Raw genomic sequence first — 55,668 nt, 5'->3', positions numbered from 1 at the left:
TACCTCCAGGTGCTGCTCGGCGATCTCGCCGTCGGCTACATCGCCGCCACCCGGCCGCGCCGCACCTCGCTCGCGGCGGCGGCCCTGGCGTTGGGCACGCAACTCGGCACGCATCTGACCTCCCTCGGCCCGACCCCGGTCCGGGCCGTACAGCTCGTCCTGTTCCTCGTGCTGGCGACGCTCGCCGCCTGGCTGGGGGGCGACTCCGTGCGGGAGCGCCGCGCGCACGCCGAGGCGCTCGCCGTGCGCGCCGCAGAGCAGGCGGTCACCGCCGAACGACTGCGCATAGCAAGGGAGTTGCACGACATGATCGCGCACAGCCTCGGCGTCATCGCCATCCAGGCGGGCGTCGGCAGCCGCGTCATCGACACCCAGCCCGCCGAGGCGCGCAACGCGCTCACCACCATCGAGGCCACCAGCCGGGAGACCCTCGCGGGGCTGCGGCGCACCCTGGTCGCACTGCGCCGGCCGGGCCCCGAGGCGGCAGAGGGCGCCGCGCCCCTGGCGCCCACCCCCGGCCTCGCCGGTCTCGACGGCCTCGTCACCTCGACGCGCGACGCCGGGGTCCGCGCCGCCGTGCGCCTGCGGGGCGAACAGCGGCCGCTGCCCGCCGACATCGACCTGGCCGCGTTCCGCATCCTCCAGGAGGCGCTCACCAACGTCGTACGGCACGCGGGCGCCGACATGTGCCGGGTGAGCGTCACGTACGGCGCCGACGAGGTGACCGTCGAGGTCGAGGACGACGGCCGCGGCGGGCTGCCCGCGGGCACCGGATACGGCATCGTCGGCATGCGGGAGCGCGTCGCCCTGCTGGACGGCCGTTTCACCGCCGGGCCGCGCCCCGAGGGCGGCTTCCGCGTGACGGCCCGGCTGCCCATGCCCCCGAGGCAGACCCGGTGACGGCGGTCCGCGTCGTCCTCGCCGACGACCAGCCGCTGGTCCGCGCGGGGCTGCGCGTCCTGATGGCCGACGCCCCCGACATCGACGTCGTGGGGGAGGCGGGCACGGGTGCCGAAGCGGTGCGGCTGGCCAGGGACGTACGCCCGGACGTCGTCGTCATGGACATCCGCATGCCCGGCATGGACGGCATCGAGGCCACCCGCCTGATCAAGGAGGGCGGGGGATCGGTCCGTGTCCTTGTCCTGACCACCTTCGACGACGACGAGTACGTCTACGGCGCGCTCCGGGCCGGCGCGAGCGGCTTCCTCGTCAAGGACATGGCCCTGGAGGACATCCTCGCGGCGATCCGCGTGGTCGCCGCCGGGGACGGGCTGATCGCGCCGAGCGTCACCCGGCGCCTGATCGCGGAGTTCGCCGCCCGCCCCGAGCAGCCGGGCCCGCCGCCGGAGCCGTGCGCGGTGAAGGGGGCGGTGGAGGACGCCGTGGAGGGCGTCACCGACCGGGAGCGCGAGGTCCTGACCCTCGTGGGACGCGGCCTGTCCAACGCCGAGGTGGCCGCCCAGCTCCACATCACCGTGGCCACGGTGAAGGCCCATGTGGCACGGCTGTTCACCAAGCTCGGCGCACGCGACCGGGTCCAGCTGGTCATCATCGCGTACGAGGCGGGCCTGGTAGCTCCGCCGCGGTGAGCCCACCCGTACCGGTCCCGGAACCGCGCCAGTGAACACTGGAAGTTTTGCCGACGTGCGACTTCACTCTTCACGTACTCGCGCGTAGCTTGTCGTGCACGCAACAACCGTGCGCCAGCCGTACGCGTTCCCGCACCGACCTGGTGATCCGGATCCCGGGGCACGCCGCCATCGCAACTCCCGCAACTCCCTTGAGCCGCAAGGAGATCACACGATGCTGCCCTGGAGACGCGCGCTGCGCGCGTTCGCCGCCGCCCTGCTCGTCACGGGCGCGGCCACCACCCTCGCCCCGGCGGCCGCGGCCGATACCGCCGCATCGGCCGCCACCGCCTCCGTGTCGAGGGGCTGGAACGACTACGACTGCAAGCCGTCCGCCGCGCACCCCCGCCCGGTCGTCCTCGTGCACGGCACCTTCGGGAACTCCGTCGACAACTGGCTCGTCCTCGCGCCCTACCTCGTCGCGCGCGGCTACTGCGTCTACTCCCTGGACTACGGCCAGTTGAAGGACGTGCCGTTCTTCCACGGGCTCGGGCCCATCGAGAAGTCGGCCGAGCAGCTCGACGGCTTCGTCGACAAGGTGCTCGCCTCGACGGGCGCCAAGGAGGCGGACCTCGTCGGCCACTCGCAGGGCGGCATGATGCCCCGCCACTACCTCAAGTTCCTCGGCGGCGCCGCCGAGGTGAACGCCCTCATCGGCCTCGCGCCCGACAACCACGGCACGACTCTGCTCGGCCTCACCAAGCTGCTGCCGCACTTCCCGGGCGTCGAGGACCTGCTGACCACGAAGACGCCCGCCCTCGCCGACCAGGTGGCCGGATCGCCCTTCCTGACCAAGCTCAACGCGGGCGGCGACACCGTGCCGGGCGTGCGCTACACCGTCATCGCCACCAAGTACGACGAGGTGGTCACCCCCTACCGCAGCCAGTTCCTGGACGGCCCCGGCGTGCGCAACGTGACCGTCCAGGAACTGTGCCCCTCGACGTCTCCGAGCACGTGGCCGTCGGCATCCTGGACCGCGTCGCCCACCACGAGGTGGCGAACGCGCTGGATCCGGCGCACGCCACCCCGAGCACGTGCCTGTCGTGACAGCGGAGGAGGGCTGAAGAGACGGCTCAGCGGCCGTGGCGTCCCGCCGCGCGGCGGCGCGTCGTGGCGAACATCGCCGCGGCACCGACGGCGAGAGCGGCGGCACCGCCGATCGCGATGTACGAGGTGGTGCTGTCGCCGCCGGTCTCGGCGAGGTTGTCGCCGGCGGCCGTGGCGGGCTTCTCGGCACCGCCGTTCACCTCGGGCTCGTTGCCGGAGGCCTCGGAAGCCTCCGCGGCACCGGCACCGGCACCGGCACCGGCACCGGCACCGGCACCGGCACCGGCACCGGCACCGGCACCGGCGTCCGGGGCGGCCTCCGTGGCCTTGGCGCCCGTCTTCTCGTCGGAGTCGCCGTGGCCCTGGTGCTCGACCGTGGACTTCTCGGCGCCCGCCGCGATCTCCTCGTCCGAGGGAGCCGACGCGACCGGGCCCGGGGCGGGCGCCGAGCCGGAGCCGGATCCGGAGCCGCCGGTGTCCTTGCCGAAGACGACGTCGGAGCAGGTGTAGAACGCCTCGGGGGAGTCCGAGCGCTGCCAGATCGAGTAGATGAGGTGGCGGCCCGACCGGGCGGGGATCTTGCCGTCGAAGACGTAGTCGCCGTTCACCATCTTCGGGTCGGTGACCTTGACGAAGGGCCTTTTCTCCAGGTCCGACCACTTCAGGGGCTTCGTCGGGTCGTACGAGCTCTTCGTGACGTACAGCTCGAACGAACCCCTGTGCGGGGCGGTGCCCTTGTAGTGGAAGGTGTGCTTCCCGGACGTCAGCCTGCTGGACGGCCAGTCGGCGCGCGGCAGGTCGAGGCCCTTGTACTTGTCGTTGCCGGCGCTGCACAGCTTGCCGTCGGGGATGATCTGCTTCGACTTCCCGGCGGCGTTGGCGATGTTGACGCCGTTCCAGTCGTAGAAGGCCTGCGCGCCGCTCGCGGCGACGGCGGCCTTGCACGCGGCCGACCTGGGCGACTCCGGGCCCTCCTGGAAGCAGGCGGAGACCCGGCTGACCGGGTCCGTCATCGAGCCGTGCGCGGCGGCGGGGTGTGCCGACAGGGCGGTCAGGGCGAGCGGGGCGACTCCGGTGGCGGCGATCGCGGCGACCTTGCGGCGTGCGGGCATGCGGGTTCTCCTCAAACGGCGGTTCTGGGGGCGCGGGGCGGTGGCGAACGGGCGGCACCGCCCCCCGAACACCAGCGGCACCGACGGTTCGGCACCGCCCCGGCGATCAGAAAGCTAGCCCCTGTGATCCGCGGAATCCCTGCTGAGGACGGGGAACAGAGATCCTTATGGTGCGTTTAAGGGAGCGCTAACCAAGGGCTCAGGTAGAGCCTCGGTCACGGGTGCATCCGCGCTCCCTTCAGCACCTTGTCGACCGCGCTGCGTGGTCCGTGGACGGCCAGCCCGACGACGTCCAACTCGTCCCCGGCGACGGCGCGGACGGCCGCCCGGTTGTCGGTGTCGTTGCCGGTGGCGAAGAGGTCGGAGGTGAACACGGAGCACGGCAGGCCCCGCCCCAGCGCCCGGCCGCGCGCCGCGGCCAGCACCTCCTCGCCGCCCTCAAGGACGAGCACCGGCTGCCGGAACATCGGCAGGTAGGCGGTGCCGTCGGCGTCCTCGTACGGCTCCCCGACCAGCTCGGGCAGCCGCGTGCCGAGTCCGCTCACGAGGAACGCGGTCACGTTCAGCCGCTGCCAGCTCTCCAGGTCGTCCCGGAGCAGTACGGCGATCTTGGTGTCGAAGCGGACGGGTCGCCGGTCGACGGCGGTGGCGGTGAACGGGGTGGGCGTGGTGGCGGTGTCTGTGCTCATGCGTCGAGACTGCCGATCACCGCGCATCCCGGTCTTGTACGTTCTTTGCATGGCGGCCGGCGAGGAGATCACCGCGTGGCGTCCCGCGGTGCGCGGGGTCACGGAGGTCTTCCACGCGCACTTCACGCGCCACGCCTATCCGATGCACGTGCACGACACCTGGACCCTGCTGATCGTCGACGAGGGAGCGGTCCGCTACGACCTGGAGCGCAACCCCCACGGCACCCCGCTCGGCACGGTCTCGCTGCTGCCGCCGCAGATCCCGCACAACGGCTCAGCGGCCACCCCGGACGGCTTCCGCAAGCGCGTCCTGTATCTGGAGGCGGCGGAGGACGGGCCGCTCGACGCGTCGTTCATCGGGGCCGCCGCGGACGCCCCCGACCTCGTCGACCCCCTGCTGCGGCACCGCATCGGACAGTTGCACACGGCCCTCGCGCACCCGGGCGACGAACTGGAGGCGGCCGCCCGGCTCGCGCTCGTCGGGGAACGGCTGCGCGAGCGGCTGCGCCCCCGCCTGGCCGGGGCGGCCAGGCCCGCCCCCGACCGCCGGGTCGCCGACGCCCTGCGCGAACTCCTCGACGCACGCGTGGTCGAGGGCATCGCCCTGGAGGAGGCCGCCGCCCTCCTGCACGCGCACCCGGCGCACCTGGTGCGCTCCTTCACCGCGGCGTACGGCATCGCCCCGCACCAGTACCTGATGGCCCGCCGCGTGGACCGGGCCCGCCGCCTCCTGCTGGACGGGCGGCCGCCCGGCGAGACGGCGGCGGCCTGCGGCTTCTACGACCAGTCACACCTGACCCGGCACTTCAAGCGCGTGGTGGGCGTTCCCCGGGCCGCTATGCCCGCGGCCACTGACGACGCCCCACCGGCGTACCCCCAAGCCCCGAGCCCAGAAGCCCCCAAGCCCCCAGCCCTCACCCCCGCCACCGGTACCGCCGCTCCGGCCGCCCCGTCCCCCCATAGCGCAGTGTCACCTCGGCGCGGCCGGTGTCCACGAAGAACTCCAGGTAGCGGCGGGCGCTCACGCGGGAGAGCGAGCCCGCCGCCGCGCACTCCGAGGCCGACAGGCCCCCGGGATGCTCCCGCAGGGTCTGCTCCACCAGCTCCGCGGTGTGGGCCGCGAGTCCCTTCGGCAGCTCCCGGGAGCCGGGCGGCCGCGTGCCGAAGATCTGGTCCACGTCCTCCTGGCGCGCCTGACCGAGCCCGTCGAGCCGTGCCCGCACCGACGCCACGTGCCGCAACTGCTCTTGCAGGGCGGCTTGGTTGAACGGCTTGATCAGGTAGTGCAGGGCCCCCGCGCGCAGCGCCGCCCGTACGATCCGGGCGTCCCGTGCCGCCGTGATGAACAGGGCGTCCACCGGCCGGCGCCCCGGATCACGTTCCTCGGCGGCCCGCAGCTCCCGGAGCACCGCGATCCCGTCCATGTCGGGCAGATAGACGTCGAGGAGCACGAGGTCGGGACGGAGCCGCTCCGCCGCGCCGAGCGCCTCGGCGCCGGTGTGGGCGGCGCCGACCACGGTGAACCCGGCCACCGCGGTGACGTACCGGCTGTGCAGCCTGGCGACCATGAAGTCGTCATCCACGACCAGGACCCTTGTCATCGCCGCAGGCTATGGGCGTGACCACAACGACCACAACGTCCGTTGCTTCCGGAAGAGAGACAGGTTGTCAACGCCCGGGCAACATGTGGGCCACCTCACACCCGCATGTCCCCCCGCCCTCCGCAAGGTCCCTTCGACGTACCGACTGGTGGTGGCACCCGTGCGCCTGCGCACACCCCTCGCCCTGCTCGGCGCCGCGCTCCTCGTGCTCGTGGCGCCGCCCCTGCTCACCGCGGGCAGCGGCGCCGAGACCGGCACCCAGATCCCCGGCCTGCGCCTCATGGTCCCCAACACCCCCGGCGGCGGCTACGACATCACCGCCCGCACCGCCGCGAAGAACGCCGAGGACGCCGGACTCACCCACAACATCGAGGTGTTCAACCTGCCCGGCGCCGGCGGCACCGTCGGCCTGACCCGGCTCGTCGGCGAGCACGGCAACGGCAAGCTCGCCATGTCCATGGGGCTCGGCGTCGTCGGCGCCGCCCGCTCCAACCACTCCCCGAAGACCCTCTCCGACACCACCCCGATCGCCCGGCTCACCGAGGAGCAGGACGTCGTCGTGGTCGCCAGGAACTCCCCGTACAAGACCATCGACCAGCTCATCGGGGCCTGGAAGAAGAACCCCGGCAAACTGCCCGTGGGCGGCGGCTCCGCCCCCGGCGGCCCCGACCACCTCGCCCCCATGCTGATGGCGCGCGCCGCCGGCATCGAACCGAAGAAGGTCAACTACGTGCCCTTCGACGGCGGCGGCGAACTCCTCGCCTCCATCCTCGGCAGCAAGGTCGCCTTCGGCGTCTCCGGAGTCGGCGAGTACCTGGACCAGATCAAGTCCGGGGAGCTGCGCCTGCTCGCCGTCACCGGGCCCAAGCGGGTGCGCGGCCTGGACGGGCCCACCCTCAAGGAGTCCGGCTACGACGTGGAGTTCACCAACTGGCGCGGCATCGTCGCCCCGCCCGGCCTCAGCGACGCCGAGCGCGAGAAGCTCACCGTGCTGATCAAGAAGCTGCACGCCTCGCCCGAGTGGCACAAGTCCCTCAAGACCAACGGCTGGGACGACGCGTTCCTGACCGGGGAGAGGTTCGGTGATTTCCTGGACGCCCAGGACAAGCGCGTCGTCTCGGTCCTGAAGGAGCTGGGCCTGTGACCACCACCGACGTCACCCCCGAGCGGCCGGACCGCCGCTCCTGGCTGCGCGAGCACTCCGAACTCGGCGTCTGCGTCATGCTGCTGGCCCTCGGCGTCCTCGTCCTCACCGACGCGCTCACCATGGACGTGGAGATCGCCCAGCGCGGCCCCATCGGCCCCAAGACCGTGCCGGTCGCCGTCGGCATCGGCCTGCTCGTCGTCGCCCTCCTGCTCGCCGTCGACGTACTGCGCGGCGGCCGCGGCGAGGCCGAGAGCGGCGAGGACATCGACCTGTCCGAACCCGCCGACTGGCGCACCGTGCTGCTCCTAGCGGGCGTCTTCCTCGCCGCCGCCGTCCTCATCGAACCGCTCGGCTTTCCCGTCACCGGCGCCCTGCTCTTCTGGGGCTCCGCGTACGCGCTCGGCAGCCGCCACCTCGACCGGGACCCGCTGATCGCCGCCGTGCTCTCCGTCGTCACGTACGAGATCTTCAACAACCTGCTCGGCGTTCCGCTGCCGGGCGGCCCCCTGATGGGAGTGCTGTGACATGAACGCCTTCACCTCCCTCGTCGACGGCTTCGGCACGGCCCTCACCCCGATCAACCTCCTGTGGGCCGCCGTCGGCGTCCTCCTCGGCACCGCGATCGGCGTGCTGCCCGGCATCGGGCCCGCGATGGCCGTCGCCCTGCTGCTCCCGGTGACGTACGGACTCGAACCGACCGGCGCCTTCATCATGTTCGCCGGCATCTACTACGGGGCCATGTTCGGCGGCTCGACCACCTCGATCCTGCTCAACACCCCCGGCGAGAGCGCCGCCGTCGTCGCCGCCATGGAAGGCCATCCGATGGCCAAGGCGGGACGCGGCTCCCAGGCCCTCGCGGCCGCCGCCATCGGCCACTTCGCGGGCGGCATGATCGGCACGCTCCTCCTGGTGGCGCTCGCCCCGACCGTCGCCGACCTCGCCGTGGACATCGGCGCGCCCGACTACTTCGCGATCATGGTGCTCGCGTTCATCGCGGTCACTTCGGTGCTCGGCTCCTCCCGCATCCGCGGCCTCGCCTCGCTCCTGATCGGCCTCACGATCGGCCTGGTCGGCCTCGACCAGATGACGGGCCAGCAGCGGCTCACCTTCGGCTCGCTCCAACTCGCCGACGGCATCGACGTGGTGATCGTCGCGGTCGGGCTCTTCGCGATCGGCGAGGCCCTGTGGGTCGCCGCGCACCTGCGCCGCACCAGCGCCGAGGCGATCCCCGTCGGCCGCCCCTGGCTCGGCAAGGCCGACGTACGACGCACCTGGAAGTCCTGGCTGCGCGGCCCTCTCATCGGCTTCCCGTTCGGCGCGATCCCGGCCGGCGGCGCGGAGATCCCCACCTTCCTCTCCTACGTCACCGAAAAACGCCTCTCCAAGCACAAGGAGGAGTGGGGCAAGGGCGCCATCGAAGGCGTCGCGGGCCCCGAGTCGGCGTCGTCCGCGTCCGCCGCGGGCACCCTCGTCTCCATGCTGACGCTCGGCCTGCCCACCACCGCCGTCGCCGCGGTGATGCTCGCCGCCTTCCAGCAGTACGGCATCCAGCCCGGCCCGCTGCTCTTCGAACGCGAACCCGACCTGGTCTGGGGCCTGATCGCCTCCCTGTTCGTCGGGATGGTGCTCCTGCTGGCCCTGAACCTGCCCCTCGCCCCCCTCTGGGCGAAGCTGCTGCGCATCCCGCGGCCCTACCTCTACGCGGGCATCCTGTTCTTCGCCGCGGTCGGCGCCTACGCGGTCGGCGGCGAACCGCTCGACCTCGTCATCCTGCTCGTCATCGGCCTGATCGGCTTCGGCATGCGGCGCTACGGCCTGCCCGTCCTGCCCGCCGTCATCGGCGTCATCCTCGGCCCCAACGCCGAACAACAGCTGCGCCGCGCCCTGCAGATCAGCGACGGCAGCGTCCGCGGGCTCATCGACACCCCCTTCTCCGTGACGGTCTATGGCCTCATCGTCCTGATCGTGACGTGGCCGTTGTGGAAGAAGGCGCTGTCGCGGGTACGTCGCCGTGACATAGACGTGGAGGCATGACGACGACACCCAGCATCTTCACGGACATCCGCCCCGCCACCGCCGCCGACGTGCCCGCCGTGCAAGCGGTGACCGACGCGGCGTACCACCACTACATCGAACGCATCGGACGCGTCCCCGCACCGATGGAATCGGATCACGCGGCCGATGTGGCGGCGGGGCGGGTGTACGTCGTCGGGGACCCGGTCGTCGGACTGCTGGTCCTCGACCCCCTCCCCGAACCGCGCGAGGACGCGCACCTCTTCCTGTACTCCATCGCGGTCCACCCCGATGCGGCGGGGCAAGGGGTGGGCCGGCACCTGCTCACCTTCGTGGACGCCCACGCGCGGGCCCTCGGGCTCCCCGAAGTCCGGCTCTACACCAACGCGTTGATGTGGGAGAACCAGAAGATCTATCCCCGCTACGGCTACGAACTCCTGGAGCGCCGCGTCGAAGGCCCCTACGACCGGCTGCACTACCGCAAGCGGCTGACCACATGAGGGGGTCTCATCCGTCCGGCCACCACGTCCGCTGGACGTCCTTGCGGACCTCCGGCCTCTCCCTCGGCTGAACCTCGGCTTCCTGGCGTTCCCGCACCCGGCGGCTGACGGACTTGCCGGCGGGTTTGTGTGTGGTCACTCGGCGCATGGCTGCCTCCCTGCCTTACCGATGTCCACCGAAGCCGCGCGCTAGACCTCCCCGCCCCACCTTTCTGATCGAGCACCTGCCCGAACCCGGCGGCCTGGCCGCCCCCGGACGCCGCTCCGGGCCCCGTTGTCAGTGGCGGATGCCACGATCGACGCATGACGACGAATGAGGCCGCCGAGGCCTGGGCACACATCGACTGGGACGCGGCCGCCGCCACTTTCGACGACGCGCCGGACCACGGCCTGCGCGACGAGACGGTGCGTCAGGCCTGGGCCGAGCGGCTCGGACAGTGGCTGCCGGACACCCCCGGCGACGTGCTCGACCTGGGCTGCGGTACCGGCAGCCTCACCCTCATCGCCGCCGAGCGCGGTCACCGGGTCACCGGGGTCGACCTCTCGCCGCGGATGACGGACCGGGCCCGCCGGAAGCTGGCGAACCACGACGCCGAGATCCTCACCGGCGACGCGGCCCAACCACCCGTGGGCGAGCGGAAGTTCGACACGATCCTGGCCCGCCACGTCCTGTGGCTCCTCCCGGACCCCGAGGCGGCCCTCCACCACTGGCGCACCCTCCTGCGCCCCGGCGGCCGGCTGATCCTCGTCGAGGGGGTCTGGGGCAACACCGCCCCCTGCGGCCTCCCGCAGTCCCGCCTGACCGAGGCCCTGACGCCCCTGACCGCCCGCCTGCACTCCGAACGCCTCTCGGGCGACCCGCGCCTGTGGGGCGGGCCGGTCGACGACGAGCGGTATGTGGTCGTGGGGGTGGTGCCCGAGGGCCGGCACCGGCACGCGGAAGTCGTCGACGTCCACCTGATCCTGCGCCGGGGCGAGGACGTGCTGCTGGCCCGCCGGGCCAACACCGGTTACGGCGACGGCTTGTGGAACCTCCCCTCCGGGCACCTGGAGGACGGCGAGGACGTCCGCGCGGCGATGATCCGCGAGGCGCGCGAGGAGATCGGCCTCGACCTCGCCCCTGCGGACCTGCGGGCCGAAGTGGTCGTCCAGCACCGCGGGCCCGGCGAGGAGCCCCGCATGGGCTGGTTCTTCTCGGCGGAGCACGGAGCGGGCGGCGACCCGGTCAACGCCGAACCGGACAAGTGCGACGAGATCGCCTGGCACCCCCTGTCCGCACTGCCGGACGACATGGTGGCGTACTGCCGTGCGGCCCTGACCGCCTGGCGCGAAGGCGAGCGGTTCGCCGTGCACTGGCAGTCGGACGACGAGCCGGTCGGGTACGACGGTGAGCGCTGCGCCGCGCCGGTTCCGTTGGCGCCCGCGAGAACCGGAGCGGTCCACCACGTGGAGCTGTGGGTGCCCGATCTCGCGGCGGCGGAGGCCTCCTGGGGCTGGCTCCTGGGCGAGTTGGGCCATGTGCCGTACCAGCGCTGGGCGGCCGGCCGCAGCTGGTGGCGCGGGGAGACGTACGTCGTCCTTGAGCAGTCGCCGGACCTGCGTCCCGGCAGCCATGACCGGCGGCTGCCGGGACTGAACCACCTGGCCTTCCACCTGCCGGACCGGGCCGAGCTCGACCGCGTCGCCGCCGCCGCGCCCGGCCACGGCTGGACCCTGCTCCACCCGGACCGCCACCCCCGCGCGGGCGGCGCGGGACAGTACGCCGCCTACCTGGAGGACCGGCAGGGGTACGAAGTGGAGCTGGTCGCCGAGTGATCCGGCGGGAGCGGCCGCACGGCGACCGCGTGGTCAGAGCGTCCGCAGAAACCCCCCGCGCGCCAGCGACTCCAGTTCCGCGAGGGCGCGCAGGGCCGCCGACGCGGCGGCGGGGTCCGTGGTGGTGAGGGCGCTCGCCTCGAACTCGTCCTCGTCCAGGCGCAGGACCGTCGCGCCGTCCGCCGAGCACCACAGGTCGAGGTCCAGGTCCTCCACCCTGAGGACGTCGCCTTCACGGGCCGCGGGGCGCGTCACGTCGCAGTACCAGCCCTTGAGGGTGCCGTCGGCGGCGTACACCTCCTTGACCGCGTACCAACGGTCGCGCCAGTAGTGCTCGGTGAAGACGTCGCCCGGCTCGAAGCGGACGAAGCCGAAGTCGCGGACGCCGGGGGCCGCCCAGGGGGCGCGGACGGTGATCCGTGTGCCGTCGTCGTGGAGGAGGTCCGCCGGGTAGCGGATCTTGGTGCGGCCGGCCTTGACGAGGGCGACCTCCAGGGTGGCCAGGGCCTCAGCCGAGGTCTCGGACATGGCGCACCTCCGTAGCGCAGATCTCATAGCCGAACCAGTCGTTGATCGCCAGCATCGGCTCGTTCTCCGCGTCGTTGCCCGTGAACGCCTCCGTGCAGCCGGCCGCGCGGGCGCGGTGCAGGGAGTCGTTCTTCGCGAGCTTGGCGAGGCCCCGGCCGCGGTGGGCGCGCGCGGTGCCCGTCATGCCGGAGGCGTAGCGGCCCGCGCCGTCGGTGCGGGCCAGGCTGAACGCCGCGGGGCGGCCGTCCACCAGGGCCACCGTGGTCAGCTCCTGGCTGACCAGCGGGTGGTGCCAGGTCTCGGCGAGCCAGTGTTCGTAGTCCGTGAACTCCGCGGCCACATCGTTCGGTTCGTCCGCCACCGTCTCCGCGTCGAGCGCGAAGAACGGCCGCGCGTCGTCCGCGTACACCGAACCGCTGACCAGCTCCACCCCGGCGGGCGGCTCCTGGCGGGGCGGCAGCGCGCCGTGCGCGAGGTCCAGGCGCAGGAAGTGCGCGCGACGGCTCGCGCGATAGCCGTGGCGGGCGGCGAAGGCGAGGTTCGCCGGCTCGTCGAGCACCCACGAGTAGACGGTGGTGGCGCCCGCCCCCGCCAGATGGTCCTCGGCCGTGCGCAGCAGGAGCGTTCCGGCGCCGGCGCCGAGCCGCTCGGGGTGCACGTAGACGTTGGCGAAGCCCTGGCCCGGCTCGGGGCTGTCGTGGGCGATGCCCACCTGCGCCGTCCCGATGACCTCGCCGTCGGCCTCGGCGACCAACTGCCGGTAGTGCGCGTCAGGATGAGCGTGCGCGCGGTCGAAGGCGATCGACTCGGCGGTGGCGAGCATGGCGGGCACACAGGCCCGGCGTACGGCGGCGAAACCCGCATCGTCCGCCGTGGCGGTGGCGGTGGCGGCGTCGGTGCGGAGGGTTCTGACGATCACAGTCATGGGCCCGCACGGTACGCGGCGAGTGCCTCGGCGTGCCTCCTCTTTTTCCACGGGCCCGCGTCCGTTTTTTTCCACGGGCCCGCGTCCGTTTTTTTCCACGGGCCCGCGTCCGTTCGCGCCCCCGGAACGGGGGGCCGTGGGGGACAATCACCCCGTGACTTTGAAGATCGACATCGACGAGGGCGCGGGCGACGCGCCGTACGAGCAGGTGCGGGCCCAGATCGCCGGGCAGGCACGCTCGGGTGCGCTGCCCGTCGGCTACAAACTGCCCACGGTGCGCGGGCTCGCCCAGTCGCTGGGCCTCGCGGCGAACACCGTGGCCAAGGCCTACCGCGCACTTGAGGCCGACGGGGTCATCGAGACCCGCGGCCGCAACGGCACGTTCATCGCCGCCGCGGGAGACGCGGCGGCGAAGAGCGCGTCCGCCGCCGCGCAGTCGTACGCCGAACGCGTCCGGCGGCTCGGCCTGTCCGAGGAGGACGCGCTGGCCGCGGTGCGGGACGCGGTGCGCGCGGCGTACGGGGAGTCCGGCTAGCGGGCGGCGGCGCCGTGCTGGGGAGCTGCGGCAAGCCCCCCGGCACACTGCCCTTACCGCACGGGCGCGCCTTACCGCACGAGCACGACGGAGTTGATCGGCGTGAAGTCGTACGGTGCGTACTCGCCCACGTGGCGTGCCACGGCGGAGCAGTTGGTTCCGTTGTACCCCTTGCAGACCTGGAAGCCGGCGCCTCCCGTCTGGTTGTTGACGAGCACACGGACGCCGGTCACGTTGTTCAGGTTGTGGGCGCCGTAACGGTAGAAGATGTTCTTGTTGAGGATGGTGCCGTTCGTCTCACGGATGCAGACCGCCCCGGACGGACAGGGCGTTGCCGCGGTGGCGCTGGGAGCGACGGTGAGTCCGAGGGCGCTGAGGGCGAGGGCCATGCCTGCGGCCGACGCAGCGAGCTTGCGCATTGTTCCCCCTTGGTCGAGATGCCCCGGTCCGGGCATCGTGGACCCGAACGTAGGCCTGGTCGGCCGGGGGGCACCAGAGCGTCTGTACAGGTCGTGACCCGTGGTGCCGGCGGGCATCCGGAGGCGGACGCGTCATCGAAAACGCCATGGGTGTGCGGTTCGGCCGGAGTGACGCGGGCGTCACAGATACAGCCCCGCGTCCGCCCCCTCGCGCCTCTCCCGCTGGTCCGGCACCGACGTCGGCGTCGTGCCCCGGCGCAGCGCGAAGAGCTCGGCGAGGGTGGCGCCCTCACGGGAGACGCCCTCCTCCGTGCCGAGCCACTCCACGGCCTCGGGACGGGTCAGCGGACCGACCTCGATCCGGGCCAGGCAGCGGCCGGGGCGCACGACCGCCGGGTGCAGGCGCTCCAGGTCCTCGTTGGTCGTGACGCCGACCAGGACGTTGCGGCCCTGGCCGAGGAGACCGTCCGTGAGGTTGAGGAGACGGGACAGCGCCTGCCCCGCCGTGTGCTTCGCCTCGCCGCGGATCAGTTCGTCGCAGTCCTCCAGGAGCAGCAGCCGCCAGCGCCCCTTCGCCGTGCCGTCGTCCTCGCCGATGGCGATGTCCATCAGATAGCCGACGTCACTGAAGAGCCGCTCCGGGTCCAGGACGCAGTCCACCTGGCACCAGTCGCGCCAGGAACGCGCCAGCGTCCGCAGCGCCGACGTCTTGCCCGTGCCCGGCGGGCCGTGCAGCAGGAGCAGCCGCCCCGAGATGTCCTCGGGCGTCGTCTTCATCAGCTTGTCCATGGCGTCGGCGACCGGCGCCGTGTAGTTGGGCCGCACCTCATCCCACGTACCCGCCGAGATCTGCCGGGTGGTGCGGTGCGGGCCGCGCCGCGGGGACACGTACCAGAACCCCATGGTCACGTTCTCCGGCTGGGGTTCCGGCTCGTCCTGCGCGCCGTCCGTGGCCCGCTTCAGGACCGTCTCGGCGAGCTCGGCGCCGGTCGCCGTGACCGTGACGTCCGCGCCGCGGTTCCAGCGGGAGATCAGCAGCGTCCACCCCTCGCCCTCGGCGAGCGTCGCGCTGCGGTCGTCGTCGCGGGCCGCGCGCAGCACCGTCGCGCCGGGCGGGAGCAGCGTGGCACCGGACTTCACGCGCTCGATGTTCGCGCTGTGCGAGAAGGGCTGCTCGCCCGTCGCGAAGCGGCCGAGGAACAGCGCGTCGACGACATCCGACGGGGAGTCGCTGTCGTCGACGTGGAGCCGGATCGGCAGGGCGTCGTGAGGGTTCGCAGACATGCCGCCATGATCCGGCACGCACCGTCCTCGTGCATCCGGTTTGCCACCGTCCTCGTGCATCCGGTTTGCAGGGGTACGAAAGCTGTCGCAGTGGTGCGAAACCTGTCCCACCGCCGAGACCCCCCGATACGCTGGTCGCCGATGGGACGTCATGGGTGGTTCTCGGGGGCACGGCGGTGGCGGCTCGCCGCACTGCTCGGCGTGGGTCTGGCCGCACTGGCCCTCGTGGTCACCCTGGTCAATACGCTGCCCGGCGACGGCTCCGGCACCGCGGGCACCACTCCCGACGGCGACAAGGTGCACGGCACCCCCGCCGTCCCGCCCGACGAGGCGACGCCGGAGGTGGGCTGGGGCTTCACCCACACCCAGTACAGCGCGGACGAGGGTGAGGAAGCGGCCGTCGAGCGCGTCCGCGCCCACCTCGCCGGCCGGCAGCCGCCCGTCCCGCAGCTCCAGCACATCATGGGCTGGGGCGCGGGCAACCCCGAGCCCGTCGAGGGGCGTTACGACTTCTCCGACATGGACCGGCGCATCGACTTCGTCCGGAAGAGCGAGGGCACGCCCGTGGTCACGCTCTGCTGCGCCCCGGACTGGATGAAGGGCGGCGAGCCGGGCGCGGACCACACCGACTGGAGCCGGCAGGCCCTGGAGACCGCCCCGGAACCGGAGCACTACGACGACTTCGCGAAGCTCGCCGCGACCGTCGCCAAGCGCTACCCCGACGTGCGCCACTTCGTCGTCTGGAACGAATTCAAGGGCTTCTGGAACAACGACAAGGCCCGCTGGGACCACGAGGGCTACACCGAGCTCTACAACCTCGTCCACAAGGAGCTCAAGAAGGTCGACGAGGACATCATGGTCGGCGGCCCCTACCTGGTCATGGACAGCGTCCACCCGCGCCAGAGCGCCAACGCCTCGCGGGTGCGGGGCCCTTGGGGCCGCCTGGACCAGCGGGTCCTCGACGCCTTCACGTACTGGAACAAGCACAAGGCGGGCGCGGACTTCGTCGTCGTCGACGGCGCCAGCTACACGACCGACGACGAGATGTTCCCCGACGAGTTCAAGGCCACCGACAAGCTGACGGCCGTCGGCGAGTGGGTGCGCGAGCGGACCGGCGATCTGCCTCTGTGGTGGGCCGAGTACTACGTGGAGCCCGGTGACCGCCAGGACAACCGCGACGACTGGTCCGAGGCGCACCGCGTCGCCGTCCACGCGTCGGGCCTGATGGCGATGGCCCGCGGCGGCGCCACCAGCGGCTTCTACTGGAACCCGCAGAAGCGGGGCGCCAAGTGCGCGGGCTGCCTGTGGACGCCGACCCAACGAGCCGACGGCGGACAGGAGTTGCCCATGCTGAGGCTCATCGAGCGGTTCGGCGCGGAGTTCGGCCCCGGCACGCGGTTCGAGCAGATCTCGATCGCCGCCGACGACCGGCCGAACGTCCGCGTCCTCGCCGACGACGAGGCGGTCCTCGTGGTCAACACTCTCGACCGGCGCATCAGCGCGAAGGTCGACGGCAAGCGGTTCGACATGGAGGGGTACGAGGTGAAGTGGCTCAAGCGCTGAGCCGCTCACCCCCTGTTCCCGTCACCCCCGGATCCGCTCACGCCATCGTCACGAACCGCTGGATCAGCGACGCCACCAGCACCGCCAGCAGCGGCAGCGAGAACCAGAAGCTGCTCTGGAGCCACCGCTGCCGACGCACACTCGGCGCCGCCGCGACCCGCACCACCTCACGCGCGGTGAGCAGCAGCACGAGCGCGACGGCGGCGAGCGCGCCCACCACCGACCACGGCGTCCACGTCACCTTCGGCCCGACCGGCCCCGGATCGGCCTCGCGCGCCGCGCCGTCCGGCTCCTCCCGCAGGCTGTAGAGGGCCGCGTCGTCGTTGGCGAAAACCTTCTTGAGCTCCCGGCGGTCGTCGAGGTGGCGCAACAGCCGCTGCTCCCACGTCCGCGCATAGCCCGCGTTCAGCTGGAGATACGTCGACTGACTGCGGTTGACGACGAGATACGAGCGAGGTCCCGCGTCCCTGAGCGCCTTCACCAGACCGGAGACGAGAACCGGGTCGGCGGGTGCGAGCGTCGGCACGTACTCCACCTTCTCCATGGCACGGGCGCCCCACGGCAGCGCCGGAGTCACGTTCTCGACCGTGTCGTCGCTCATCCACAGCAGCCGCACCGTCGGGTCGTCGTGCGCGTACACGTACTCCATCGCCGCGACCTCGCCGGGCCGGACCCGCTCGAAGGGTTCGTTGCCCCAGCGCGCCACCAGGAAGCCGCCCAGCAGCACGAGCCCGGCCATCAGCGCGGCCAGTGGCGCGAGGCTCACCCGGTCGCGGTCCCGCTCCTGCGCCGTGACGCCCGCGCGCGGGAAGAGCGCGAGCCCGGCGAGCAGCGCCGCGCCCGGCAGCGCGAACATGAAGACACGCAGGGCCATCTCACCGCCGTACGACTGCATGGCGAAACCGAGGAACGGCACGAAGGTGAGGACGAGGAGCGAGCGCTCGCTGTACTTGTGGAAGCGCCGCCGCCACCAGCCCCAGCAGGCGAACGCCAGAACCGCGCCGGCCATCGCCACGCGCGCGTACAGCACCAGCTGGTGCGTCGAACTGCCGCCCTCGATGCGCCCGGAGACCGACGACGACACATTGCCGCCGACGCCGCCGACGCCGCCGAACAGTTCGTCGAAATGACCCGACCAGTACGGCTCGGCGAGGAAGCCCAGCCAGACGAGGACCATCACCGTGAAGAGCGTCGGCAGGCCGCGCAGCTCCGAGCGCCCGACCAGGACCAGCACGGTCAGGACGCCGAGCATCACGAACGGCGTCAGCTGGTGGGCGGGCACGGTCGCCGCGAAGAGGCCGACGAGGACCAGGAGCAGCACCGCGCGCTCCCGGCGGCCCGTCGGCTCGACCTCGCTCTCCCCGGGGCGCCGCTTGGCCCACAGCACGCGCGGGGCGCGGAACCACACCAGGAGTACGGCGACGAAGGCGAGGTAGAGCAGGTACGTGAAGCCCTGCGGGGAGAAGTAGTCCTGGCCGACCCAGCCGCTCAGCACGAAGATCCACAGGCCCGCCCACTTGGCGCGCCAGGCCGCCCGCAGGGAGCGCGCGAGCAGGAACATCGGCGCCAGATACAGCAGTTGCATGGCCGTCGGCCACCAGCGGATCACCTCGGTCATGTCCGAGACGCCGCACGCCCGCGCGACGAACGTGGCCGCGGCGAAGAAGCCGGGCCAGCTCCAGCGCGCGTCCAGATCGGGCACCGCGGTGCCCGTCCGGTCGATGTACTCCATGAAGCCCACATGCTGCCAGGCCGTGGCGAACCGCGGCTCGGCCTCGATGACGGCGGGCAGCGCGTGCAGCGACACGACGGTGGCGAGCAGCGTCACCAGGAGCAGGCCCTTGAGGGGGCGGTCCATCCACAGCAGTACGGCGAACACGACGATCAGCAGCGCGGCGCCGATCAGCGTGGGCACCGGCAGGACGGAGACCAGGCCGAGCCCGCCCATGCCGTCCAGATCCTCCTCGCCGAGGCCGAGGACGGGCAGCCAGTACAGGGCGAGCGCGGCGGCGAGCAGCAGCGCCACGAGCAGGGCGCGGAGCCGGTGGGCGCGCGGGGAAGCGGGCTCGTCGGGCGTGAACTCCTCGACGTCGCCGGGCCCGGCGGACTCCTCCCGCGACGCCTCCGATAGCTCAGAAGGCTCTAAAGGCTCCGGAGGAGGCGAGGACGGCCCGGCGGCCGGGGTTCTCAGCGCCCACGTGGGCCGGTGGTCCATGTCGTCCCCCTCGCTCCGCGCCGCCACAGACGGGCCCGGCCGCACGTCCGGCCTGCGCTCCTGGTGTTCGAAGTCGAGCTGTACGGCGAGCTGAAGCGTGTCCGAGTCCAGCGACTCCCGCAACGCCCAGGCGGGCCCGTGCCGCTCCTTGCGCTCCGCCGGGACACCACCGGCCCGCACCTGCGCGCAGGGCGTGCCGAGGTCGGCCAGGTCGCCGTCCGGGGCCGCCGCGCCACCGGCCGGCCCACCCGACGGGACCGCTCGTGTCACGCGGTACAGCCGGGGCGCCGCGATCGTCACGATCACGGCCAGCCCGGCGATCTCCGCGATGCCCGCGCCGGTCAGCCCCATCCGCGGCAGCAGGATCAGCGTGAGGCCGAGGACCAGCACGCACAACAGGCCCTGCAACCAAGCGATCCCGGAGGTCTGGCTCTGGGCGCGCCGCACCGCGAAGTACGTCTCCATGACCACCCGCAGCAGCGCCCCCACCGCGAACCAGCGCAGCAGGGGAGTGGCGGCGTCCGCGTACCCCTGGCCGAACAGCCGGAGGATCAGCGGCGCGGCCAGGAAGAGGACGCCGCACACCGGCAGCATGATCACCGCCATCCGCCGCAGCGCGGAGCGGGTGTTGGCGGCGAGCAGCGCCGGATCGTGCGCGCCCTCGACGGTCAGCGAGGCGCCCATGTTGACGGCGAGGAGGTTGACGGTGCCGCCGATGGTGGTGGTGATGTAGAAGTACGCGTTGTCGACCGAGCTGACCTGCGAGGCGACGATCACCGGCACGAGATAGACCACGGCGAGCGAGAAGAGCGAGCCGGTGTAGTCGCCCGCGAGGAAGCGGCCGATCTCGCGCGGCGTCGGCGGCCTCGCCCGGCCGGCGGTGGCCTTCACATGGCGCGGCACCAGGCGCCGGAAGACCAGCCAGCCCAGCGGGATCACCGATACGAGGATCGAGGCGACCCAGGAGACGAAGACGCCCGCGGTGGGGATCGCCGCGGCCATCGCGATGAGCAGCGCCAGTTTGGCCATGGAGAAGACGGTGTTGCCGACGGGCACCCACAGCGCGTTGCGCAGCCCGGTCAGCACGCCGTCCTGGAGGGTCAGCACCGACCAGGCCACCACGGCGAGGACGAACCCGGCGCCGTGGACGGGCCCGTGCAGGAAGCGGTACGAGGGCCCCCATGAGTCGAGGGTGAGCAGGAAGACTCCGGCGGCGAACGCCACCGCCATCGAACTGCCCGCGTACGTACGGAAGATGAGGCGCCCCGTGGCGCGGCCCGCGATCGGGATGAACCGCGCCAGCGCGCCGGTCAGCGTCAGGGCGGTGAGCCCCGCAAGGAGCTTCATCGCCGCGATCGCCGCCGAGCCCTGGCCGACCGCCGGCTCCGAGTAGTAGCGGGCGGCGGCCAGCCAGAAGCCGACGCCGAGCACACCGGAGATGCCCGTGTTGAGCATCAGCGCGTAGGCGTTGCGGAACAGCGGGCTGCCGCCGCCCGGCCCCGGCAGGCGTATGCCGCGCGGCCTGCCGGACGTGCCAGGCCTGGGCGGTGGTCGTGTCAGACACGGGAACGGATGGCCTTCCGGCGGACCTGGCGGGCTCGGCGGACCACGGCGTACCCCTTGGTCAGGGCGTGGTCCCTGGCGAAGGTACGGGTGAGCGCGCGGCCCTCCACGAGGCGGGCGAACTCCTCCTCCCCGGTGGAGCGGCGCACGGTGACCCGCCGCAGAGCGTAGGGTCCCTGGGAGCGGCGGGCCAGGGAGTTGCCGACGGCGAGCGACTGGGTGAACCCCGCCTCCCGCACATATCCGCGCACCCTGCGGCTGGAGTAGCCGTACGGGTATGCGAAGGAGGCGGGCCGGGTGCCCAGCTCGGCGGCCACGATGTCCCGGCAGCGGCCCAGCTCGGCACGGAGCTCCTCGTCGTCGAGCTGGTCGAGCTCGGGGTGGGTGTGGCTGTGCCCGCCGATCTCGGTGCCCGCGGCGGCCAGTGCGCGCACCTGGTCCCAGTCGAGCATGAGGTCGAGGCCGCCCCCGGTGTCGTGCTCCCCGCGCAGCCAGCCCGTGGAGACGAACAGGGTGGAGGCGAAGCCGTGCCCGGCGAGCACGGGCAGCGCGTGGCGGTGCACGCCCTCGTAGCCGTCGTCGAAGGTGATCAGGACGGGGCGGTCGGGCAGCGGGCCGCCCGGCGAGCGCCAGGCCGCGGCCAGTTGAGCGGTGGTGAGCGGGGTGAACCCCCGCTGACCGAGCATCTCCATCTGGCGTGCGAACGCGTCGGGGGATACCGACAGATCGCGTGCCGCCTCGTTCGGCCGGCGCGCGACGGAGTGGTACATCAGTATCGGCACGGGTCTGCCGTCGCTCATGGGGCGGTCCCCTCGACGGCGGAGAACAGGGCGGCTCCCCTGCGCGCACGGACGCTCCCGACCACGAACCCCCCGGCCGCGGCGGCCACGCCCGCCACGATGGCACCCGCGCGGCCCGCGCCGCCGGGCCGTCCCAGCACGGCGTCCCGCAGACCGCGCCCGACGCCGGCGGGCAGCACCCGCGTGGTGTAGCGCCGCTCGGACTCAAGGCCCTTGCCCGCGCCGGCGCTCCGGGCCACCAGCGCCTTCGAGAGGCCCTCGGCGTACGCCCTCGTACGGAAGTAGCCGAAGCGCTCCCGCGCCGCGGGCACCCGGTGGTGGATCACCGCGCGGTCGTCGACCAGCAGGACCGCGTCCGGCCGGGCCCGGGTGAGGCGGATGCAGAACTCCGTCTCCTCGCAGCCCAGCGGCCGCCGGTCGCCGTCCCTGCCGATGCCGGACGCGAAGCCGCCCGCCACGTCGAAGGCCGAGCGGCGGAACGAGGCGTTGCCTCCGAGGACGTTGCGCACCCGGGCCCGGCCCCCGGGGTGCCCCCGGTACGTGCAGCCGACGACCCAGTCGAACTCCTCGGGGAACCACGCGGGCCGCCGACCCGACTCCCACAGGGGCAGGGTGCGCCCGCCGACGGCGAGGACCCGCGGGTCCTCGTACGCCACGGCGAAGTGGCGCAGCCAGTCCCGCTCGGCGACGGCGTCGTCGTCCAGGAAGGCGATGACGGAGCCGCGCGCGGCGGCGACGCCGGTGTTGCGCCCCGCCGAGAGGCCGCGGGGGCCCGCGTTGGCGAGCACCCGCACCTCCCCGGTCGCCGCGCACTCCTTGTACTCCCCGGCCAGACGGTCCAGGAGCGCGGCGTTGTGGTCGACCACGAGCAGCGTCTCCAGGGCCGCCAGGGACTGGGCGCGCACCGAGGAGACCGCCGCGAGGATGTCCTCCCAGCGGTCCTCGGTGTACACGCAGACGACGACGGATATGTCCGTGCTCAAGACACCTCTCCCTGGCCCTTGCCGAAGGGGAGGACCCGCGCGCCCTTGCGCCGCGCACTCCGTCTGCGGCCGGAGCGCTCGGTGAGGATCACCTTCAGTACGCGGATGCCGTCCCGGACGGCCCTGAGGTTGCTGGCGCCGTGGATCCGCAGGTACTCGTGGCTCGGGATCTCCTGCACCTTGAGCCCCGCCTTGACGACCCGGATGTTCATCAGGGTCTCGACCTCGAACCCGGTGCAGTCCAGCTCGATCTTGTCGAGGCAGTGCCGCCAGAACGCGTTGTACCCGTAGCACAGGTCGGTGTAGCGCGCGCCGAACTTGGCGTTGACCACGGAGCACAGGACGTGGTTGCCGAGTCTGCGGATCGGCGTCATGTCGTCCGTGCCGCCGCCGTTGGCGAACCGCGAGCCCTTGGCGAAGTCCGCGCCCGAGACGAGGGCGGAGACGTAGGAGACGATCTCCTGCCCGTCGGCGGAGCCGTCCGCGTCGACCATCACGATGATGTCGCCCGTGCACGCGGCGAAGCCGGTGATCAGGGCGTCGCCCTTGCCCCTGCCGAGCTGGCGGACGACCTTCACGTCCGGCCGCAGCTCGCGGGCGACGGTCACCGTGTCATCGGTGGAGTTGCCGTCGACGAGAACGACCTCGTGGATCCAGTCGGGCAGTGTCTTGAATACGTAGGGAAGATTCTCCGCTTCGTTCATCGCGGGTATCACCACACTCACCGGCGGTGTGATCGCCAAGTGCGTGGAGATCGGGCGATAGTCCCTGGAGATCTCTTCCAACGGGTCCTGGCCGGCGTCCGCCGGGCGCACGAAAGAACTCATGAGTTCGGTGGTCCCTCTCGTCCGGTGGACCGCCCACCCCCGGGCGGTCCGGTAATTGATCCGGTTCGAAAGGGGGGTTCTCACTTGAGCATGACGAAATGGATCTCATTGCATGCCGAGTGAGCTGGCATCGCGCGGGACGTGACCCGGCCGAAGAGCGTTCACCGGGCACGGCACCCCCCTACCGCGCCCCGCACCGGTACCATCGCGATCTCGAGCCCTCCCCTTGATCGCATTGCGTGATGGACCGTTGCGGGTGGATGTACGACGGTATTGATGATGGAGACTGTATGGCAAGACCTGAAACGTGGCCTCACGTTCTGCATGATTTGAGCAATCTATGCGGTCACATTCGGACCGCCCTATTCCTTGGTCGACTCCTTTGTCAGCGATCGGATTTTGCCCATCCGCTTGAGCAATTTGTCGGCCGGTTCGAAGAATTCCGGCCTGGAAAGCACGGTGTTCCGCAGCGCCCGGACCGGAGCGCGTCGCGCCCGGTGTCCGAGAGCCACCGGGTGGCGCAGCGCCACCCACCCTTCGGACACGGCCAGTTCGCGTGTCTTGAAGGAGTCCTTGTAGTCCTTCTGGCCGCGGCCGAGATCGAGGTACGCGATCCCGTCGGCGGCGGCCGCCTCGGCCATGCGCAGGTGCAGGACCAGGCCCGGCGAGTACTTGGCGAACACCGGGTCGTACGCGGGGAACCAGCAGGCGAGGATCCGCTCGCCGCGCAGCCCGAAGTGGGCCGCGACCGGCACGTCGGCCGCGTACAGCACCGACAGGATCCCGGCGAACGGCCCGGTCCTGGTGTGGAAGAGCCGGCGCACCAGCTCGGTGATCCAAGGGTGTGCGAAGCGGTCGCTGCGGCCCGTCCTGCGGTACTGCGCCGACTTCCAGCCCATCAGGGTGGCCAGGATTTCGGGGTCGCGCTCGTCGTGGACGTAGCGCACCGCTCCGTGGTCACGGCCGAGCCTGCGCTCCTTGGCGAGGGTCGTGCGGGTGAACTTCGGCGCGCGCTCGTGCAGGTGGCCGAGGTAGGTGTCGTAGCCCTGCTCGACGTCGATGACGGGCGAGGGGAAGGCACAGGCGCCGCCGGCGCCCGTCTCGAACGGCTCCTGCCCGCCGACCAGGTGATCGAACTCCCACAGCACCAGCCCGCAGGCCCGCAGCAGCTCCCGGGCGTCCCAGCGGAAACCGGGGCGGTGCACCAGGCCCTGGCAGTCCGAGACGCCGAGACCGACGGCCCGGCCCACGCCCGTGACGGACCGCTGGAAGGGGAAGAACGCCGCCGGTTCGCCGTCCTCGCGTACGACGGCGATGCGCACCCCGCGCCGCCCGTGCGCCGTGGCGAGGGTGAACTCCGGGGCGAGAAAGGGATTGGCGAGCTCGGGCGAGCCGTCGAGATGCGCCTTGGACTGCAACGCGGTCCACGCCGCCCGGTCGGCGGCGGTGAGTTCGCCGGGGCGGTGCACGGTGATGTCCACGTCAGGCGGTCCACCTTCTCGCGGCACGGCGGCGCAGGCGCCATGCCACGGTCAGCAGGAGAGCGAGCGCGCTCAGGACGGTGACGGCGACGACTCCGCCGCGCACCGACCACACACGCAGTGCCAGCATCCCCTGCGCCACCAGGACGTTGACCGCGATGGCGCCGGCCACGCAGACCACGGCGCGGCCCCATGGCGCGAGCGCCCGCAGCGCCGCGGCGAGCGCCGCCGCGGGTGCCGCGAGAAGGAAGAAGAAGGTGAAGGGGCCGCGCAGCGGCGAACTGAGGTCGACGAGCGCGAGCATCGCGCCGACGCCCCCCACGGCGACGGCCGCCCCCGCGAGCAGCGGCAGCAGGTCCCTCTCGCGGCCCTGTCCGGTGCGCCGCCCGGTGTCTGATGACGGCACCTTGATCCCGATGGTCTGCATTGGCGACTTCGCCCCCCGACGCGCCGGATGCCGGGCTTCAATGTCGCGCAGCCCCTGGCGGCCCGTCAAGACGCGGAGGAAGCGTGCAGATGTTCGCCCGTCAGGCCATGTGGCGGGTGAACTCCTGACGCAGGCAAGCGGATTGGCGGCGAATTTGTTGACATGGACACTATCGACGGGCCGGAGCGCGTGCTACCACGGTCGAAGCGGAAACCCTGCTAAGGGAGGTTCCATGAGATTGTCCCGCATCACGGCATACACGTCCTCACTCCTCCTCGCCGCCGCCTTCGCCCTCACCGGGGCCACAGCGGCACAAGCGGACCAGAACGCGGCGGCCACCGGCTATGTGGCGCTCGGTGACTCCTATTCCTCGGGCGTCGGCGCCGGCAACTACGACAGCGCGAGCGGCGACTGCAAGCGCACCAAGCGCGCGTACCCGGCTCTCTGGGCGGCCGCGAACTCACCCTCCAGCTTCAACTTCACGGCTTGCGCGGGCGCCCGTACGGGTGATGTTGTGGCGAATCAGCTCGGCCCGCTCGGCTCCGGCACGGGCCTCGTCTCGATCACCGTCGGCGGCAACGACGCCGGCTTCGCCGACGTCATGACGACGTGTGTGCTCCAGTCCGAGAGCAGCTGCCTGGCCCGCATCGCCCAGGCACGCGCGTACGTCGACTCCACGCTCCCCGGCAACCTCGACAAGGTCTACTCAGCGATCAGTGCGAAGGCCCCCTCCGCCCGTGTGGTGGTGCTCGGCTACCCCCGCTTCTACAAGCTGAACGGCTCCTGCACGACCGGCCTCTCCGAGCGTGAGCGGGCCGCCATCAACGACGCGGCCGACTACCTCAACACCGCCATCGCCAAGCGCGCCGCCGACCACGGCTTCACCTTCGGCGACGTCACCCGCACCTTCACCGGCCACGAGATCTGCTCGGGCAGCGCGTGGCTGCACAGCGTGAACTGGCTCAACATCGGCGAGTCCTACCACCCCACGGCCGCCGGACAGTCCGGTGGCTACCTCCCCGTGTTCACCTCGGCGGCCTGACCCCCACCGGCTGAACCGACGCGTACGGCGAGTAGGAGCCCCCGCCCGTCGGAGTCTCCTGCTCGCACGTCACCGAGTACGCCACGGCGTCGGAGGTGACGTCCACGGGACCACGCACCTGCACGCCGATCGAGTTCGTGTACGCCCCGCCCTCCTGGCCGTACGCCGTCTCCGCGTGACTCACCTGCTTCGACCTGCCGCTCCCGGCGGGGAAGTCCAGCGTCTTCCACCCCGGCTCGCTCGGCTCCCCGGTCTTCGTGACCCAGCGGTACTCGACCTCGACCGGCACCCGCCCCACGGTGAACGCCGCCGTGAAGGACGGTGCCTGACCGGCCGCCGGCGGACAGGGGCCCTCGTACCGGGTATGGGCTCCGGAGACGTGCACCTTGACGGTCTGGGCGGGCGGAGGGGTCGTACCGCCGCTCCCGCCGCTCCCGCTCCCGCCGCCTCCGTCGGAGCCGCCGGTCGAGGAGCCGCCGCCGTCGGAGCCGCCTTCGGACCCGCCTTCCGACCCGCCGTCCGACCCTCCTGGCGCGCTGCCGTCGTCGTCGCGGGCGACCAGCGCGTACGTGAGTCCGCCGAGGGCCAGCGCCAGGGCGACGAGCCCGGCGATCAGGACGGCCACCGTGCGGCCGCGGCGCGTCGGGTCGGTCGTCGCGGTGTCCGGGGCCGTGGCGGCGGGGACGGGCGCGGGCGGCGTGGAGCCGGATGGTGCGCGTGCGGCTGTGACGGTCGGCGGGTGGGGGAGCGGGGTCTCGGTGAGCGGCCTGCCGCCGGAGACGATGAGCCGCAGATCGCGCTCGGCGTCGGCGGCCGGCATCCGCTCGTCCGGGTCCTTGCGCAGCAGTCCCTCGATGACCGGCGCGAGCGGTCCCGCGGCGCGGGCGGGCGGCAGCTCCTCGTCCACGACCGCGCGCAGCGTGCTCAGCGGGGTGTCCTGGCGGAACGGCGAACCGCCCTCGACGGCCGCGTAGAGCAGCACACCGAGGGACCACAGATCGGACGCGGTGCCGGGGCGCTGCCCCAACGCCCGCTCCGGGGCCAGAAATTCGGGCGAGCCGACGGCCTCTCCGGTCATCGTCAGCGCGGAACGTCCCTCGACCGTCGCGATGCCGAAGTCGGTGAGGACCACGCGGCCGTCATTGGCGATCAGTACGTTGCCGGGTTTGACGTCGCGGTGCAGGACCCCGGCGTCATGGGCGGCGCGCAGGGCCGCGAGCACCTCGGCGCCGATGCGGGCGGCGCGCCGCGGCGGCAGGGCGCCCTCCGCGTCCAGCACGTCGGAGAGCGAGAGGCCCCGCACGAGCTCCATGACGATCCACGGGCGGCCCTCCTCCGTCGCCACGTCATAGACGGTGACCACGTTCCGGTGGGGGATGCGGGCGGCGGCCCAGGCCTCCCGCTCCAGGCGGGCGTAGAGCCGGTCGGCCTCGCTCGCCGGGAGCCCGGCCGGGGCGCGCACCTCCTTGACGGCGACCTCACGCCCGAGAACGTCGTCCCGGGCCCGCCACACGGTGCCCATGCCGCCCTCGCCCAGCGGCGCCAGGAGGCGGTACCGCCCGGCGATCACGTGCTCTGGCCGACTCATGGGGCGCCCCCATCCGCAGCGGTGCGTTTCTCCACAAAAGTACCAACCGGCCGAGGTCATGGCGACAGGTGAGATAGCCCACGCGGCAGGCCATGGACCGGAGTAGCACCGCGCTGTATGTCCAACTCGCCCTGCAATCAGCCATATTCGGAGAGTAATCGTCAACCCCCTTGTGGGGGAGGTGAATCCTGTGACCGGGATACGCGTGTGTCAGGGCGGGGCGATAGGGTTAACCTGCCCTGGGCCGGGTGCCCTCGTATGGGTGGGGAGTGACATGGAACAGATAACGGTGCGCAGCAGGGCGCGTGTCCCTGCGATCACTTGTGGGAGCAGCGCGAGCAGCTCGCGCCTCGACCGTCACCTCTCGGTGCTGGGCGGCCCTGCCGTCCCGCAGCGTGAGGCGCACGAGGCGACGCTGCTGATGCGTGAGCTCACCTCACGTGATGCCGTGCACGCCCGTAGCGGCAGGGGTTCTAGAGTGAGGCATGTCTCGCTCTTCGCGCCGCTGCGCAGGCTGCGGCGGTCGCTTTTCGGCGGACGCTGACACGGGTGGTCCCCGGGACTGAGCCGCCGCTCCGCGGCGGATCTTTCCCACCCACCCGCTCACCCCGCTTCCCTTGTCACCCCAGTCACGGCTTCCCCGTCGCGCGGCGCGGGCCGGCTCTCGCGCGGCTCAGATCAGCGCGAACTGCCCCTCCGGCCCTTCTTCACGGTGATCGAGGACGGACGCGGGCCGCCGCGCCCCGCCGGGCACGGGCAGCACTCCCGCCCCGCCCAGCTCGTCCACCGTGATCCGGCGCTCCATCCCCGACGCCAACTCCCGGCGCTGCGGCTTCAGTTCGGCGATCAGCGCGAGAACCGTGATCAGCTCCAACAGCTCCGACGTCCAGGCCTGCGGCCACACCGCGGGCCGGATCGCCTCCAGTGTCCCCGGCTGAGCGTCCCCGCCCGCCACTCCCGCCGCGCGCGCCGTGAACCACCGCTCGATCACCCGCACTCCGCTCACCTCGAACTCCCAGGCCTCGCTCGGCACCGGCGAGATCACCCCCTCCTCGCCGACCCGCAGCACCCGCTCCTCGGCGTCGTACGACAGTGAGCCGGGGCGCGCGGGCAGGGGCGCGCGGACGTAGGGCCTGTGCCCTCCGGGCAGCTTCGGGCGTTCACCGTCGCCGCGCAGGTGCAGCCGCAGCAGCCGCTCCCCGAGCCCCACGCCCCGCGCCCACAGCCCGGCGTCCGCCGTGAGCGGCACTCGGCAGCCCGCCGCCGAGCCGGACGCCGTGGCGAGCACCCACGCGAGCAGCGCACGGGCCGTGACGTCCTGGCGGAGCACCGCCGACAGATGCCCGAGCAGCCCGGGCGCCACATTGGGCTCAAGGCCCCCGGGGCGGCGGAAGAGCGGCCGGATCCGCCCCGGCCGCCCGGCCGGCGAGTGCCCGTCCGGCAGCACGGCCGAGGCGAGGACCACGGGCCCCGCGGCCCCGGGGACGTACCCCTGCTCGACCGCGAAGAGCTGGCCCGCGCCCGCGACCCGCCACAGCTCGGGCCGGGCGACGTCGATGAGGCGGTGGTCGGGGATCAGCCACTGCTCGTCGAAGGGGCCGTGGAGGATCCGGACGGGCTCGGGGCAGGGCCCGCCCTCCCTGGCAAGGCGGGCCGTGCCGCCCTGGTGGCCCGGGAGTTGGGCGACCGCGGTGTGCAGCGTGCGGGAGCGGGACGGGCGGAAGAGGGCCTCGCGCTCCGACTCCCGCGCACGCACGAGGGCGGCCCAGCGGGACTTCAGCGAGGCGGCGTCCGGCCCCATCGGCCACCCGCGGCCCGGCCGGAGCGGTGCGACGGACCACGGCATGAGGTCCGCGAGCAGCGGCGCTTCGTCGTGCGTCACGCCCGGCATCGTACGACGTGTCCGCCCGGGTCCGTCAGGTCGCTTCGAGCGTGACCGAGAAGGAGAAACGGTCGCCGCGGTAGTGGATGCGGGCCACGTCCAGGGTCCGGCCGTCCTCGTCGTACGTGATGCCCGTGTAGTGCAGGATCGGGCTGAGCAGCGGCACTTGGAGGAGGCGGGCGGTCTCCGGGTCGGCGAGCGTGGCCTCGACGGTGTCGGTGATGCGGCTGATGCGCACGCCCACCACGTCGCGCAGGACCTTCGTCATCGGCCAGCGCGCCAGGTCGTCCGGGTCGATGCGGGCGGCCAGTTCGGGGCGGATGTAGTTGCGGGCGTGGTTGGTCGGCTCGCCCGTCTTCTCGTCGCTGCGCAGCCGGTGGTAGGTCGCCACCTCGGCCGAGCCAGGGAAGTGCCCGGCCAGTTCGGCGGGGAGCGGGGCAGTGCCGTGGTCGAGGAGGCGGGTGGTCATGCCGGACTGCTGGGCCACGATCGCGTCGACCGAGCCGAGGAGACGGACGGGTGAGCCGCGTCGCGCACTGGGCTCGATGAACGTGCCGCGGCGCCGGTGGCGGGTGATGAGCCCCTCGTCCTCCAACTCCTTGAGGGCCTGCCGCATGGTCAGCACGCTCACCCCGTAGTGCCCCGCCAGCTGCTCCTCCGTGGGCAGCCGGAGCGGGGCGTCCGGGGTGCGGCCGAGTATCGAGGCGCGCAGCGACTGCGACACCTGGTACCAGAGCGGCAGTTTCCGATTCAGGACGATCGAGTCCGGGGCGAAAGCAGTCACGGTCTCTCCGAATCGGTAGCGCTGCCTCAGTTGTGCCGCGTCCGTCGTGTCGCGTCAGTCACGGAAGTGGCGCTCCAGACCTTGCCATACGTCGTCATAGCCGCGCTGCAGGTGGGACGCGGTGGCCGCCTGCTCCGTCGCCGTCACCGGCCACCGGGTCTCGAACATGAAGGCGAGGCCGTCGTCGATCTTCTGCGGCTTCAGCTCGGCCGCCGACGCCCTCTCGAAGGTCTCGCGGTCGGGGCCGTGCGCGGACATCATGTTGTGCAGCGAGCCACCGCCCGGCACGAAGCCCTCCGCTTTGGCGTCGTACGCGCCCTCGATGAGGCCCATGTACTCGCTCATCACGTTCCGGTGGAAGTACGGCGGCCGGAACGTGTCCTCGCCCACCAGCCAGCGCGGCGCGAACACGACGAAGTCGACGCCCGCGAGGCCCGGGGTGTCGGACGGCGAGGTCAGCACGGTGAAGATCGACGGGTCGGGGTGGTCGTAGCTGATCGAGCCGATGACATTGAAACGGTGCAGGTCGTACACGTACGGCACGTGGTTGCCGTGCCAGGCGACGACGTCGAGAGGGGAGTGGTCGTACGTCGCGTGCCAGAGGTTGCCGCAGAACTTGTTCACCACCTCCACCGGGCCCTCGACATCCTCGTACGCCGCGACAGGCGCCCGGAAGTCCCGTGCGTTCGCCAGGCCGTTGGCGCCGATCGGGCCGAGGTCGGGGAGCTGGAAGGGGGCGCCGTAGTTCTCGCAGACGTACCCGCGGGCACTCGCGTCGAGCAGCTCCACGCGGAAGCGGACGCCTCGCGGGATCAGCGCGACCTCGCCGGGCTCGGCGTGCAGCAGGCCGAACTCGGTGCGCAGCAGCAGCCCGCCCTGCTCGGGGACGAGGAGCAGCTCGCCGTCCGCGTCGCTGAACACCCGGTCCGTCATGGAGGAGTTGGCGTGGTAGAGGTGGATGCCCATGCCGGTGCGCTGCGTCGCGTCGCCGTTGCCGCCGAGGGTCCACAGGCCGGCGAGGAAGTCCGTGCCGGGCGCGGGCTCGGGGAGCGGGTTCCAGCGCAGCCGGTTCGGGTCCGGCGCCGTCTCGGTGAAGGGGGCCGTGCGGATCGCGCCGTTGTCCGCGCGGGTGAACGCGGGGTGCGCGGCCGAGGGGCGGATGCGGTACAGCCACGAGCGGCGGTTGTGCGCGCGGGGCTCGGTGAAGGCCGAACCGCTCAGCTGCTCGGCGTAGAGGCCGAGGGGGGCGCGCTGCGGGGAGTTGCGGCCGTGCGGAAGCGCGCCGGGCACCGCCTCCGAGCTGTGTTCGTTGCCGAAGCCGGAGAGATAGGTCAGCTGCTCGGCTGTCTTGCGCGCGTCGCCCTCGCCCGCACGGCTCGCGTCCCTCACGTGGTCCCCGCTCATCATCGCTCCCTCGTGACTGATTCCTATGGGACACCGTAGGATTCGGGATTTCCTTCCGCAAGAGGAAACGCCCTCCTTCTGCCTCGGGAGGAGGACCCTTCGTCCGGCCGCGACCGGAATGTGGTCGGGGGAAGCCGTGAGGCCGAGTGGTGCCCTACTCTCCCGGAATGCCCCACCGGAACCCTCCCAAGGAACCGCGGCTCCCGGCCTCCCTGCGCCGCGTGCCCGTGCAGGAGCGCAGCGCGGAGCGCCTGACCCGGATCCTCGACGCCTGCGCCGACGTCCTGGACGAGGTCGGCTACGAGGACCTCACCACCCGCGCGGTCGCCCAGCGCGCGGGCGTCCCGATCGGCTCGGTCTACCGCTTCTTCGGCAACAAACGCGCCCTCACGGACGCCCTCGCCCACCGCAACCTCGACGCCTACGCCGAGCGGGTGGCCGCCCGGGTGAGCGGCGTCGGGCACGCCGACTGGCGCGGCGCGGTCGACGCCGCCTTCGACGAGTACCTGGACATGAAGCGGACCGTGCCCGGCTTCGGCCTCGTCGACTTCGGCGTGCCCTGCGCCCCGGACGCGATGCCGGACGCCAACGTCCAGGTGGCCGAGCGGGTGGCGGCCCTGCTCGCGGACCACCTCGGCAGCCCGCTGGACGAGCGGCTGCGCCGGACCGTGCTCGTCGGCGTGGAGGCGGTCGACGCGGTGCTCCAACTGGCCTTCCGCGGCCGCCCCGCGGGTGACCCGGACCTGGTCGAGGAGGCTCGGACCCTCCTGCACGCGTACTTCGCACGGACGCTGGACTGAGCCGCCACGCCCGCACTTACCGGCGTTGACCTGGAGTTTTGCGCTTATTGCTCGCGCGTCAACATCTTGTTAACACTTCCTGGCGGGTCCTACCGTCGACCGGACCGCCAGACCTGGTGGGAGTTCGATGGTGAACGTTAGGTAGCCCCCATGCTGACAATCCTCGGATTCGTCATGATCGCCACCTTCCTGGTGCTGATCATGATGAAGAAGATGTCGCCGATCGCGGCGCTGGTGCTGATCCCCGCCCTCTTCTGCGTGTTCGTGGGGAAGGGAGCCCATCTCGGGGACTACGTCCTCGAAGGCGTCGGCAATCTGGCGCCCACGGCGGCCATGCTCATGTTCGCCATCGTGTACTTCGGCGTCATGATCGACGTCGGCCTCTTCGACCCGATCGTCCGGGGCATCCTGCGCTTCTGCAAGGCGGACCCGATGCGCGTCGTGGTCGGCACCGCCGTGCTCGCCGCCATCGTCTCCCTCGACGGCGACGGCTCGACCACCTTCATGATCACGGTCTCGGCGATGTACCCGCTGTACAAGCGCCTCAAGATGAGCCTCGTCGTGATGACGGGCGTCGCGGCCACCGCCAACGGCGTCATGAACACCCTGCCCTGGGGCGGCCCGACGGCCCGCGCCGCCACCGCGCTGAAGGTCGACGCGGCCGACATCTTCGTCCCCATGATCCCGGCGCTCGCCATGGGCCTGGTCGCCGTGTTCCTCCTCTCGTACGCACTGGGCCTGCGCGAGCGCAAGCGCCTCGGGGTGCTGTCGCTGGACGAGGTGCTGGAGAAGGAGACGGCCGCCGAGACGGTTCTGGTGGGCGCGGGCGGCGACGACGACCGCACGCCGCTCATCAAGAGGACCACTGGCGGCGTGGGCGCCGACGCCGATCCCGCACAGGACCCGGAGGACGACGGGTTCCAGGGGCTGGACCCGCACCGCGCGACCCTGCGCCCCAAGCTCTACTGGTTCAACGCGGGCCTCACCGTCCTGCTGCTCACCGCCATGATCATGGAGTGGCTGCCGATCCCGGTCCTCTTCCTGCTCGGCGCCGCGCTCGCCCTCACGGTCAACTTCCCGCACATGCCCGACCAGAAGGCCCGTATCGGCGCCCACGCGGAGAACGTCCTCAACGTCACCGGCATGGTCTTCGCCGCCGCCGTCTTCACCGGTGTCCTCACCGGCACCGGCATGGTCGAGCACATGGCCGACTGGCTCGTCGGCGCCGTCCCCGAGGGCATGGGCCCGCACATGGGCCTGGTGACCGGCCTGCTCTCCATCCCGCTGACCTACTTCATGTCCAACGACGGCTTCTACTTCGGCGTCCTGCCGGTCCTCGCCGAGGCGGGCCAGGCCCACGGCGTCTCCACCCTGGAGATCGCCCGCGCCTCCATCGCCGGCCAGGCGCTGCACATGTCGAGCCCGCTGGTGCCCGCCGTGTACGTGCTCGTCGGCATGGCGAAGGTGGAGTTCGGCGACCACACCAGGTTCACCGTCAAGTGGGCGGTGCTCACCTCGCTGGTGGTGCTCGGCGCCGGAATCCTCTTCGGCATCATCTGATGCCGTACGCGATACCCGGGCCCGGTGGCGGGGGCGGGCCAGGAGGCAGGGGCTGGCTGCTCCGTCTCGTCATCGCCTTCGGCTTCGCGCAGGGGGCGGTGTCGATGGCGCGGCCCGCCGTCTCCTACCGGGCCCTCGCGCTGGGCGATTGGGGCCTCCCCTGCTCGAACGAAGTTGAGAGCTCGGGGAAGAACGCGCCATCGGCGTCATCGCGGGCGTCTACGCCCTGCTGCCGCTCTTCGCGGCCGTACCGCTCGGGCGCCGAACGGACCACGGGCGGTGCGCGCCGCTGCTGCCCCTCGGCGTCGTCCTGATCTCCGGCGGCTGCGCCCTGAGCGGCATGGCGGGCTCGCCCTGATGCTCGCCGCGCTCGGCTTCTGCCTCGGCGTCGGCCAGCCGCTCTCCATGACGACCGTCGTCCAGACCGCACCCACCGGCGCCCGCTCGACCGCCCTGGCCCTACGCCTCACCGGCAACCGCCTGGGCCAGGTGGCCGCCCCCGCATCGGCGGGCCTGATAGCCGGAGCAGCGGGCGTGGCGGCACCGTTCGTGATGCTGGGCGCCTTGCTGCTCGTCGCAGCGAGCCTGGGCGCACGAACCCCCCACCCTTGACGGCAGCACCCCACCAGCGGCGCGAAAACCGGCACGCTCAGCCACAAACGACCCGCACTGACCAGCGGCGAGGTCACCGAAGAGGGGCGCGGGGAACGGCGCGCTCAGCCACCCACGCCCCGCACCGGCCAACGGCCAGAACCCGGCAGACGCGTCGGCCGACGGCACGGGGGCAAGGGGCGCCGGCCAGGGCCTTGCCTCGGGGGCGCGGGGAACTGCGCGCTCAGCCACCCACGCCCCGCACCGGCCAACGGCCAGAACCCGGCAGACGCGTCGGCCGACGGCACGGTACGGAAAACGCCCCGGAGGCGTCGACAACCTCCGGGGCGCAACTACCCGTACAGAATCAGCGAGTTACGGCACGATCTTGAGGAGCCGGTTCGGAGAACCGGACCCCGGGCTGGTCACGACACTCGGCGTGGCCCCGTTCACCAGGGCGGAAGCGACCTGCGAAGGCGTGGCCGAGGTGTGCCCCGCCAAGTACACCGCCGCGGCCCCCGCGACATGCGGCGTGGCCATCGACGTACCGGAGATGGTGTTGGTCGCCGTGTCACCGGTGTACCAGCCCGCCTTGATGGAGACGCCGGGCGCGAAGATGTCCAGGACCGAGCCGTAGTTGGACCAGCTGGCCTTGGCGTCGTTGCTGCCGGTCGCGCCGACCGTGATGGCCGCGGGGACCCGGGCGGGGGAGGAGTTCGCCGCGTTCACGCCCTCGTTGCCCGCGGCGACCGCGTAGGTGACGCCGTCGGCGATGGAGTTCTTCACCGCGTTGTCCAGCGCGGTGGAGGCGCCGCCGCCGAGCGACATGTTGGCCACGGCCGGGGCACCGGCGGTGTGGTGCCGGGTCACCCAGTCGATGCCCGCGATGACCCCGGCGGTGGTGCCGGAGCCGTTGTTGTCGAGGACGCGGACGGCCACGACCTTGGCCTTCTTGGCGACGCCGTACGTCGTGCCCGCGACGGTCGTGGCGACGTGCGTGCCGTGGCCGTTGCCGTCCTGGGCGGTGGTGTCGCCGTCCACGGCGTCGTAGCCGTTGACAGCGCGGCCGCTGAGCTCCGAGTGCGAGATGCGGACGCCGGTGTCGATCACGTAGGCCGTGACGCCGGAGCCCGCGCTGTCCGGGTAGGTGTAGCTGCCGTTGAGCGGCAGCCTGGCCTGGTCGATGCGGTCCAGGCCCCAGGGGGCGTTGGTCTGCGTCGCGGTGGCCTTGACCCGCTGGTTCTGCTCGACGGAGGCGACCGTGGGGTCGGCGGCGAGGCGTCTCGCCTCCGTCGCGCTCAGCTTCGCGGCGTAGCCGTTGAGCGCGGACTTGTAGGTCTTCGTCACCGAGCCGCCGTACTCGGATATGAGGCCCTTGCCCTGGCTCGTGGCGGCCTTGAGGCCCGAGCTCTTCTTCAGCGTGACGATGTAGCTGCCCTTGACCGCGTCGGCGGAGCCCGCGGCGATCACGGTGCCCTCGGCGGGTGCGGCCTGGGCGGGCAGAGCGGTGACCGTGCCGAGAACGGCGGCGGCGGCGGTCGAGATCGCGGCGGCGATCACAGTCTTCTTGCTACGCGGCATTGCCATTACGAGGGAGTCCTCCTCATAGGCGGCGCGCCCATGGTGGGGCGACGCGACTGTGGGGGGTGTGCGCGTGATCGCACACACAGAAGGGAGCGGTGCGGTTCCGCTCCCGTCGCGAGCAGTAGCGTGGCCGCTCCACGGGTGTAGATCAAGAGAGTCGACGCGTTGTCATGCGTATGTCATGCAACGGAAATCAAATTCCGGGCAAATGCGCGGCGAATGTGGGGTTTTCAGCCCCGCTTCAGCCTCGCGTGTGCTCCTCGAAGTCCCACACCGCGCGTGCACCCGGCCCGACCGTGAGAGTCGAGTGGCCCAACCGCTCCACGTGACGCTGCTTTACGGCCTTGTTCAGTACGAACGTGAACTGCCGCAGGCCCACCCGGTCGCGCGGCACCGCGTCGAGGCGGATCGTGGTGCCACCACGGTCCGCGACGACGCCGCCGCCCGCCGCCGGCCGTACGACGAAGCCGCCGGCCCGCAGCAGCGGCACCGTGTTGTCCAGGTCGCGCGCGGTCACCGCGATACGGACCGAGGTCACGTCGCGCATCAGACGGTCGCGGTAGACGTCGGGGAGGTAGCGCTCCCGGCCGACGTCACCGGGGTAGGACGGCGGTTCCGTCTTGCCGCGCGGATCGGCGAAGTACTCGGGCCGGTACTCCATCGCCCAGGTGCCGAAGGTGTCGTACTGGTCGGTGGTGAACGCCCCGTCGAACCACGGCACCGGCACGCCGTCGCCGAAGTCACGGGTCTGCTGGAACACGAGCGGGTCGGTGACCCCGAGGTCCGGCAGCCGTTCGAGCACGGTCTCCAGGTCGCCGTCGCGTTCGGTGGAGATCCCCATGCCGGCGCTGCCGAGGGCGGTGTCGGGTACGTCGCCCACCCCGAAGACCTCCAGATAGGTCTCGCGGCCCTTCAGGTAGCGGCCGGTCCACGTGGTCCCGTCGGCGCCGGTCGTGGTGCGGACCTCGAAGTCGGCGAACTTCCGTAGGTAGGCGGAGTGTTCGACCGCGTCGGCGGTCTCCCGGTCGAAGACCCCGTAGGCATGGTTGTAGAACAGCAGCTGCCGCTCGCGCGGCGGTTTCTCCTCGGCGCGTGCCGTGCTCACACCCCCTTCGGTCGCCCCGAAGAGGGCGGCGGCGAGGGTCATGGTGAGGGCCAGGGTCATCCGCAACTTCCGGCGCAGCAGCATAGGGGCGAGAGTAGGGCCGGGAGGGCGGCGGACGCGGCTGTTCCGACGAGTGCGACGGTAAAGCCCCCCGCTCGGCCGCGCGCGGGGGCCCTGCCCGGCGCCAGGCCGACCCTGGTGCCAGAAAACTATCAGCGCTAGTTTGTATGGCGGACGACTCCCTGGAGGAATGCGATGAAGGCCCACGACGGCGCGAACGAGGCCCACGACGACCCGAACGAGGCGCACGACGGCATGCACAAGGCCCACAACGGCATGTACATCGACGGCACCTGGCGCCCGGCCGTCGGCACCGAGATGATCACGGTCGTCGACCCGGCCGGCGAACGGCCCATCGGCCAGGTCCCGGCCGGCACCGCCGAGGACATCGACGCCGCGGTGCGCGCCGCCCGTACCGCCCTGCCCCGCTGGGCCGCCACACCGCCCGCCGAGCGCGCGGCCCTGATCGGCGCGCTCCACGACCGGCTGGTCGCCCGCAAGGACGAGATCGCCGCGACCGTCACCGCCGAGCTGGGCGCCCCGCCGCCGTTCGCGCAGGCCGTGCACGCCGGGGTGCCGATCGCTGTTTGCGGTTCGTACGCCGAACTGGCCGCGGCGCACCCCTTCGAGGAGAAGGTGGGCAACTCCACCGTCTACCTGGAGCCGGTCGGCGTGGTCGGCGCGATCACGCCCTGGAACTACCCCCTCCATCAGATCGTCAACAAGGTGGCCCCGGCGCTCGCGGCGGGCTGCACGGTGGTGCTCAAGCCCGCCGAGGACACCCCGCTCACCGCCCAGCTCTTCGCCGAGGCGGTGCACGAGGCGGGCGTCCCCGCGGGCGTCTTCAACCTCGTCACCGGCCTGGGCCCGGTCGCGGGCCAGGCCCTCGCGGAGCACGAGGGCGTCGACCTCGTCTCGTTCACCGGTTCGACGGCGGTCGGCAGGCGGATCGGTGCCACCGCGGGCGCGGCGGTCAAGCGCGTCGCCCTGGAGCTCGGCGGCAAGTCCGCCAACGTCATCCTGCCGAGCGCCGACCTCGCCAAGGCCGTGGCCGTCGGCGTCGCGAACGTCATGTCCAACTCCGGCCAGACGTGCAGCGCCTGGACCCGCATGCTGGTGCACACCGACCGGTACGACGAGGCGGTGGAGCTGGCGGCCGCCGCCGCGGCCAAGTACGGCCCCCGCATCGGCCCCGTCGTCAACGCCAAGCAGCGGGCGCGGGTACGCGGCTACATCGAGAAGGGCGTCGAGGAGGGCGCCCGGCTCGTGGCGGGCGGCCCCGAAGCGCCCAAGGAGCAGGAGCAGGGCTACTTCGTCCAGCCGACCGTCTTCGCCGACGTCACTCCGGAGATGACCATCGCCCAGGAGGAGATCTTCGGCCCCGTGCTCTCCCTCATCCGCTACGAGGACGAGGACGACGCCCTGCGGATCGCCAATGGCACGGTGTACGGTCTCGCGGGCGCCGTCTGGGCGGCCGACGACGCGGAGGCGGTGGCCTTCGCCCGCCGCATGGACACCGGCCAGGTCGACATCAACGGCGGCAGCTTCAACCCCCTCGCGCCCTTCGGCGGTTACAAGCAGTCGGGCGTCGGGCGCGAACTGGGCGCGCACGGCCTCGCGGAGTACCTCCAGACGAAGTCGCTCCAGTTCTGACCCCCCGCCGGCTCCGTGAGCCCGCCCGCTTCCCCAAGGAGTACGTGAACGTGGTCCGCGCCGCCATTCTCTCCGCCGTCGGCTCCCCGCTGGAGATCGCCGACATCGAACTGCCGGAGCCCGGCCCCGGCCAGGTGCGGGTGCGCCTCGCCGCCGCCGGGGTCTGCCACTCCGACCTGTCCCTGTCCAACGGCACGATGCGGGTTCCGGTGCCCGCCGTCCTCGGCCACGAGGGCGCGGGCACCGTGGTCTCCGTCGGCGAGGGCGTCACCGGGGTCGCCCCCGGTGACGGCGTCGTCCTGAACTGGGCGCCGTCCTGCGGCGGTTGTCACGCCTGCTCGCTCGGCGAGGTGTGGCTCTGCGCGAACGCCCTCGCCGGCGCCGCCGACGTCTACGCGCAGCGGTCGGACGGCACGGACCTGCACCCGGGCCTGAACGTCGCCGCGTTCGCCGAGGAGACCGTGGTCTCGCAGCGGTGCGTCCTGCCGGTGCCGGACGGCGTCCCGCTCACCGACGCGGCCCTGCTCGGCTGCGCCGTCCTGACCGGCTACGGCGCCGTGCACCACTCGGCGAGGGTCCGCGCGGGCGAGAGCGTCGCGGTGTACGGCGTGGGCGGGGTGGGCCTCGCCACGCTTCAGGCGGCCCGGATCGCCGGTGCCTCGCGGATCGTCGCGGTCGACGTCTCTCCGGAGAAGGAGGAGCTGGCGCGTGCGGCGGGCGCCACTGACTACGTGGTCGCCTCGGAGAAGACCGCCCGCGACATCCGCGGGCTCACCGGCGGCCACGGCGTCGACGTGGCCGTGGAGTGCGTGGGCCGCGCGGTGACGATCCGCACCGCCTGGGAGTCCACGCGGCGCGGCGGACGCACCACGGTGGTCGGCATCGGCGGCAAGGACCAGCAGGTCACCTTCAACGCCCTGGAGCTCTTCCACTGGGGCAGGACCCTGTCCGGCTGCGTCTACGGCAACTCCGACCCGGCAGCGGACCTGCCGGTCCTCGCCGAGCACATCCGGGCGGAGCGCCTCGACCTGAGCGCCCTGGTGACCGACCGGATCGCCCTCGACGGCATCCCGTCCGCCTTCGACCACATGATCGCGGGGAAGGGGGGCCGGGCGCTGGTCGTCTTCTGATCGGCGCCGGCCAACTTCTGACCGGGCGCCGGGCCTGGGGCAGGGGCTCCGGTCAGGCCGCCTCGGGTGAACCGCCCAGGCGCGGAAAGGACTTGGCCCCCGCCAGGAACACCAGTGTCGTCACCACGAACGGCCACGTGAAGGCGTGGCCGCCGGACGGGGCGAAGAGGGCCGCCACGGCCGGGCCGGCCGCCGCCGCGGCACCGGCGCCCACGAGCGCGTACGCGAGTGTCGCGGGCCGCGCCGGCAGGAAGACGCCGCACAGGGCGAGGGCGACGAGGACGGAGTTGTAGCCCGCCGTGCCGTCGGCGATCCGCTCGGCGGGCGCGCCCAGCGCCCACGCCGTGGCGATCCCGGCGGCGCTGCCGAGACACGCCACCCCCGCCGCGTGCCGGTCGGCGAGGAGAAGGCCGAGGAGCAGCAGAGCGCCCACGTACCACTGCGGCATGAAGAAGATCTCCGCGAAGCCGGCGAAGAATCCGCGGGCCAGTTCGGCGGGCTGGACCGCGGTGGTGCCGGTCGCGGATCCGGGGAGGACCGCGAGGCCCTCGCCGTGGTGCCAGACCCGCTGGAAGCCGGGCGCGCCGATGGTCATGGCGCTCGCGACCAGGCAGTACGGCAGGGTGAGCGACGGCAGCCCCCAGGTGCCCAGGAACCGCACCACGGCCGCGGTCACGACGGTGACGACCACGCAGCCCGCGAGCGCGAGCAGTGCCGTCGAGAGGTGGCGCGGGCCGAGGAAGACCGCGGAGCAGAGCGCCGTCAGGCAGGCGTTGAACCCTTCGAGGCCGGCTGCGACCCGGTCGCGGTCCACACCGAGGAGCCGCGCGGTGGCCGTGCCCACGGCGGTACCGGTCAGACCGTAGAGCCCGTACTCCCAGCCCGCCGCGGAGAGCGCGAGGAAGAAGACCGCGCCCGCGACGGCGCTCGGCAGGAAGGTGACCTGGGCCTGCCCGCGCAGCACCTGGACGGCGAAACCGCGGAGGCGTGGCGGCCCAAGTGCCCGTACTCCGGCCTGAGTCGAGCTCCCCGCGGCCTTCGCCGAGCCCTCGGCGTCCGGCGCATCCGTCACGTGCCCCACGGACCCCTCCCGTGTGATGTTCCCGTTGCGTCCGACAGAACGGATGCAGGTTACAGCTATATGCCGGGGCGGGGCGCCGCGCCGACGTCACCGGCGGGCGGCGAACCAGGTGATCGTGACGTCGTTGGGGAACGGCTCGCGCCTGGTCACGCGGAACGCCGTCGGGCTGAACTCGCCGTCGAACACCGGGATTCCGGTGCCCGCGACCACTGGATAGCTCTTCACGATCAGCTCGTCGAGCTCGGGCAGCAGCGCCGCCGCGAGCCGTCCGCCACCGCACAGCCAGATGTCCTTGCCCTCCTGCCGCTTGAGATCGCGGATGAGGGAGAGCGGGTCGCCGCCGACCACGGTGACCGTGGGGTCGGGGGCGGAGCCGAGCGTGTTCGAGACGACGTACTGGCGCAGGTGTGCGTAAGGGCTCGGGGTGCCGTGGGCCAGGGCAGGGCGGTACGTGCCGTGGCCCATCACCACCGTGTCGAAGCGGCGGTTCGGCGCGTCGGCGAGACCGACGAGCGGGCGCAGGGCGGTGGGGACCGTCTCGGGGTAGCGGGTGTTGACCCACGCGGCGTAGGCGGTGGCCTGCTCCTCGTCGCCCACGGGATAGAAGTCGACCTCGCCGCCGGGACCTGCGATGTAGCCGTCCAGGGAGGCGCCGATGTAATACACGAGCCTACGCATGAGATGACTCCCTCTATAGTACTCTTTCTATAGTGGTGTCAACATAGTACTGCAAATGGAGTGGTGTCAATGGTGCGCAGGAACGACGAACGGCGTGCGGCTCTGGTCGACGCCGCCATCGAGGTGCTGGCCGCGGAAGGCGCCCGCGGGCTCACCTTCCGCGCGGTCGACACCGAGGCCAAGGTGCCCACCGGTACGGCCTCCAACTACTTCGCCAACCGCGACGACCTGCTGACCCAGGCGGGCGCCCGGGTCTACGAACGGCTTCAGCCCAGCGAGGAGGAGGTCGAGCGCCAGCGCGGCGCCAAGCCGGACAAGGAGACGTACGCGGCGCTCATGCGCGAGGTCGTCGGACGGGTCAGCGGTTTTCGCACCGGCTATCTCGCCCTGCTCGAGCTGCGCCTGGAGGCGATCCGGCGCCCGGATCTGCGCGCCGTGCTCACCGAGCGCGTCCGGGCGGACCTCGATGCCAATGTCGCCTATCACGAGAGTTCCGGCCTGCCCGGCGACGCGACCGCCGTGCGGCTGCTCTACCTGGCTTTCAACTGGCTCATCGTCGAGCAGCTCACGCTGCCGGGCGTGCTCTCGCAGGACGAGCGCGACGCGCTCGTGACCGCGGCGGTGGACCGCATCGTCACGGAGTGACGGCCTGTCGGCGGCCCGGCCACGGGCTGGAACGCAGTTCCCCGCGCCCCTGAAAGCAGGGGCCGCGCCCCGCTTTCCCCCTCGCCCGCGGAGCCGTCAGCGTCCGCGCACCGCGCCGACCACCTGCTCGTACTGCAACGCCAACCCGTCGAGCAGAGCCCTGAGGCCCGTCTCGAAGGCGCGGTCGTCGATGAGCTGCTGGCGGTCCGCGAGGAGGTGGGCCTGGCCCAAGTGGGGGTAGTCCGCCGGGTCGTACGCCGTCTCGTCGTCCACGAAGCCGCCGGCGAAGGAGCCGAGCGCGGAGCCCATGATGAAGTACCGCATCAGCGCGCCGATCGACGTGGCCTGCGCCGGCGGCCAGCCCGCGTCGACCATCGCCCCGAACATGGCGTCCGCGAGCCGCAGTCCGGCCGGGCGGCGGCCGGGGCCGCGGGCGAGCACCGGGACGATGTTCGGGTGCCGGGTGAGCGCGGCCCGGTAGGAGGCCGCCCAGTCGTGCAGCGCCGTACGCCAGTCCCGCCCGTCGGCGGCGTCGAACATCGACAGGTCGACCTGCGCGCTCACCGAGTCGGCCACCGCCTCCAGGATCTGGTCCTTGGTGCGGAAGTGGTTGTAGAGGGACGGCCCGCTGACGCCCAGTTCGGCGGCGAGCCGGCGCGTGGAGACGGCCGCGAGACCCTCCGCGTCCACGAGGGCGCGCGCCGTCTCGACGATGCGTTCTCGGCTGAGGAGGGGCTTGCGCGGTCGGGCCATGCGGCACATAGTAGGGCTGCCACCAGAAACTAGCGCTGCTAATTTAAATGTCGACGACGTGAAGAGGGTGTCCACGATGAACCTGGAGCTCAGCGAGGAGCAGACCGCCGTCCGGCAGCTGGCCAAGGACTTCGTCGCGCGCGAGGTCGCCCCGCACGTCGTCGAGTGGGACCGCGCCGAGAGCGTCGACCGGGCCCTCGTGAAGAAGCTCGGCGAGGTCGGCTTCCTGGGGCTCACCATCGACGAGGAGTACGGCGGCTCGGGCGGCGACCACCTCGCGTACTGCCTGGTCACCGAGGAGCTGGGCCGCGGCGACTCCTCCGTGCGCGGCATCGTCTCCGTCTCCCTCGGCCTCGTCGCCAAGACCATCGCGTCCTGGGGCAGCGAGGAGCAGAAGCGGCAGTGGCTCCCGGGGCTCACCTCCGGCGCGTACGTCGGCTGCTTCGGGCTCACCGAACCCGGCACCGGCTCCGACGCGGGCAACCTCACCACCAGGGCCGTGCGCGACGGCGACGACTACGTCATCAACGGCACCAAGATGTTCATCACGAACGGCACGTGGGCCGACGTCGTGCTGCTGTTCGCGCGCACGAACGACATCCCCGGGCACAAGGGTGTCTCCGCCTTCCTCGTGCCCACCGGCACGCCAGGCCTCGGCCGCCGCACCGTCCACGGCAAGCTCGGCCTGCGCGGCCAGGCCACCGCCGAGCTCGTCCTGGAGGACGTCCGCGTCCCGGCCTCGGCCATGCTGGCGCCCGAGGGCAAGGGCTTCTCCGTCGCCATGTCGGCGCTGGCCAAGGGCCGCATGTCGGTCGCCGCGGGCTGTGTGGGCATCGGGCAGGCCGCCCTGGACGCCGCGGTCGAGTACGCCGGTGAGCGCGAGCAGTTCGGCAAGACCATCGCCCACCACCAGCTGGTCCAGGAGCTGATCAGCGACATCGCCGTGGACGTCGACGCGGCCCGCCTGCTGACCTGGCGCGTCGCCGACCTCATCGACCGCGGGCAGCCCTTCGCCACCGAGTCCTCCACCGCCAAGCTCTTCGCCTCGGAGGCCGCCGTGCGCGCCGCCAACAACGCCCTCCAGGTCTTCGGCGGCTACGGCTACATCGACGAGTACCCGGCGGGCAAACTGCTCCGGGACGCCCGCGTGATGACGCTCTACGAAGGCACCAGCCAGATTCAGAAGCTGGTCATCGGCCGCGCGCTGACGGGTGTTTCGGCGTTCTGAGTACGTGCCTGAGTAGCCGAGCGGATGTGATGGGGCGACGCGCTCCCCGATGCTTGCCCCATGACTGAGCCGCACATCAAGCAGCAGAGCACCACGGCGTTCTACGGCCAGGCCATCGCGTCCTTCGCCGTCGCCCTGGCCGCGGTGTCCATCGGGATCGGTTACCTGGACGCCTCCGCCTGGGTGCGGGCCTTCCTCGCCATCTCGGTGCTGTATCTGACGACCTCCGCCTTCACTCTCTCCAAGGTGATCAGGGACCGCCAGGAGGTGGAGCAGATCGTCAGCAGGGTCGACCAGGCCCGCGTCGACAAGCTGCTCGCCGAACACGACCCGTTCACCAAGGCCTGACCCGGCCGGCTCCCTAAGCGCTTGCTCACCATCAGCGGTATGGTGTCCCTCCCGACAGACCGGGTCAGGTGCGAAGGAGTGGGCATGAGTGCGGCGGAGGAGACCGGCGTCGAGGAGCAGCCGTGGGGCGAGGTCAGCCCCGACGCGGCGAGGCGGCTGCTGATCGCCGCCGTCGAGGCCTTCGCCGAGCGCGGCTACCACGCGACGACGACCCGCGACATCGCGGGCCGCGCGGGGATGAGCCCCGCCGCGCTCTACATCCACTACAAAACCAAGGAAGAGCTGCTCCACCGCATCAGCGGGATCGGCCACGACAAGGCCCTGGCCATCCTGCGCACCGCGGCGGACGGCGAGGGCACCGCGGCCGAGCGGCTCGCGGCGGCCGTGCGCTCCTTCGTCGGCTGGCACGCCGCCCACCACATGACCGCCCGCGTGGTGCAGTACGAACTGGACGCGCTCGGCGAGGAGCACCGCACGGAGATCGTCGCGCTGCGCCGGCAGACGGACGCGGCGGTACGGGAGATCATCAACGACGGTGTGCGAGCCGGGGAGTTCGACGTCCCGGACGTGCCGGGCACCACGCTCGCCGTGCTCTCGCTCTGCATCGACGTGGCTCGCTGGTTCAACGCGGCGGGCCGCCGGACGCCCGACGAGGTCGGCGCGCTCTACGCCGACCTCGTGCTGCGCATGGTGGGCGCCCGCCCGGAGGCGGGGGCTCAGAAGTAGTAGCGCGACACCGACTCCGCCACGCACGCGGGCTTGTCGGCGCCCTCGCGCTCCACGGTCACCTGTGCCGTCACCTGTACGCCGCCGTCCTTCGTGGGCGTCACCTCGGTGAGCGTGGCGGTCGCCCGCAGCCGGGAGCCGACCGGCACGGGGGAGGGGAAGCGGACCTTGTTGGTGCCGTAGTTGATGCCCATCTTCATGCCCTCGACCCGCATGACCTGCGGTACGAGGCTCGGCAGCAGCGACAGGGTCAGATAGCCGTGCGCGATGGTCGTCCCGAAGGGGCCCGCGGCCGCCTTCTCGGCGTCCACGTGGATCCACTGGTGGTCGCCCGTCGCCTCGGCGAAGAGGTCGATCCGCTTCTGGTCGATCTCCAGCCAGTCGCTGTGCCCCAGCTGTTCGCCGACTCCGGCGCGCAGTTCCTCGGCCGACGTGAAGATCCTCGGCTCCGCCATGTCCCTGGCCTCCTAGACGTGTGCGACATACACAGACTGCGCGGACTAAGCGCTTGCTCAGCATGCGGGGTGCGTCGACGCGTGTCAACGGACCAGCCATTAGGGTTCGAGGGGTGCCCCAGATTCCAGAGAAAGTCCATGAACTGACGGTCGGCCAGCTGTCGGCCCGCAGCGGCGCCGCCGTCTCCGCCCTGCACTTCTACGAGTCCAAGGGCCTCATCGTCAGCCGCCGCACCCCGGGCAACCAGCGCCGCTACCACCGGGACACGCTGCGCCGCGTCGCCTTCATCCGCGCCTCCCAGCGCGTCGGCATCCCGCTCGCCACGATCCGCGAGGCCCTCGACTCGCTGCCCGAGGAGCGCACGCCCAACCGCGAGGACTGGGCGCACCTGTCGGAGCACTGGCGCGCGGAACTGGACGAGCGCATCAAGCAGTTGGGCCGGCTGCGCGACCACCTCACGGACTGCATCGGCTGCGGCTGCCTGTCCCTGGAGACCTGCGTGCTCTCCAACCCGGACGACGAGTTCGGCGAACGACTCACCGGCTCCCGCCTACTGGTGGAGCGCCGCCAGCGGTCCTGAGCGGGGGCGGGGGCGGCGCGCCGGGCTCACTCGCCGTACGGGGTGAGAGCGCGCGGGCTCACTCGCCGTACGGAGGTGAGAGGCGGCGCGCTCTCACCCGCAGTGCGGAGGCCGCGGGGATCACCCCGTAGTGGACGGGGCGGCAGGCGGGCTCGCCGGTAGTACGGGGCGGTACGCGGGCTCACCTGTAGCACGAGGGCGGTACGCGGGTCCGCTAGCCGTCCGGAGGCGAGGGCGGTGCGCGTCACCCGTGGCACGGGGGCGGCGCGCGGGCTCACCCCGTGGTGCACGGGGGCGGCACGCGGGCTCACCCGTAGCACGAGGGCGGTACGCGGGTCCGCTAGCCGTCCGGAGGCGAGGGCGGTGCGCGTCACCCGTGGCACGGGGGCGGCGCGCGGGCTCACCCCGTGGTGCACGGGGCGGCACGCGGGCTCACCCGTAGTAGGAGGGCGCCGCGCCGGGGTCGCCCCCTAGTGCACGGGGCCGCGCGCGGGCACCCGTAGCACGAAGGCCGCGGCGGCTCACTCGTACTCGGTGCCGCCCTTGCGTGTCAGATAGGCCGTGCTGATCGCCTTCGCGATGGCCCGACCGCCGGTGACCGGGCTGTGGCGCTCCACCGCCGGTCGGATCACCACGCCCTCGCGCAGATGCAGCTCGCGCCCCGACACCGTTTCGCGGCCCGAGGCGAGCTCCAGGACGCGCCCGGCGTCGTAAGGCCCCTCGTGCAGCCGCGGCACCAGTGGGAGTTCGCCGTCGAGCAGCTGCGCCGCGTCGAGCCAGCGCACCCGGCCGTCGATCTCCGCGCTGACGTCGAAGACGGCGTACCCGAGCGTGTCGCGCCGCCCGTCCGCGCCGTACGACAGGTCCTGCACCCCCTCGCCGTACACCTCCCCGAAGACGCCGACCCGGCGCGCCCCGAGCCGCTCGGCGAGCTTCGCCGCGGCGGCCGCGACGCCGTGGCCTTGGACCGCCCGCCAGTACAGATTGCGCGGGTCCTCCTGGAGGGCCAGCGACTTGGCGCCGAAGCCCTTGGAGGAGACGTGGACGCGCCCGCTCCCGGCGACGTACGTGACGAGGCAGGCCGAGCCGTGCAGCTTCTCGGTCACGACGACCGGCTCGCCGGGCGCGAAGATGCCGGGGTAGCGCTGGATGTTCTCGATGTCGACCCACGGCAGGAGCTCCGGCGCGGCCTCGACGTCGCCGTTCATCGTCGGCGGGATCGGCGGCACCCACTTGGTGACGCCGAGCCGCTCCGCGAAGTCCGTGCCCTCCCGTGCGGCCCGCGCCAGGTCGACGTCCGCGAGCGCCGCCGGGCGGCACACGATGCCCTGGGACAGCTCGCCGCGCAGCCGTACCGCCTTGACCCGGTCACGGTTGCCGCCGGCGAGGCGTCCCGTGAGGCCCAGTTCCTCGATCAGCCCGGCCGGCAGGACCGCCTGCTCCGGGATGTACACCGCGCTGTCCCCGGTCCGGTAGGCGCCCTTCGCGACGACCGCGCGGTACAGGCCCACCTGGGCGAGTTCGAGGGCGTCGGCGCCCGGATGCTCGTGGATCGTCAGGGTCTCGGCGGTGACGCGCAGCGTCGACATGGGTGGGTGCTCCTCAGGTGTCCGGGATGATCCCTCATCGCCGGTCACTCTCTCCCGGAGGCAAAGCAGGGGACTACCGAATTTTCCCCGTGGTATGGAACCGTGGGCGTGGGGCACCACACGACATCACTCAGGGGGAGGGCCGATGTCCGTTGCCATCTGCTCGTTGAAGTGGGACGCGGCGCAGGACGAGCCGCAGCGCATCAGGTACGACAGCGACGGCTACCACCTCGTGCGGTTCCCCTACGGGGCGGACGAGGAGTCGTACGACCCGTGGCACATGCACGACCCGGCCAAGGGCGGAACCGGCCCCGCGCGGTTCCCGAGCCCCCGCTCGGGGCTGATATGGCCCAGCCACGACGGCTGGGGCGTGCTCTCCGCGCTGGTCTTCTGGAAGCCGGACGGCGATCCCACCGAGTACCGCGCCCGCTTCGTCCGCGACCCGCTGGGCCTGGCGACCGGGTACGACTCGACGGGCACCACCGACTCCGCGCCCACCAGGGGCAGTCAGTTCAGGTCGTACGTCTGGCAGATGTTCGTCCACCCCGAGATCCCCGTCGGCCTGAAGATCTCGGCACGCGGCGTGGGAGACGTGAGGCTCGCCACGCCGCTGACGCACGCCCAGTTCAAGCTCGCCATACACACGGACGTGATCAGACCCTGAGCCACGCCCTGACCGCGCCGTTCCTCACGTCCGCACACCGAACGTCCGCACACCGAACGTCCTCACGCCGACACCAGTGTGCGCAGCGCGCGCGCTCGCGCACGGGCCACCGCGTCCGGCGTGAGCACCGGAGCGGGCACGACGATGCCGCAGCCCGTGCAGACCGCCCCCGAGGACGGCTCGTGCGCCAGGCCGCGCTTCCACACCAGGGAGGTGTCACCGCAGACCGGGCAGGAGGCGCCCGGCTCCCGCTCCAGCGCCGCGATCAGGCGGCGCAGCACTTCGGCCAGAGGGGCACGGGGGTGGACATCGGGGTCGTCGCACCAGGCGACCCCGCAGCCGCCCCAGGTGCGGCGGTGCCAGTCGTCGTCGCTGCCGGGGCGCCTGAGCCCGTCGTGCTTCTCCTTGCGGCGGCGCTCGGCGAAGTCCGCCTCGTAGGCGAGCCAGACCGCCCGCGCCGCCTCCAGCTCCTCCAGCGCGGCCACCAGCCTCGCCGGGTCGGGCGACCTGTCCTCGCACCCGAATCCCGCCCGGGAGCACAGATGGTCCCAGGTCGCCCGGTGTCCGTATGGGGCGAACCTCTCCAGGCACTTGCGCAGCGAGTAGCGCCGCAGTGCCAGATCGCTCTGCGGATCACGCACCTGTCTCGCGAGACTCCGGAATCCGGCCATCGCCCTGCACCTCCGTCACACGTACTTCGTACTGGTACCCCGTGTTCCGTATCTGCCGGCGTCGCAGTCGAGTCGAAGTCGAAACGACGTCGCCGAGTAGACGTATCGACACGCGATTCGGCTCCCTTTCGGGGCGACCCTTTTCGCCTGCCCGCGTGAGCTGTGCTGATGCGCCCACGAGGGGGGCGCGTTGTGGTGATTCGGAAAAGGCGAAGGTTGCTCATCTTTCCGGTTCGCCGACCCGCCAGTAACCTCCGCCGCAACCGCCTTCCGCAGGACCCCGGAGGAGCACCCATGCGACCACGCACCGTCAGACTCAGCACGCTCACGGCGGGGGCGGTGCTCGCCCTCGGCGCCGGTCTCCTGACACCGCTGACGGAGGCGGGGGCCGAGGCCGGGGCCGGGGCCGCGGCGGGGCAGTCGGCGGCGGACCGGCCCGCGGAGAGCGGCGACTACTGCGAGGGCCAGTGCGCGGACGTCCTGCCGCCCGGCGCCAACGGCAACGCGCCCCTCGCCGAGATCCTCGCCCACCGCGCCCTCGGCACCCGACCGGCGCACGCCGACGACCAGTTGGCCCCCTACGACGCGCTCTCCTCCGGCTATCCCTCACTCACCGACGACCGCCTCACCGAGTTCTTCGACGACGCCTCCTTCGGCGTGCGCGACGGTCAGGTCGCCTCCGTCACCAGGCCGCGCGACGACGTGACCATCACCCGCGACAAGAAGTACGGCATCCCGCACATCAAGGGCACCACCCGCTACGGCACCGAGTTCGGCGCGGGCTTCGCCGCCGGGCAGGACCGGCTCTGGCTCATCGACCTCTTCCGGCACATAGGCCGCGGGCAGCTGACCTCGTTCGCGGGCGGCGCGCCCGCCAATCAGGGACTTGAGCAGCAGTTCTGGCCGCAGGCCCCGTACACCGAGAAGGACCTGGAGAAGCAGGTCGAGTACATCAAGGAGACACAGGGCGAGCGCGGCAAGCAGGCCATGGCGGACGCACAGGCCTACGTCGACGGGCTCAACGCCTACCGCGTGAAGGCGAAGAACGGCCGCTACTTCCCCGGCGAGTACGTCCTCACCGGCAAGATCGACGCGATCACCAACGTCGGCGAGATCGAACCCTTCAAGGTAACGGACATGATCGCGCTGGCCTCCGTCGTCGGCGGCCTCTTCGGCAACGGCGGCGGCGGGGAGGTCGAATCCGCGCTCTCCCTCCTCAAGGCCCAGGAGAAGTACGGCGTCGAGAAGGGCACCGAGGTCTGGGAATCCTTCCGTGCCCGCAACGACCCCGAGGCCGTCCGGACCATCCACGACGGCACGAGCTTCCCGTATGCCGGAAAGCCGGACAAGGCGCGCGGCGTCGCGCTCCCCGACCCCGGATCGGTCGAGCGCGAGCAGCTCGTGTACGACCGTGAGGGCGGCGCGAGGACGGGCGCGAAAAACCCGGTGAAGGCCCCGAGGAAGCTCAAGCCGCTCCAGGGCATGTACGACAAGGGCGTCCTGCCCTCGGACCTCTTCCGGGCCGACGGCCACAAGAAGGGCATGTCGAACGCCCTGTTGGTCTCCGGCAAGCACACCGCGAGCGGCCACCCCGTCGCCGTCTTCGGCCCTCAGACCGGCTACTTCGCGCCGCAGCTCCTCATGCAGCAGGAACTCCAGGGCCCCGGTATCAGCGCGCGCGGCGTCTCCTTCGCGGGCGTCGGGATGTACGTCCAGCTGGGGCGCGGCCAGGACTACGCCTGGTCGGCGACCTCGGCCGGGCAGGACATCACCGACACGTACGCCGTCGAACTGTGCGAGCCGGGCGGCGGCACCCCCACCAAGCAGTCCACCGGCTACCTGTACCGGGGCGCCTGCACGCCCATGGAGAAGCTGGAGCGCAAGAACGCCTGGAAGCCGACCCTCGCCGACTCCACGGCCGCCGGCTCCTACCGCATGCAGGTCTTCCGCACCGAGTACGGCGTCGTGACGCACCGCGCGAGCGTCGACGGCAAGCCCGTCGCGTACGTCTCGCTGCGCTCCACCTACCGCCACGAGGCCGACTCGATCATCGGCTTCCAGATGCTGAACGACCCCGGATACGTGCGGGACGCCGCGAGCTTCATGAAGGCGGCACAGCACATCAGCTACGCCTTCAACTGGTTCTACGCCGACGCGCGCGACATCGCGTACTACAACAGCGGCGCCAACCCGGAGCGGGCCAAGGACATCGACCCGGCGCTGCCCGTCAAGGCCCAACAGGGGTACGAGTGGCGGGACTTCGATCCAGAGAACAACACCTCGGCGCAGACCCCGCCCGCCGAACACCCGCACTCCGTCAACCAGGACTACTACATCTCCTGGAACAACAAGCAGGCCAAGGACTTCAGCACGGCCGGCTTCGGGGTGAGCGCCGTGCACCGCGGTGACCTGCTCGACGGGCGGGTCAAGAAGCTCACCGAGGAGGGCGGCGTCACCCGCGCCTCACTGACCCGGGCCATGTCCGAGGCCGCCGTCACCGACCTGCGCGGCGAGCAGGTGCTGCCGGAACTGCTGAAAGTCGTACGGAGCAAGCCGGTCACCGATCCGCAAGTCGCCAAGGCGGTGCGGCAGTTGGCGGCATGGCGCAAGGCGGGCGCGCAGCGCAACCAGACGTCCGCGGGCTCCAAGACGTACGCCCACCCCGACGCCGTGCGCGTCATGGACGCCTGGTGGCCGCTGTTGATCAAGGCCCAGTTCGAACCGGGCATGGGCAAGGACCTGTATGACGCCCTGACCGCGCAGCTGAGCACCGACGAGGCGCCCTCGGCGGGCCACGGACCCACCGGGGCGCACGCCGGATCGGCCTTCCAGTACGGATGGTGGGGGTACGCCGACAAGGACCTCCGCAAGGTCCTCGGGCAGCCGGTCCAGGGCGAACCGGCCCACACCTACTGCGGCGACGGCACGCTCGACGCCTGCCGCGACACCCTGCTGACCACCCTCGCGCAGGCCGTCGCCAAGCCCGCCACGGAGGTCTATCCCGGCGACGACGCGTGCAGGGCCGGCGACCAGTGGTGCGCGGACGCGATCATCCACCGGGCGCTCGGCGGCATCACGCACAAGCCGGTCCAGTGGCAGAACCGTCCCACTTACCAGCAGGTCGTCGAGTTCCCCCGGCACCGTCCCTAGCCGTCAGGCCATCGGAATCCGCCCTGCGGCGAACACGGCGCGCGCCAGCTCCTCATGGCACACGTCGCTGTGCGCGCCACAGGGCGGTCCGCCGCGCCGCACCACCGACGCCGCGTCCACGCTCACACACCCCTTGGCGGGCAGCCGCTCGCCGAGCTCGACGCGCTTGGCTCCCTCCACCGCCCGGATGCCGCCGTAGCCGACGGCGCCCCACCGCTCCCACAGGCTCAAGAAACTCGTGGAGTCACCGGCCAGCTTCGACGCCAGGGGGTACAGCCGCCCCAGCGCGTCGTCGTGGCGCGAGTAGCAGGAGACCAGGGGGCCGTCGATACGCCGTTGTACGCCGCGCAGGGCGCCGCCGCGCGACCTGTCGTGGGGCAGCCGGTCGGCGAACGCGTAATGCGAGAAGGCCCCTTGGAGCAGCGTCACCGACTTCACCGTGCGGACGCCGGCGGGCATGCCGCGCAGCGCGTACGAGACGAGGCGGGCGCCGAAGCTGTGCCCGATGAGGTGCACCCTGATCCCGGGCGCGTCGGCGGCGAGCAGGCCGATGGCGGGGCCGAGCCCCAGCTGGCCGACCGCGCCCGCCCGGCGCTTCATCGCGTAGTAGGAGCCCTGCCGCAGCAGCTCGTGGGCGCCGTCCCACACGCGTTTGCGCAGCCCGCTGAGGAGTTCGGGCTGCCCGCTGTCCGCGCGGGCCGCCGCGAACACCTCGCAGACCTGGACCGCGTCGTCGGTGAGCATGGCGGGCTCGCCCGCGCCGGTGTCCTCCCCGAGATGGCGGGCCGGGCTCGTCTCGCGCAGGGAGACCAGCTCCCGTACGTGCCGTCCGAACTCGTAGACGCGGGAGGGGACGTCCGAGCGCTCCGCGAGCAGCTCGGCGATGCGGTCGAGCGTCGGGCCGTGGTCGGGGAAGGCGCGGTCCAGTGCCTGCCGGGTGGCCGCGTCGAGCAACGGTTCACCCGGCGGCGCGGGGGCGGCGGGCACCGCCGAGGGATCGAAGTCGGGGATGGGTTCGTCGGGGAAGCGGATGGCGGGCCACAGCACGCCGACGTAGCCGAGGCGCACTTCCGGCGCGGCCAGGCGCTGACAGGGGGCGAAGAAGCGCCGGTACAGCGAGCGGGCGCCCTTCTTGTCGTTGTTCCAGCCGTGCGCGAAGACCAGCAGATCGCAGACGCGTGCGCGTTCCGCGCCGGACAGCAGCTCCGCGCGCTGCGCGGTGTCGACGTCGCCGTCGGCGTCGAAGGTCAGTTCCCAGTAGGGCTTCACGCCCGTATGGTCCTGCCGCTTCGGCCACCTGGCCATACTCCGCGCGCGTCAGGTCAGTTCGCGCTCGCCGGTCTCCGGCAGCGCGAGGACGCACACCAGCGACACGACCGCCATCGCGCTCACGTACCAGCCCACCGAGGAGGAGCCGAACGCCGACTGGAGCCGGGTCGCCACCAGCGGCGACACCGCGCCGCCGAGGACACCGCCGAGGTTGTAGGCGAGCGAGGCGCCCGAGTAGCGGACGTTCGTGCCGAACAGCTCGGGTAGATAGGCGCCCATCGGGCCGTAGACCACGCCCATGCAGAACAGGGCCCCGCCGAGCGCGAGCGCGATCAGCGCCGGCTGCTCGGTGTCCAGGAGCGGGAAGAGGACGAGCCCCCACACCGCCGAGAGCCCCGCGCCCGCGAGGACCAGCCTGCGTCGCCCGGCGCCGTCGGAGCGCGTCGCGGCGAGCCAGGTGCCGGCCGCGAGGAAGAGGCAGGCCACGAGAGACAGTCCCAGCATGGTGTTGCGGGGGACGTCCAGGGTGCCGGTGGCGTAGGCGAGGCAGTAGGTCGTCGCGGTGTAGAAGAGGCCGTACGCGACGACCATGCCGCCCGCGCCGAGCAGCAGTTCGCGCGGGTGGCGGCGGAGCACGTCGAGCGCGGGGACCTTGCTGGCCTCCTGCGCCTCCATGACCTTCGCGAAGACCGGCGTCTCGCTGATCCGCAGCCGCACGAAGAGGCCGACGCCGACGAGCAGGAAGGAGAGCAGGAACGGCACGCGCCAGCCCCAGCCGCGAAACGCGTCGTCGGAGAGCACGGACGAGAGCAGCCAGAAGACGCCGGTCGCCGCGAAGAACCCGACCGAGGGCCCGAGTTGGGGGAAGGCCGCGTACAGTCCGCGCTTCTTCTTCGGCGCGTGCTCCACCGCGAGCAGCGCCGCCCCGCCCCACTCGCCGCCGAGCCCGATGCCCTGGAGGAAACGGAGCAGGATCAGCAGCAGCGGCGCCCAGACGCCGAGGGTGCCGTAGCCGGGGAGGAGCCCGACGAGGGCGGTCGAGAGGCCCATCAGGAGCAGCGAGGCCACCAGGACGGACTTGCGGCCCACCCGGTCGCCGAAGTGGCCGAAGACCACCGAGCCGATGGGCCGCGCCGCGAACGCCACCGCGTACGTGGAGAACGACGCGAGGGTGGCGTTGACCGGGTCGAGGGTCGGGAAGAACGCCTGGTTCAGGACGAGGGCGGCCGCCGTGCCGTAGATGTAGAAGTCGTAGAACTCGATGGCCGTCCCGATGAAGGAGGCCACGGCGACCCGCCGCATGCTCTCCGGGCTGCCTTCGGCGCCCTGCGCGTCGGGGGTGGCCGGCTGTTTCTTCGCTGCCGTCGTTTCGCTTGCTGTCGTTTCGCTCCGCACGAGCGGCACTCTCATGGTGGATGTAGGGGCCAGTCAATACCTGGGACGGCCTGTCTCGTCCCATGAGACCGCCGGTGGGGCCGGGTCGGCCGCCCCCCTTTCGCCACGACATACCGACTGGTTAGTCTGCCGTGTCAGACGGGCCGCCCG

50 protein-coding genes and 3 pseudogenes (1 of these 53 cut by a window edge) are annotated in these 55,668 nt (G+C 72.0%); 25 read left to right on the top strand and 28 right to left on the bottom strand.

From position 1 onward, the window contains the following. The 3 genes and pseudogenes from ACOBQB_RS17550 to ACOBQB_RS17540 all read left to right on the top strand — a co-directional run. Window positions 1-900 carry the 3' portion of a sensor histidine kinase gene (locus ACOBQB_RS17550; RefSeq protein ID WP_423592824.1) on the top strand. Its footprint begins 297 nt before the window's first position, so 900 of the gene's 1,197 nt are visible here — the last part of the coding sequence; its start codon lies off the left edge, out of view; its stop codon occupies window positions 898-900. Continuing rightward, window positions 897-1,589 carry a response regulator gene (locus ACOBQB_RS17545; protein ID WP_423592822.1) on the top strand — a complete coding sequence of 231 codons (693 nt, stop codon included), beginning with the start codon at window positions 897-899 and terminating at the stop codon, window positions 1,587-1,589. The genes ACOBQB_RS17550 and ACOBQB_RS17545 overlap by 4 nt, the downstream gene beginning before the upstream one ends. 214 nt (window positions 1,590-1,803) lie before the next feature. Continuing rightward, window positions 1,804-2,675: pseudogene (locus ACOBQB_RS17540) on the top strand (esterase/lipase family protein). Window positions 2,676-2,701: 26 nt separating this feature from the next. Here the strand turns inward: ACOBQB_RS17540 and ACOBQB_RS17535 are convergent. Further along, a complete protein-coding gene (locus tag ACOBQB_RS17535; protein ID WP_423592820.1) occupies window positions 2,702-3,787 on the bottom strand; it encodes a lytic polysaccharide monooxygenase auxiliary activity family 9 protein in 1,086 nt (361 codons plus the stop codon). 215 nt (window positions 3,788-4,002) lie between these two features. Then, entirely contained in the window at window positions 4,003-4,476 is a 474-nt protein-coding gene (locus ACOBQB_RS17530) for a DUF2000 family protein (RefSeq protein ID WP_423592819.1), read from the bottom strand. A gap of 49 nt (window positions 4,477-4,525) precedes the next feature. On the opposite strand from ACOBQB_RS17530, the pseudogene ACOBQB_RS17525 reads away from it, so the two are divergent. Continuing rightward, window positions 4,526-5,331: pseudogene (locus ACOBQB_RS17525) on the top strand (AraC family transcriptional regulator). Between the two features lie 59 nt (window positions 5,332-5,390). On the opposite strand, the gene ACOBQB_RS17520 reads toward ACOBQB_RS17525, so the two are convergent. Then, window positions 5,391-6,077: a response regulator gene (locus ACOBQB_RS17520; protein WP_423592817.1), complete on the bottom strand. Its 687-nt coding sequence runs from the start codon at window positions 6,075-6,077 to the stop codon at window positions 5,391-5,393. Window positions 6,078-6,237: 160 nt separating this feature from the next. Between ACOBQB_RS17520 and ACOBQB_RS17515 the strand changes: the two genes are divergently transcribed. Genes ACOBQB_RS17515 through ACOBQB_RS17500 form a run of 4 tightly spaced genes read left to right on the top strand, consistent with a single transcriptional unit; the run spans window position 6,238 to window position 9,737 of the window. After that, window positions 6,238-7,221 (top strand): Bug family tripartite tricarboxylate transporter substrate binding protein, encoded by a 984-nt coding sequence (locus tag ACOBQB_RS17515; RefSeq protein ID WP_423598552.1) that lies wholly within the window; start codon window positions 6,238-6,240, stop codon window positions 7,219-7,221. Continuing rightward, window positions 7,218-7,748, top strand: coding sequence for a tripartite tricarboxylate transporter TctB family protein (locus ACOBQB_RS17510; protein ID WP_423592816.1), 531 nt, complete (start codon window positions 7,218-7,220; stop codon window positions 7,746-7,748). Before ACOBQB_RS17515 ends, ACOBQB_RS17510 begins: the two co-directional genes overlap by 4 nt. Before the next feature lies 1 nt (window position 7,749). Next, on the top strand, window positions 7,750-9,258 hold the full coding sequence (locus ACOBQB_RS17505; protein WP_423592815.1) for a tripartite tricarboxylate transporter permease: 1,509 nt from the start codon (window positions 7,750-7,752) through the stop codon (window positions 9,256-9,258). Continuing rightward, on the top strand, window positions 9,255-9,737 hold the full coding sequence (locus ACOBQB_RS17500; RefSeq protein WP_423592813.1) for a GNAT family N-acetyltransferase: 483 nt from the start codon (window positions 9,255-9,257) through the stop codon (window positions 9,735-9,737). Before ACOBQB_RS17505 ends, ACOBQB_RS17500 begins: the two co-directional genes overlap by 4 nt. Window positions 9,738-9,744: 7 nt before the next feature. On the opposite strand, the gene ACOBQB_RS17495 is transcribed toward ACOBQB_RS17500, so the two are convergent. Further along, window positions 9,745-9,885 carry a hypothetical protein gene (locus ACOBQB_RS17495; RefSeq protein ID WP_423592811.1) on the bottom strand — a complete coding sequence of 47 codons (141 nt, stop codon included), beginning with the start codon at window positions 9,883-9,885 and terminating at the stop codon, window positions 9,745-9,747. Between the two features lie 155 nt (window positions 9,886-10,040). On the opposite strand from ACOBQB_RS17495, the gene ACOBQB_RS17490 reads away from it, so the two are divergent. Further along, the gene (locus ACOBQB_RS17490) at window positions 10,041-11,552 is read left to right on the top strand and encodes a trifunctional class I SAM-dependent methyltransferase/NUDIX hydrolase/VOC family protein (RefSeq protein WP_423592810.1); all 1,512 of its coding nucleotides are present in this window, start codon (window positions 10,041-10,043) and stop codon (window positions 11,550-11,552) included. A 33-nt stretch (window positions 11,553-11,585) separates the two neighbouring features. Here the strand turns inward: ACOBQB_RS17490 and ACOBQB_RS17485 are convergent, their stop codons facing one another. Next, the gene (locus tag ACOBQB_RS17485; RefSeq protein ID WP_423592809.1) at window positions 11,586-12,080 is read right to left on the bottom strand and encodes a DUF402 domain-containing protein; all 495 of its coding nucleotides are present in this window, start codon (window positions 12,078-12,080) and stop codon (window positions 11,586-11,588) included. Continuing rightward, window positions 12,061-13,005: a GNAT family N-acetyltransferase gene (locus ACOBQB_RS17480; RefSeq protein ID WP_423592807.1), complete on the bottom strand. Its 945-nt coding sequence runs from the start codon at window positions 13,003-13,005 to the stop codon at window positions 12,061-12,063. The genes ACOBQB_RS17485 and ACOBQB_RS17480 overlap by 20 nt, the downstream gene beginning before the upstream one ends. Window positions 13,006-13,159: 154 nt before the next feature. Between ACOBQB_RS17480 and ACOBQB_RS17475 the strand changes: the two genes are divergently transcribed. Next, complete coding sequence (locus ACOBQB_RS17475) at window positions 13,160-13,540, top strand: GntR family transcriptional regulator (protein ID WP_423592805.1); 381 nt, start codon at window positions 13,160-13,162, stop codon at window positions 13,538-13,540. Between the two features lie 71 nt (window positions 13,541-13,611). On the opposite strand, the gene ACOBQB_RS17470 is transcribed toward ACOBQB_RS17475, so the two are convergent. Next, complete coding sequence (locus ACOBQB_RS17470) at window positions 13,612-13,959, bottom strand: hypothetical protein (RefSeq protein ID WP_423592803.1); 348 nt, start codon at window positions 13,957-13,959, stop codon at window positions 13,612-13,614. A gap of 180 nt (window positions 13,960-14,139) precedes the next feature. Beyond that, a complete protein-coding gene (locus ACOBQB_RS17465) occupies window positions 14,140-15,243 on the bottom strand; it encodes a DUF5925 domain-containing protein (protein WP_423592802.1) in 1,104 nt (367 codons plus the stop codon). A gap of 141 nt (window positions 15,244-15,384) precedes the next feature. Between ACOBQB_RS17465 and ACOBQB_RS17460 the strand changes: the two genes are divergently transcribed. Next, complete coding sequence (locus ACOBQB_RS17460) at window positions 15,385-16,806, top strand: GH39 family glycosyl hydrolase (protein ID WP_423592801.1); 1,422 nt, start codon at window positions 15,385-15,387, stop codon at window positions 16,804-16,806. Between the two features lie 37 nt (window positions 16,807-16,843). Here ACOBQB_RS17460 and ACOBQB_RS17455 read toward each other — a convergent pair whose 3' ends face one another. The 6 genes from ACOBQB_RS17455 to ACOBQB_RS17430 all read right to left on the bottom strand — a co-directional run bounded on the left by ACOBQB_RS17455 (window position 16,844) and on the right by ACOBQB_RS17430 (window position 25,102). Further along, entirely contained in the window at window positions 16,844-20,476 is a 3,633-nt protein-coding gene (locus ACOBQB_RS17455) for a lipopolysaccharide biosynthesis protein (RefSeq protein WP_423592800.1), read from the bottom strand. A gap of 101 nt (window positions 20,477-20,577) precedes the next feature. Continuing rightward, window positions 20,578-21,384: a polysaccharide deacetylase family protein gene (locus ACOBQB_RS17450; RefSeq protein ID WP_423592799.1), complete on the bottom strand. Its 807-nt coding sequence runs from the start codon at window positions 21,382-21,384 to the stop codon at window positions 20,578-20,580. Beyond that, window positions 21,381-22,367, bottom strand: a complete 987-nt coding sequence (locus ACOBQB_RS17445) for a glycosyltransferase family 2 protein (protein ID WP_423592797.1) — start codon at window positions 22,365-22,367, stop codon at window positions 21,381-21,383. Before ACOBQB_RS17445 ends, ACOBQB_RS17450 begins: the two co-directional genes overlap by 4 nt. After that, complete coding sequence (locus ACOBQB_RS17440; protein WP_423592795.1) at window positions 22,364-23,194, bottom strand: glycosyltransferase family 2 protein; 831 nt, start codon at window positions 23,192-23,194, stop codon at window positions 22,364-22,366. Before ACOBQB_RS17440 ends, ACOBQB_RS17445 begins: the two co-directional genes overlap by 4 nt. 362 nt (window positions 23,195-23,556) lie before the next feature. Further along, window positions 23,557-24,675: a GNAT family N-acetyltransferase gene (locus tag ACOBQB_RS17435; RefSeq protein ID WP_423592793.1), complete on the bottom strand. Its 1,119-nt coding sequence runs from the start codon at window positions 24,673-24,675 to the stop codon at window positions 23,557-23,559. 1 nt (window position 24,676) lies between these two features. Further along, window positions 24,677-25,102 carry a hypothetical protein gene (locus ACOBQB_RS17430; protein ID WP_423592792.1) on the bottom strand — a complete coding sequence of 142 codons (426 nt, stop codon included), beginning with the start codon at window positions 25,100-25,102 and terminating at the stop codon, window positions 24,677-24,679. A gap of 232 nt (window positions 25,103-25,334) precedes the next feature. Between ACOBQB_RS17430 and ACOBQB_RS17425 the strand changes: the two genes are divergently transcribed. Further along, a complete protein-coding gene (locus ACOBQB_RS17425) occupies window positions 25,335-26,144 on the top strand; it encodes an SGNH/GDSL hydrolase family protein (RefSeq protein WP_423592790.1) in 810 nt (269 codons plus the stop codon). Here the strand turns inward: ACOBQB_RS17425 and ACOBQB_RS17420 are convergent. Then, window positions 26,128-27,732 (bottom strand): serine/threonine-protein kinase, encoded by a 1,605-nt coding sequence (locus ACOBQB_RS17420; RefSeq protein ID WP_423592789.1) that lies wholly within the window; start codon window positions 27,730-27,732, stop codon window positions 26,128-26,130. The two genes, ACOBQB_RS17425 and ACOBQB_RS17420, sit on opposite strands and share 17 nt — an antisense overlap. A gap of 274 nt (window positions 27,733-28,006) precedes the next feature. On the opposite strand from ACOBQB_RS17420, the gene ACOBQB_RS17415 reads away from it, so the two are divergent. Next, on the top strand, window positions 28,007-28,276 hold the full coding sequence (locus tag ACOBQB_RS17415; RefSeq protein WP_423592788.1) for a hypothetical protein: 270 nt from the start codon (window positions 28,007-28,009) through the stop codon (window positions 28,274-28,276). A gap of 129 nt (window positions 28,277-28,405) precedes the next feature. Here the strand turns inward: ACOBQB_RS17415 and ACOBQB_RS17410 are convergent, their stop codons facing one another. Genes ACOBQB_RS17410 through hmgA form a run of 3 tightly spaced genes read right to left on the bottom strand, consistent with a single transcriptional unit; the run spans window position 28,406 to window position 31,802 of the window. Beyond that, entirely contained in the window at window positions 28,406-29,623 is a 1,218-nt protein-coding gene (locus tag ACOBQB_RS17410; RefSeq protein ID WP_423592786.1) for a type ISP restriction/modification enzyme, read from the bottom strand. A gap of 25 nt (window positions 29,624-29,648) precedes the next feature. Further along, window positions 29,649-30,398 (bottom strand): GntR family transcriptional regulator, encoded by a 750-nt coding sequence (locus ACOBQB_RS17405; RefSeq protein ID WP_423592785.1) that lies wholly within the window; start codon window positions 30,396-30,398, stop codon window positions 29,649-29,651. A 54-nt stretch (window positions 30,399-30,452) separates the two neighbouring features. Next, the gene (gene hmgA, locus ACOBQB_RS17400; RefSeq protein WP_423592783.1) at window positions 30,453-31,802 is read right to left on the bottom strand and encodes a homogentisate 1,2-dioxygenase; all 1,350 of its coding nucleotides are present in this window, start codon (window positions 31,800-31,802) and stop codon (window positions 30,453-30,455) included. 167 nt (window positions 31,803-31,969) lie between these two features. Here hmgA and ACOBQB_RS17395 point away from each other — a divergent pair, with 167 nt between their 5' ends. From ACOBQB_RS17395 to ACOBQB_RS17385, 3 genes and pseudogenes are all read left to right on the top strand, one after another. Next, window positions 31,970-32,602, top strand: a complete 633-nt coding sequence (locus tag ACOBQB_RS17395) for a TetR/AcrR family transcriptional regulator (RefSeq protein WP_423592781.1) — start codon at window positions 31,970-31,972, stop codon at window positions 32,600-32,602. 150 nt (window positions 32,603-32,752) lie between these two features. After that, the gene (locus ACOBQB_RS17390; RefSeq protein WP_423592779.1) at window positions 32,753-34,162 is read left to right on the top strand and encodes a CitMHS family transporter; all 1,410 of its coding nucleotides are present in this window, start codon (window positions 32,753-32,755) and stop codon (window positions 34,160-34,162) included. Continuing rightward, a pseudogene (locus ACOBQB_RS17385) lies at window positions 34,162-34,774 on the top strand (MFS transporter). The gene ACOBQB_RS17390 and the pseudogene ACOBQB_RS17385 overlap by 1 nt, the downstream one beginning before the upstream one ends. Before the next feature lie 354 nt (window positions 34,775-35,128). Here the strand turns inward: ACOBQB_RS17385 and ACOBQB_RS17380 are convergent. Beyond that, window positions 35,129-36,340, bottom strand: coding sequence for a S8 family peptidase (locus ACOBQB_RS17380; RefSeq protein ID WP_423592777.1), 1,212 nt, complete (start codon window positions 36,338-36,340; stop codon window positions 35,129-35,131). A gap of 238 nt (window positions 36,341-36,578) precedes the next feature. Further along, complete coding sequence (locus ACOBQB_RS17375; protein ID WP_423592776.1) at window positions 36,579-37,526, bottom strand: DUF5829 family protein; 948 nt, start codon at window positions 37,524-37,526, stop codon at window positions 36,579-36,581. A 231-nt stretch (window positions 37,527-37,757) separates the two neighbouring features. Here ACOBQB_RS17375 and ACOBQB_RS17370 point away from each other — a divergent pair, with 231 nt between their 5' ends. Together ACOBQB_RS17370 and ACOBQB_RS17365 are read left to right on the top strand one after the other, a co-directional pair. Beyond that, window positions 37,758-39,155: an aldehyde dehydrogenase family protein gene (locus tag ACOBQB_RS17370; protein WP_423598550.1), complete on the top strand. Its 1,398-nt coding sequence runs from the start codon at window positions 37,758-37,760 to the stop codon at window positions 39,153-39,155. Window positions 39,156-39,205: 50 nt separating this feature from the next. Further along, on the top strand, window positions 39,206-40,285 hold the full coding sequence (locus ACOBQB_RS17365) for a Zn-dependent alcohol dehydrogenase (RefSeq protein ID WP_423598548.1): 1,080 nt from the start codon (window positions 39,206-39,208) through the stop codon (window positions 40,283-40,285). A gap of 52 nt (window positions 40,286-40,337) precedes the next feature. Here ACOBQB_RS17365 and ACOBQB_RS17360 read toward each other — a convergent pair whose 3' ends face one another. Further along, the gene (locus ACOBQB_RS17360) at window positions 40,338-41,357 is read right to left on the bottom strand and encodes an urea transporter (RefSeq protein ID WP_423592775.1); all 1,020 of its coding nucleotides are present in this window, start codon (window positions 41,355-41,357) and stop codon (window positions 40,338-40,340) included. A gap of 96 nt (window positions 41,358-41,453) precedes the next feature. Continuing rightward, window positions 41,454-42,044 carry a dihydrofolate reductase family protein gene (locus ACOBQB_RS17355; protein ID WP_423592773.1) on the bottom strand — a complete coding sequence of 197 codons (591 nt, stop codon included), beginning with the start codon at window positions 42,042-42,044 and terminating at the stop codon, window positions 41,454-41,456. Between the two features lie 69 nt (window positions 42,045-42,113). On the opposite strand from ACOBQB_RS17355, the gene ACOBQB_RS17350 reads away from it, so the two are divergent. Then, complete coding sequence (locus tag ACOBQB_RS17350; RefSeq protein WP_423592772.1) at window positions 42,114-42,689, top strand: TetR/AcrR family transcriptional regulator; 576 nt, start codon at window positions 42,114-42,116, stop codon at window positions 42,687-42,689. Window positions 42,690-42,785: 96 nt separating this feature from the next. Here the strand turns inward: ACOBQB_RS17350 and ACOBQB_RS17345 are convergent, their stop codons facing one another. Next, a complete protein-coding gene (locus tag ACOBQB_RS17345) occupies window positions 42,786-43,442 on the bottom strand; it encodes a TetR/AcrR family transcriptional regulator (RefSeq protein WP_423592770.1) in 657 nt (218 codons plus the stop codon). Between the two features lie 76 nt (window positions 43,443-43,518). On the opposite strand from ACOBQB_RS17345, the gene ACOBQB_RS17340 reads away from it, so the two are divergent. The 3 genes from ACOBQB_RS17340 to ACOBQB_RS17330 all read left to right on the top strand — a co-directional run bounded on the left by ACOBQB_RS17340 (window position 43,519) and on the right by ACOBQB_RS17330 (window position 45,744). Beyond that, window positions 43,519-44,670: an acyl-CoA dehydrogenase family protein gene (locus tag ACOBQB_RS17340; RefSeq protein ID WP_423598546.1), complete on the top strand. Its 1,152-nt coding sequence runs from the start codon at window positions 43,519-43,521 to the stop codon at window positions 44,668-44,670. Between the two features lie 60 nt (window positions 44,671-44,730). Then, complete coding sequence (locus ACOBQB_RS17335; RefSeq protein ID WP_423592768.1) at window positions 44,731-45,018, top strand: YiaA/YiaB family inner membrane protein; 288 nt, start codon at window positions 44,731-44,733, stop codon at window positions 45,016-45,018. Window positions 45,019-45,102: 84 nt separating this feature from the next. Further along, window positions 45,103-45,744, top strand: coding sequence for a TetR/AcrR family transcriptional regulator (locus ACOBQB_RS17330; protein WP_423592766.1), 642 nt, complete (start codon window positions 45,103-45,105; stop codon window positions 45,742-45,744). Here the strand turns inward: ACOBQB_RS17330 and ACOBQB_RS17325 are convergent. After that, window positions 45,735-46,199: a MaoC family dehydratase gene (locus tag ACOBQB_RS17325; protein WP_423592765.1), complete on the bottom strand. Its 465-nt coding sequence runs from the start codon at window positions 46,197-46,199 to the stop codon at window positions 45,735-45,737. The two genes, ACOBQB_RS17330 and ACOBQB_RS17325, sit on opposite strands and share 10 nt — an antisense overlap. A gap of 113 nt (window positions 46,200-46,312) precedes the next feature. Between ACOBQB_RS17325 and soxR the strand changes: the two genes are divergently transcribed. Next, a complete protein-coding gene (gene soxR / locus ACOBQB_RS17320; protein ID WP_423592763.1) occupies window positions 46,313-46,780 on the top strand; it encodes a redox-sensitive transcriptional activator SoxR in 468 nt (155 codons plus the stop codon). Window positions 46,781-47,301: 521 nt separating this feature from the next. Here soxR and ACOBQB_RS17315 read toward each other — a convergent pair. After that, the gene (locus ACOBQB_RS17315) at window positions 47,302-48,369 is read right to left on the bottom strand and encodes an RNA ligase (ATP) (protein WP_423592761.1); all 1,068 of its coding nucleotides are present in this window, start codon (window positions 48,367-48,369) and stop codon (window positions 47,302-47,304) included. 145 nt (window positions 48,370-48,514) lie between these two features. On the opposite strand from ACOBQB_RS17315, the gene ACOBQB_RS17310 reads away from it, so the two are divergent. Beyond that, the gene (locus tag ACOBQB_RS17310; RefSeq protein WP_423592760.1) at window positions 48,515-49,033 is read left to right on the top strand and encodes a hypothetical protein; all 519 of its coding nucleotides are present in this window, start codon (window positions 48,515-48,517) and stop codon (window positions 49,031-49,033) included. Window positions 49,034-49,095: 62 nt separating this feature from the next. Here ACOBQB_RS17310 and ACOBQB_RS17305 read toward each other — a convergent pair whose 3' ends face one another. Then, window positions 49,096-49,704, bottom strand: a complete 609-nt coding sequence (locus tag ACOBQB_RS17305) for a hypothetical protein (protein ID WP_423592759.1) — start codon at window positions 49,702-49,704, stop codon at window positions 49,096-49,098. 294 nt (window positions 49,705-49,998) lie between these two features. Between ACOBQB_RS17305 and ACOBQB_RS17300 the strand changes: the two genes are divergently transcribed. Then, entirely contained in the window at window positions 49,999-52,854 is a 2,856-nt protein-coding gene (locus ACOBQB_RS17300; RefSeq protein ID WP_423592758.1) for a penicillin acylase family protein, read from the top strand. Window positions 52,855-52,857: 3 nt separating this feature from the next. On the opposite strand, the gene ACOBQB_RS17295 is transcribed toward ACOBQB_RS17300, so the two are convergent. Together ACOBQB_RS17295 and ACOBQB_RS17290 are read right to left on the bottom strand one after the other, a co-directional pair. Next, window positions 52,858-54,159: a serine-threonine protein kinase gene (locus tag ACOBQB_RS17295; protein WP_423592756.1), complete on the bottom strand. Its 1,302-nt coding sequence runs from the start codon at window positions 54,157-54,159 to the stop codon at window positions 52,858-52,860. 12 nt (window positions 54,160-54,171) lie between these two features. After that, on the bottom strand, window positions 54,172-55,425 hold the full coding sequence (locus ACOBQB_RS17290; protein ID WP_423598544.1) for an MFS transporter: 1,254 nt from the start codon (window positions 55,423-55,425) through the stop codon (window positions 54,172-54,174). Window positions 55,426-55,668 lie beyond the last annotated feature (243 nt).

Source organism: Streptomyces sp. G5(2025) (assembly GCF_049542075.1).
GTDB lineage: Bacteria > Actinomycetota > Actinomycetes > Streptomycetales > Streptomycetaceae > Streptomyces.
This window is presented reverse-complemented; position numbering and strand designations above follow the sequence as displayed.

Coding starts and splice junctions, on each gene's coding strand:
- ACOBQB_RS17535 (WP_423592820.1), bottom strand. CDS start 3,787: ATGCCCGCACGCCGCAAGGTCGCCGCGATCGCCGCCACCGGAGTCGCC.
- ACOBQB_RS17530 (WP_423592819.1), bottom strand. CDS start 4,476: ATGAGCACAGACACCGCCACCACGCCCACCCCGTTCACCGCCACCGCC.
- ACOBQB_RS17520 (WP_423592817.1), bottom strand. CDS start 6,077: ATGACAAGGGTCCTGGTCGTGGATGACGACTTCATGGTCGCCAGGCTG.
- ACOBQB_RS17505 (WP_423592815.1), top strand. CDS start 7,750: ATGAACGCCTTCACCTCCCTCGTCGACGGCTTCGGCACGGCCCTCACC.
- ACOBQB_RS17500 (WP_423592813.1), top strand. CDS start 9,255: ATGACGACGACACCCAGCATCTTCACGGACATCCGCCCCGCCACCGCC.
- ACOBQB_RS17495 (WP_423592811.1), bottom strand. CDS start 9,885: ATGCGCCGAGTGACCACACACAAACCCGCCGGCAAGTCCGTCAGCCGC.
- ACOBQB_RS17490 (WP_423592810.1), top strand. CDS start 10,041: ATGACGACGAATGAGGCCGCCGAGGCCTGGGCACACATCGACTGGGAC.
- ACOBQB_RS17485 (WP_423592809.1), bottom strand. CDS start 12,080: ATGTCCGAGACCTCGGCTGAGGCCCTGGCCACCCTGGAGGTCGCCCTC.
- ACOBQB_RS17480 (WP_423592807.1), bottom strand. CDS start 13,005: ATGACTGTGATCGTCAGAACCCTCCGCACCGACGCCGCCACCGCCACC.
- ACOBQB_RS17470 (WP_423592803.1), bottom strand. CDS start 13,959: ATGCGCAAGCTCGCTGCGTCGGCCGCAGGCATGGCCCTCGCCCTCAGC.
- ACOBQB_RS17465 (WP_423592802.1), bottom strand. CDS start 15,243: ATGTCTGCGAACCCTCACGACGCCCTGCCGATCCGGCTCCACGTCGAC.
- ACOBQB_RS17460 (WP_423592801.1), top strand. CDS start 15,385: ATGGGACGTCATGGGTGGTTCTCGGGGGCACGGCGGTGGCGGCTCGCC.
- ACOBQB_RS17455 (WP_423592800.1), bottom strand. CDS start 20,476: ATGCTCAACACGGGCATCTCCGGTGTGCTCGGCGTCGGCTTCTGGCTG.
- ACOBQB_RS17450 (WP_423592799.1), bottom strand. CDS start 21,384: ATGAGCGACGGCAGACCCGTGCCGATACTGATGTACCACTCCGTCGCG.
- ACOBQB_RS17440 (WP_423592795.1), bottom strand. CDS start 23,194: ATGAGTTCTTTCGTGCGCCCGGCGGACGCCGGCCAGGACCCGTTGGAA.
- ACOBQB_RS17430 (WP_423592792.1), bottom strand. CDS start 25,102: ATGCAGACCATCGGGATCAAGGTGCCGTCATCAGACACCGGGCGGCGC.
- ACOBQB_RS17425 (WP_423592790.1), top strand. CDS start 25,335: ATGAGATTGTCCCGCATCACGGCATACACGTCCTCACTCCTCCTCGCC.
- ACOBQB_RS17420 (WP_423592789.1), bottom strand. CDS start 27,732: ATGAGTCGGCCAGAGCACGTGATCGCCGGGCGGTACCGCCTCCTGGCG.
- ACOBQB_RS17415 (WP_423592788.1), top strand. CDS start 28,007: ATGGAACAGATAACGGTGCGCAGCAGGGCGCGTGTCCCTGCGATCACT.
- ACOBQB_RS17410 (WP_423592786.1), bottom strand. CDS start 29,623: ATGCCGGGCGTGACGCACGACGAAGCGCCGCTGCTCGCGGACCTCATG.
- hmgA (WP_423592783.1), bottom strand. CDS start 31,802: ATGAGCGGGGACCACGTGAGGGACGCGAGCCGTGCGGGCGAGGGCGAC.
- ACOBQB_RS17395 (WP_423592781.1), top strand. CDS start 31,970: ATGCCCCACCGGAACCCTCCCAAGGAACCGCGGCTCCCGGCCTCCCTG.
- ACOBQB_RS17390 (WP_423592779.1), top strand. CDS start 32,753: ATGCTGACAATCCTCGGATTCGTCATGATCGCCACCTTCCTGGTGCTG.
- ACOBQB_RS17380 (WP_423592777.1), bottom strand. CDS start 36,340: ATGGCAATGCCGCGTAGCAAGAAGACTGTGATCGCCGCCGCGATCTCG.
- ACOBQB_RS17375 (WP_423592776.1), bottom strand. CDS start 37,526: ATGCTGCTGCGCCGGAAGTTGCGGATGACCCTGGCCCTCACCATGACC.
- ACOBQB_RS17370 (WP_423598550.1), top strand. CDS start 37,758: ATGCACAAGGCCCACAACGGCATGTACATCGACGGCACCTGGCGCCCG.
- ACOBQB_RS17355 (WP_423592773.1), bottom strand. CDS start 42,044: ATGCGTAGGCTCGTGTATTACATCGGCGCCTCCCTGGACGGCTACATC.
- ACOBQB_RS17350 (WP_423592772.1), top strand. CDS start 42,114: ATGGTGCGCAGGAACGACGAACGGCGTGCGGCTCTGGTCGACGCCGCC.
- ACOBQB_RS17345 (WP_423592770.1), bottom strand. CDS start 43,442: ATGGCCCGACCGCGCAAGCCCCTCCTCAGCCGAGAACGCATCGTCGAG.
- ACOBQB_RS17340 (WP_423598546.1), top strand. CDS start 43,519: ATGAACCTGGAGCTCAGCGAGGAGCAGACCGCCGTCCGGCAGCTGGCC.
- ACOBQB_RS17335 (WP_423592768.1), top strand. CDS start 44,731: ATGACTGAGCCGCACATCAAGCAGCAGAGCACCACGGCGTTCTACGGC.
- ACOBQB_RS17330 (WP_423592766.1), top strand. CDS start 45,103: ATGAGTGCGGCGGAGGAGACCGGCGTCGAGGAGCAGCCGTGGGGCGAG.
- ACOBQB_RS17325 (WP_423592765.1), bottom strand. CDS start 46,199: ATGGCGGAGCCGAGGATCTTCACGTCGGCCGAGGAACTGCGCGCCGGA.
- ACOBQB_RS17315 (WP_423592761.1), bottom strand. CDS start 48,369: ATGTCGACGCTGCGCGTCACCGCCGAGACCCTGACGATCCACGAGCAT.
- ACOBQB_RS17310 (WP_423592760.1), top strand. CDS start 48,515: ATGTCCGTTGCCATCTGCTCGTTGAAGTGGGACGCGGCGCAGGACGAG.
- ACOBQB_RS17305 (WP_423592759.1), bottom strand. CDS start 49,704: ATGGCCGGATTCCGGAGTCTCGCGAGACAGGTGCGTGATCCGCAGAGC.
- ACOBQB_RS17300 (WP_423592758.1), top strand. CDS start 49,999: ATGCGACCACGCACCGTCAGACTCAGCACGCTCACGGCGGGGGCGGTG.
- ACOBQB_RS17295 (WP_423592756.1), bottom strand. CDS start 54,159: ATGGCCAGGTGGCCGAAGCGGCAGGACCATACGGGCGTGAAGCCCTAC.
- ACOBQB_RS17290 (WP_423598544.1), bottom strand. CDS start 55,425: ATGCGGCGGGTCGCCGTGGCCTCCTTCATCGGGACGGCCATCGAGTTC.